Here is a 40,750-nt window from a genome sequence, read left to right on the forward strand (position 1 = left end):
CAGAACGCCGGTTCGATAACGGCCACTACGCCCGCGTTGCGCATGGCTTCGTAGTCATCGGTGGTGCGCGAAGTCATGTGTACATGCGGATCAATAAAGAGCATAGGAAGAGGTATTAGGAGGTGCGAAAAGAAGGGGTAAGCCGGGATAAGCTGTTTAGCTAGCGTAGGCGCTTTCGCCGATGCTTTGCCAGGAAACGACTTCCGGCTCATTGATTTGCCGGGCGACCGGGTGCTGATTAAGCAGCTCGGTTGCCCAAGAAGTGTTGCTCTCCGTCAAAGCCAGTGCGGCCGCTTGGGCTTCCAGCAAGTTGTCGCTGCGCAGCAGCCGCTGCATGTCGGCTCGATGATCGTCGGTTAGATACGGCCCGACTAGTCGCCACACTTCGGGCGTGAGGGTGCGTCCAGCCGCCCAGCGTTCGTGGGCGTAGTCGAAAAGTATGCGGGCGAGGGGCGCGTTACGGCGCTCCTCCAAGCCGTAAATCTGGTGCAAGGGCCGCGCGTTGAACACAGCTTTCAAAACCAGCTGGTTCCAAGCTTCCTCGGACAAGTAATCGTGCGGATACGGGTTGCGCAGCGCAATGGCATCAAACACGGCGGTCATGGTTGTGCGCACTCCTTCCGCTGCTCGCTTGACGTGAATTTGCGGGTGCGGTAACAGCGGCAGGGCGGCGTAGAGCGCTACCAATTCGCCTAGATCGGCCGTGCTAAAGAGTCGGTCTAGCCGAGCCGTCAAGTCGTGGGGGCTGGCAGGCAAAGCTTGCAGCAGCAGCGCCGTGCGGGCCAGCTGGTCGGCCGTCCAATTTTGCGGGTTGAATCCGGTTCGTAAGCGGTTGGCCTCGGCTACTTGCTTGGTTGTTACCCGCAGGGGGAGCTTGCCGACAAAGCGGGGAGCACCAGTGAAAGCGAGGTAAAAAACTTGGTCAGAGGGTTCGGCAGTTAGTTGCTTCCGAATCCAGGCCTGGCCGCCTTCCGACAGCTGCGGCAGTAGCAACTCGAGTAGGAATGGTTGATAAGCTTCTACCGGCATGAAAGACAGGGTATGGAAACAAAAGAATACGAGGGTAAGCTGAGCCGCTGGCTACCGGCACTGCTTGCGCTTTACTACCACACAAAATTCACGTAAAATGAGTTATATGGCAACCTTATTTGTAACTATATAATATTTTTTTGGATCAAAAGCCTTTAACGCAGCTTTAAGCGGGTTGTTACCATCCATCGGGCAGTGAGTATAGTACAGAAAGTTTTTTACTGCTGCCGAGTAGTTCGGTTCGCTGACAATCGTCAGCAAACCGAAGATTTGGCCATTGAGCAGGTTACCTCTTAGCGCCACACCCGGGAAAATCAGCTTCTTGTTATCAATATTGCAACTTGGGCTACTTTAAGCTGCCCGATATCATCCGCCAGCGCTCGCACTGCTCGTTTCCTGAGTTTATGCAGGAGCGCCTGTTTGCCCCCTATGGGTTACGCCATACCCGCACATCCACTGCCGGGATCGTGCCGAACCGCGCCGCTGGGTACGTGCGCAAGGAAACCCAGGGGTTATCCAACGCCAAAAAGTACTTGGCTCTGCGCCCGAGCGGCGCTTTTCCTACTGGTGTGGAGGATTTGGTGCGCTGGGAACTGCTCATCCAACACCAGCAAGTACTCTCGGCAAGCTACTGGGCGAAAATGTGGCAGGATACCGTCCCGACCGCTGTTGCCGGCCAAGGCCCGGTGAAATACTACGGCTCTGGCTGGGACGTCAGCGAGTATAAGCAACGGCGCGTGGTGCACCACGAGGGCACTATCCCCGGCTTTACGAGCAGCTACTTTCGCTTTATGGATAGCCACACGGCCATCATCGTCTTAACCAATGCCGATAACGCCTACCCGAAAACCGTAGCCTTGCGCATCGCCGATATTTTGTTGGAGCAGAAAACCGGCAGCCTCCCGTAGGATCTAGAGCAGGCAGTAGGGGATTCTTTCCGATTGCCAACTTCGCGAGGACGGCGAAAGGACCCACCGACAAGCGCTGAAAAGGGAAGAGGTGAAAAGAAAGCAGCAAAACTTGACAACTGCTAAACAAAGCAAGTTACTTGAACTGACCACCTCCGACTAGTTGCTTAACGTAATCGTTGTGGCTATTGCAAAAGCGATACCCACTCCGGTTGGCCTCAGAAATAGTCATTAGTTGGTTGTTCAGCTGCCAGAAAGGGGCTGATTTAGTCAAGGCTCTGCCTGTCAAACTTTTGCAACAGCCACGGTAGTATGGTAAATATGGTTTCAAGAGGTGAAAATGGAGAAAGACACCCCTTGCCTCGTCTAAAGTCCTATTTACCTATCCTGCTTGAGATAGAACTTGCTGCCCAAGAAACCGCGCCTTGACCACTTGCGCCCGGTCCTTGCGTACCTGCTGACGCAATGCTGCCGCCCGGCCCAATGACCGACCACGGTGTAGCAAGGAACCAGCGCCAGCAATAGCTTTTCGCGTACGCTGTTCAGGGCGACAATAGCCGGTTTAACTTTTGCACCACTGTTTTGCAAAAACTAGCACTGTTCATTCGGGGACAGCATGTCCGGTAATGGACATATTTCACTGAACTATATTCACCCACTTTGGCGCCTAAATATTATAAATCAGTTACTTATAGATATGGTACGGGGTTTGGGTTTCATGGCAAGAACGCCCCTATTTGCTGCTCGAAAATGGACAGAGCCGTTTCCACCACCCTTACCAAGCAGCGCCAACGGCGGTGCTGGCTGCTGGCCGCCACCGCCGTTGGCGCTTGACTTTGGGCGGGGGGTGGGCGTTTCGGGCGGTGCTGCGGCCGCGAAGGCGACGCGCCAATTTGCGGCTGACCCGTGTTGGAACCGGTAATAAGAAGGTGGCCCTGGCCGCTGCCGGCACCGTGAGTGCGGACCAGCAAGAAGTTATCGTCTCTGCGATTCAGAGTACCATCCGACGGGCGTCTATAGGCCTGAACGCGACCGTGCAGCCGGGCCAGACACTGGTCGACCTCGACAAAGAGCAGGCCGCGCCGGAACTAGCCCGCTTTCCGGACGAGCAGTTGCGCAACCAGAACAAGAAAGTGCAGCTTAGAATGAGCCTAAAGCGCAGCCTCAATGATGTACAGAGTCCGGCGCAGGCCCAACAGGTACAAGTGAATAGTCGCGAGTCGGCGAGATGCAACGAGTGCCCCCTGCTACAAGTTGACGGCACCCCCAAGGCCATGCGCCAGGCGGGGCGGAGGCTCCCCGTGGCCTGCCTCGACACCAAGCGCCAGCAACTGCGCGCAGCATCGCGCCAACGCGGTCGACTGCCGTGAGCTGGGCTACACCGTCGCTATGCAGCACAGCAGTCACGAGCTGGCCACTCGGCTGCAGCATGCCGTGTTTGTTTTGGCCAAACGACTTCAAGGCTAAGCCGCTATCCCACCACCGCACGAATTCACCGTTTCCCATGCTTCTCTCTTATCTGAAAATCGCCTGGAAAATCTTGCTGCGGCGCAAGTTCTTCACCCTCATTAGCCTATTTGGTAGTAGCATTACGCTCATGGTGCTGCTGGTAATTGTGGCCATGAGCGACCACATTCAGGGTGCCCACGCGCCCGAGTCGCGCATCAAGCGCATGGCGTTTATCACGTTTTTGAGCCAAGATTTGAAGGATGGAGGGCAAATGAATACCCCGCCCAGCCCTTACTTTCTGGAGAAGTATGTGCGCCCGATGAAGACGCCCGAGAAAATAGCGTTTTACTCGCTATTCGATACCACGCCCAGCTACATCGGGAACAAGAAGCTGGAGCTGGATCTGAAATTCACCGACCACGTCTTCTGGGACGTATTCGACTTCCACTTTCTCGACGGCAAGCCCTACAACGCTACCGACCTGCGCGATGCGAATCGCGTCGTGGTTATTTCGGAAACCACGGCGCGCGAATACTTCGGCACGGCCCAGGGGGTGGTGGGCCGCCACATTGAAGTAGACCAGCGCAGGTTCCGGGTGATGGGCGTGGTGAGCGACGTGCCCATTCTGCGCCTCAATTCCTACGCCGAAGTGTGGGCTCCCATGACCACGACCAAGGCCGACATTGGCGACCCTGCGCTGGAGGGCGAATACTTCGCGGCCCTGCTGGCCCCGGAAGGCACCGACTTGGCAACGCTCGACGCGGAGTATCAGCAGGTGCTCAAGCGCGTGGTCAATCCTAATCCCGACGTAAAGACGCTGACCACCCACGCCGACGGTCTGCTGGCCACGTTTACCCGCCAACTCTTGGGGCAGGGCGAGTCGGAATCATCCAAAATCACCGTTTTCTACTTTATCGTCTGTGGTCTGGCGGTGCTATTCATGGCGTTGCCGGCGCTGAACCTAGTGAACATCAACCTGAGTCGTATCCTGGACCGCAGTTCGGAAATAGGCGTGCGCAAAGCATTTGGCGCGACCAGCAATACGCTGGTGGGGCAATTTTTGATTGAGAATATCTTCCTCACGCTTCTCGGCGGACTGCTCGGGCTGCTGTTGGCGTACGTCGTCTTGCAGTTTATCAACGACTCCCACTTTATTCCTTACGCCCACTTCACCCTGAATCTGCGGGTGTTTGCCTGGGCCCTGCTGGCGGCGGTGTTTTTTGGGGTGCTGTCGGGGGTGTATCCGGCCTTTAAAATGTCCCGGGTGCAGCCCGTTCAAGTCCTGAAAGGCGGGACCAACTAATCGTCTTTTCCTAGCCTCTGCCTCCCATGCTACATCATCTGTTTACCCTGATTTGGAACCGTAAGCGGTCCAACCTGCTGCTGATTGTAGAAATCATGCTTTCCTTTTTCGTGCTCTTTGCGGTGAACAGTCTGCTCCTCTACAACCTGTACTACTACCGCCAGCCCCTCGGCTTCAATTACCAGAACGTGTGGAAAATCCACCTTAGCCCCGGTGCTGATACGACCAACTTCCCCCTAAAGCTACAGCATACGATGCAGCGCTTGAAAGCCACCAAAGGCGTGGTTGCCCTAAGCAAAACGAGTAGTAACACCCCCTTCTCCTTTAGCGGGATGAGCGGCCGCCTGCGCTACCAAGGCAAGCCCAGCCTGTTCACCAAAAACTACGACGCCGATGATGCGTTTCAGGAGGTGCTTAAGCTACATATGATAGAAGGTCGCTGGTTTGACAAGCGCGATATGGCCAGCACCCGCCAGCCCATTATTATCAACCAAGCCTTCCAAAACGCCCTGTTTCCGGGAGAGAAGGCGGTGGGCAAAATTTTGACCGACGCGAAAGGCGAAAATGAATCCCAGGTGATCGGCGTGGTAGACTACTACCGTAGAACCAATGATTTTGCCGAAGATGAGCCCGCCAACTTTCGGCGCAGGGCGCTGGACTACGACGTTTCCCCTGTAAAAAATTCTTATGAGCGACCCACCTTTCTGGTGCGCGTGCAGCCGGGCAGCGGGGCCCGGCTGGAGCAGCAATTGATTAAGGAAATAGCTAGCGTGGCCAAGGGCTGGACGGTGACGGTAAACTCGTTGGCCCAGGACCGCGTGTCGCAGCTGAAAGTCGTGCTCACGCCATTCATCGTATTGGGCTTGGTGTGCGGATTTCTGATTCTGAATGTGGGGCTGGGTCTGTTGGGGGTCTTATGGCTGAACATCAGTAGGCGCCGGTCCGAAATCGGAATACGCCGGGCGATGGGAGCCACGGCCAGCGCTATTAGCAGCCAAATTGTGGGCGAGATTGTGGTCGTTACTACGCTTGGCCTGCTGGTGGGGCTGCTGGTGGCGGTGCAGTTTCCGTTGCTGGGCGCGCTGGGCGTGCCGGCCAGCGTGTATCTGACGGCCATCGGGTTTGCGACCGCCCTTATTTACGGGCTTGCGGTGCTCTGCGCGCTCTACCCGAGCCGACTGGCGGCCGGCATTCACCCAGCGGTGGTCCTACGGGAAGAGTAAGGCACCACTGGCCGGCCCGGCGGCTTTTTCGCGTGCTTCCCTCTTTTTACCACCGCCTTTGTGCGCTGAAGGGCCAGTTGACGGGTCGGTGCAGATCCTGCCCTGGGCATCTCGCTCTCCGACCAAGTCTGGTTGCACCGCACGCCTCCGGCCACCCTCCAGTAGCGTTTCCCCGTCAAAGATGGCGTGGCGGGCGGGCCCAGCGAGTCATAGGCCCGCGTATCCCGGGGATGGTCGGCCGGGTTCGGCAATCCGTACGCTACACCTCCACCAAGTGCCCTTGCGGCGAGGAGGTGTAGCAAACTCTGGTGCGCTGCTCCGAACGCCGGTGCCGCGCCCAGTCGCTGAGGCCACTCAGGTCCGTCCCCCGCTGCCGCGCCCCATTGCAGGTCTCGCTTGACCGGATGCTTGAAGCATACCTTACCCTCTCTTCCCGGATGAGCTGCCGCTAGCGCTTGGCCCGGCATCTGCCCGGCACTGGCCACCAAGTCTATTGGGGCAGGTGTCCGCCTCGGTACTACGAGCGCGTATTATAAGTGATGCTGCGGGCGGTACCATTGGATCGCCTGCGCTTGGATCGAGACGATAAAGGGCTCTTTTCCAGTTCTGGTAGGCTTGCCGCGTCAGCGGTAGCGTGGCCAGCGCGGTCGGTTTCACGGCGGAATACCGGGCAGCGGTAGCGGGATGCGCCAGTAGGAAGTCCCGGAACGCTAGATGGCGCTCGAGAGTTGACCCCGTGCGGAAGACATGGCCGTGATGGCTGCGTACTCCCCGTTGGTTTTTCTTTTGAAAGTAGCGCCGTCCCACGATCCCACCCTCTCCTTTAGCCAAGTAACCCAGCGACTGCAGGCGGTGCACCCCCGCGTCTACGGCCGCCAGCGAAACAACCACGCACAGAATGTCGATGATGGGTTTGGCCAGAATCCCGGGAATGGCCGTGCTTCCCACGTGATGGATGGCCAAGACGGTGTCGCCTAGCGCGTGGTGCAGGGCCAAGGCCTCCTGGGCATAGGCCTGGCTCCAGCGAGGATCATAAGGAACTAGCTCAACGCCCATGCTACTTGTCACAAAGGGTTAGCGACGGCTATCTGGTACACTAGGAGCAGGTTGCCTCAATGCCTTGCCCATCCAGCTAATCAAGCATTTTGGGGACAATACAGCTATGGTGCCGGCCAAGCAAAGGCTCCAATAAAAGGACGTTTTGCCTAAACCTCATTTGCTGGCCAGCCCTCCCGATAATTATTCTATTTCTTTCCTCCTATCACTTTGGTTTGCAGCGCGGCAAAGAAGGCCGTTCGATACGTATCCCCTAGCGGTACTGACGCTTTGCGATCCTTCATTAAAATGTGGTTGCCTTCTACCGCCCGGATTTTAGGCAGCGCGATGATATAGGATTTATGGACCCGTAGGAAGTGGGACATGGGCAGGCGTTCCTGCAATTCTTTCAGGGAAAGCAACGTGATAATCCGCTCGTCTTTCGTGTAGATCGATACGTAGTTCTTCAATCCTTCCACGTACTCAATATCCGCGAGGTTGACTCGGATCAGCTTCCCCTTGTTTTCCGTCTGGACAAAGAGGTAGTCTTCGCCTTCGGGGGAGGAAGGTGCGCGGGCGGCTTGACTACTACCAATCGGTAGCGCCTTCTGGGTGGCTTTCAGAAAGCGCTCGAAGGCAATCGGCTTGAGCAGATAATCGAGTACGGCCAACTCGAAGCCTTCCAAGGCAAACTCCCGGGAGGCCGTAGTCAGAATTACTTTCGTGTGCGCGGGCAACAGGCGCAGCAGGTCTAGCCCCGACAGGTGCGGCATGTGGATATCCATGAACAGCAACTCAACGGGCTGTTGCTGCAGCAGGCCTAGGGCTTCGACAGGGTTGGTGCTGCTGCCGGCCAAAGTCAGGAACGGCGTGCGAACGATATAGGCGCCAAGCAAGCTGACGGCACTCGGTTCGTCATCCACGATGAAACAGGAAATCATAGACTTATAACTCCAGGGTTAAACGGCAAGTATAATAGTCCGCTTCGTCGGTTACCGTCAAGGTATGCTGCGCAGGATACAGCAGGGCTAGGCGCTGCTGCGTGTTGCGGAGGCCGATGCCGCTCCGGGTTTCTTTTAGCCCGTGGCGCTTCTTGTTGCGGGCGTAGAAGGTGAGGTGGTTTTCGGTCACCAGCAACTCTAAGCGCAGCGGGTCCGCCGGGTCCGTTAAGTCGCCGTGTATAAAGCAATTCTCGACAAAGGTGATCAGCACCAGGGGCAGAATCAACAGAAACTGCCCACTGCCCACTACCTCGAACTGCACGTGGAGTTGGTCGTGATAGCGCAGCTGCTGCAACGCAATATAGTTGTGCAGGTGCTCGACTTCGTGCTGCAGCAAAACCTTGCCTTGGTGGTCGTCGTGCAGCGCGTAGCGCATGGTATCGGCCAACAGCATAATCCCTCTGGCCGCCGACTCGGAATGCGGGTAGACCTGCGCATAAATGAAATTCAGGCAGTTAAACAGAAAGTGCGGGTTGATCTGGCTTTTCAGAAAGGACAGGTTGGCTTCCAGGAGACTTTTCTCGGTTGCTTGCAGCTGCTGATCGTGGCGGCGCTTCTGCTTTTCCAGCGTCAGCGCCTGTCGGGCAAACCAATAGCCGGTACTGACCCCTAGAAAGAAGGTCCCCCGATACCCGGCCAGCAGCCAAAACCGCTCATACGGCAACGGCGAAGGCTGGGCCAAGTTGAGCGCGGGCAACACGTGCAGCTGCAGCTCGGTGCGTACGAGCGCGTAGACGGCGAGCAGCCCCAGGCTGACCAGAACGCAGCTTAAGTAGCGACCCGGACGGTACAACCGGGGCAGCACCAGCAGGCTGTGCCCGTAAAACAAGACCGCATTGAGTAGATACGCCCCCACCACGGGCACCAGTTCGAACGCATTGAGGTCCGTAATGACCATCACCGACTGCTCGTAGACGGCGAAGCCAAGCCACGTGAGGACGTGCTGGAGCAGGCGCGGCGGGCGGATCGAGGCGTTTCGCATCCCACGAAGGTACGGGAGTGGGAGAAGTAGTGATGCCCGGCGTAGCGGTCAGTTCGCCTTGGGGGCAGGTACGTCAAATACCGGGGTTCATCCCGCGCAACAGCCCGTTGGTGTAACACATTGTAAAGGCGAATCCGAAGTCGTTACGTTTGCTTTGTCGGCAAGCAACTTGGCTTCGAGGCACAGGTGAATTCCGAGTGGCTGCCCACTGAAAACACGCGGGTACCACTTATTTACCGCCCCAAGCGACTGGTAGCGGCTTTTAGTCCAGCGGCCAGAGAAAAGATTCGCCCAGCTATTTAACCCTCTATTTACTGCCGCTTTCTTACGGCACCTTCTTCCGCCCCTTATGCTGCCTTTCGCTTTTCTGCGGGTGCTCCCGCTTTTCTTATTGACCCTGCTGGCCACTGGGTGCGACCACCAAGCCCCCGAAGACGTTCCCCAGCCTACCCCGCCCCCAACGCTACCCCATGCGGTCAAACACCACCCGGTCACCGTCCGCTATCAGGTGCGCTCCCTGGGCGACTCGTCCCAGCTGCCGGCCCGCTCGCCGGAGTTGGAGGTGTATTATGAGCGGGTCGCTCCTCAACCAACCGGCGCCATTCACTTATTGGGGCCGAGTGCCCAGTTGCACGACCAAAACCTAACCACCCAGCCCCGAGAGGTCGCCCTGCCCCCCATCAGCACCTATGCCGGTGAGGTGCACCCACTCATCACGGTGACGATTGCGGCCGAGCAAGCATCCGCGGCCGGGTATGAGGTGAGCTGTGAGTTGATAGTCGATCAGCAGGTGGCCACTCGCACTACCTTTCGGGCCGAGGCTGGCCAGACCACCCCCTGGTTCGTTACCCGTCAAGTGGCAGTTGCTCATTAACCCAGGCCGGTTCCGGCTGGGGCGGCGCTGCTTCCCCCGGGTTGTGCCCTGCTGGTGGCCGCCTCCAGCAGAAACTCGACCCCAATCGTGCCATCTGGCATCGTATCTTTTACCTTTCCTTGTATGCTGCGCTCCTCCTGCCGCCTAACGACTACCTTGACCCTACTTGTTGCCGTTACCTCAACGGGGTGGGCGCAGACCCGGCCGCTAGTCGATACGCTTCAGCCGGCAATTCGCCCCCAGTTGAATACGTTGCCACTCGTTCGTCAGCCAGGGGGCCCTGCAAATACAAGCTTGGCTTCCCCTTTCGTGCGGGAAAGGCCCTCGCGACTGACGGGTGGCCTTTCGCTGGGCTGGGGAGCCCCCTACGCCGTTGGCGCGGAACTGGCGTATCGCTGGCGGCCGGCGGTGGATAGCAATGTGGGGGTGGGCGTGGGCGCGAGCGGGGCCAAGATCGGGGCAGGGGTGCGGGGCTACCTGCCGAGCCGCACCCGCAACCAAGTATTCGTGGGCACGAACGTGGTGTATTCGTATGCCGATACGGAGGTAGAGTTGGAGGTGAACGGGATCAAAGGGCGCTACCGAATGCACTCGAGCATGCTCTGGCACCTGCGCGCGGGCTTGCACCACCAGTTCCGCCGCCATGCCTTGCAAGTGGCGCTAGGGTACGGTACCGTACTAGTGCCCCGCCCGGTAATCGAGTTGGTGCCCGGCTACGGGCCAGGATCGGCTACGATGCGAAAAATAGTAGAGATTGTGGGCCCAGGTGGGCCAGAGGTTTCCCTGACTTTTCTTGTCGGGCTGGGGCGCAGTAAAGTCGTGCTTTCTAGCCAGCCACCTCTGGACTGACTGTGAGGAGAGGCTGGCAGATGGCCGCGCTGGCTGAACTGGTCTTGTCCATCTGGTTAACGAGTCTAAACCGGGACGAAACGACCGCTTGCCTTATCCTCGAATCAATTAATATTCATATCAAATAAATAGCACGCTCACTTCGGCCCTACTGCTGGGTAGTATATCCTACTTATTTCGACTGCCAAACATGTTGCCTGTCAATTCCCCTCGATAAGGGGCCCTTATCAGGCGTAGAAAGAATGCCGACCACTCCAGTGGTGCGGAAACAGCGCAGTCTTTTACCCTCTTACAGGCGGCGGAACTCGAAAGACAGGCGAGTCAACCCGTCCTGCTCCTGCGCTCCTCATCGCGCATGCCTCGTCCTCACCTAGTCGTGGCATAAATGCGCTGTTGGCTCCGGTGGTGCTTCGGTCAATTGGCTGGAAACCGCCTTTTTGTCTGACCTCTTGCGGCTCCGAAGCTTTTGGGCGCAGTAACCGGAGCAAAAAAGGAGTATCCCCGGTCGCTATCCGGATAAAAAAGGGAGTATCCTCGAAAATTTCCGGCCTAAAAGCTCCTGTTTTCCCCTTGCTAAAGCGAACGAAATACTGGAAGCCAATTACTTATCGCATTTTCACCGAAGGTGTAGCCCCCTCAAAGCCGCCCTCCTACAACCTTTCGCTCCTTGACCTGCTCCTTGTGCTGTCTGCTTCTCGCAGCAGGCCCTTTCCCGGGCCCGCAGGAGAAATCTCGGCTTTCCGCCTCCCTCACGACCGACACCGACGTGCCTTTCGGTTCTTAGTCCCTAACTCTCCCCTCTGCTTCCCTTCCATGCCGCTCTTGCTCCGCCCTAGCTGCCTATTCGCCTTGCTCTTCTTTTGCGTCAGTTGTAAGTCGTTCGACCCGGGCCTATTAAACCCGACCGCGGTCACCCTTAGCCCGAAACTGCCGGCCCTGGAGAACCACGTGCGCGATGAACTGGACGAGGTCACGGTGGTGATCGGGCCCGGTGGAAGTGTGGTAGCCACTAGTTCCCGCGATGTGGCTACCTTGTTTGAACGCGAGACGAGGGAAGCCCTCACGGCGCCCTACGGCGATAAAAAAGGCTTCCTGGAACTCAAGGTCACGCCCCTCACGACCCGTGGTTCGGCTTGGTTTCTGGTGTCCGGGCTGACGCTGTTCATTCCCAACGCCGTGGGCATGCCCCTCGCGGCGTGGAAAACCACGGTTTCCACCCAGCTCGATGTGCTCGATAGCCAGCGGCGACTCGTGGCCACCTATCGGGCCGAGGGCGAAGCCAAGGCCGTGTGGGGTCTGTTTAGCGCCACCAACTATGCCGAACCGGGCCGGGTCGTGTACCTGCAGGCGGTGCGGCAGTGCCTCGAGCAGATCAAAACGAAAATGCAACCGGATCTAGCGCGTTTGCAGAGCCAATTACAGTAGCGTAGGGCCCGCTTACGCGCTTCCATCGGTGCTATCGCCTTGATCGAAGGTCGCTACACCCGGTAGGGCTTCCTTGCTATTCCCTTACTGCCCTTTCCGGGCCAAGAAGGTCCGGTAGCGGAAAGCAACACACGCTGCTTTTGGCCTGTTGAGAACACCCCGGATATATTCTTGCTTCCTTCTTCTTCGGATGAATGGTAGGGCCTAGCGCGTTTTGTCGAACGCCTGAAGGAAGGGAAAGAGTTGTATCTAAGTCGCCTTCGGTAGTAAGCATATCGGTCCGCGCGGGCACGCGGTAGGGTTGGTTGTTCGGCGAGGGGATCTTGACGAGCACATAGCGCGCGAACTGGTCTTTAACCATGTAAGCCTGGGAGGCACGGACCATCGCATCTTGCTGTTGAGTGGGCCGGAGGACGGCCATCGTTCGCGGAACATCCAACTCCTGGGGAGTGGCGGGAAAATGAACCGCGAGTTGCGTATCCACCTGGAACAGATTCCAAGTGAGGTCAGGTCCGAAAGCGCAACAAAAAACGAAGAGCAGGCCGAGAAGCTGAGTAGGGCGTTGCATGCCTCAAGATAAAAACAAGGGCGAATACGCTGCTCTACGCCGCAGCTACGTCTTCCTAACCCCTGTAAACCGAACGGGCCTCGGTAACCGTCGCAACGACCGCTTGGACGGTTGTTTAACGCACAATTGTAAGGTGCCAATTGGCTCGTAATATCTACTCGAGCACCATGACAGGGCCTTGTCACCCCTTATTTTGGCAGCCGTGGTGTTCTAGCGCTGACCGCGTAGCCAAGCAGCAGTTCCACCCGGTAGCTAGATTTCATACACGTCCCTTTTCACAAGGCGCCACGTGCCCCTGTGTACGAGCGTAAACTGGCCGACAACGCCTTCAATGGGAAAGCCAAGACGCACCTGCGCGCTATCCCGGGTTAGGTGCACGAGTTGGATGGTCAGAACCGGCTTTCGCTTTTCGTCCTGCTCCTCATCATAGACCAGCGGAGCGCTCTGGTTGAAGGTTAACACCACTGACCGCAATGCGCGCAACGTCTGCTTATTGTAAGTGGGAGAGGGAGTGAACCGGAAATACATCCGGTCTTTTCTATTCGTATAGAAAGCAGTAAACCCGGTCAGCTCCTCACAATTAATCACTTCATTGACTACTGCCTGAACAGTTTCTCGAGGAAGGGCAGGGGTCGCCTGATACCCGTTCAAGAAGAGAAAAAGGGCTAGAATACGAGTCATTGCGGGGGCCTGTACAATCTATTTGGCCAGCTAAAACTACAACATAAGCCAAAAGACTTCTTATAGAGCCCACGTACCTGCTCGCACTGGTTATGATACGCAGACTATAAATCGGGCGTCGCTTCACGGCCTACCACCCGCTGGCCCACCAGAAGAAAAACAACCCGAATAAGAAGGGAAGGCAGACCAACAGACCGAAACCCCATCGGTACCACGGCCCCACTTGTCTAACTACCAGCAGGTAAGCGCCCAGGGAGAGGAGCGGAGAAAGAAGCGATACCACAACAAAGAGGTCGTTGTACGGGCGGATAAACCCCAAAGAGCTAGCAAGGGGGTCTGGAGAACATATAAAACAAAACTCCACGACACAGCAAAGTGCGCAACCTGATATAGTTAATAAAGCGAATGCTTTACCCATCCGATTAAGAGCCTTTAAAGTACACAGCTTATGGAAATGGTCCGCACTCGGAGTGATTTAGCAAATTACCAGCGAAGGTTTGCATAATGTAACTCAACCGTAACATCTGATATGCCACTGTTCTTAAAATGATAAATGAGTAGAAAACCTACTTAGCGTCTTCTAGCAGCGTTGGAGCGGGTCTAATTTGTTTATAGGTCCCGATGGACTGCTATAAGTTTGTTGCGGTAGAAGTCAATGAATACCACTTCGGGATCGTAAAATACGTTCTCGTGAAACTCGAGCGTATCGCCTTGCGGCGTCACTTTACAGCGCCGGCGTAGGTCATCCATAACCTTACCTGGTACATAGCGGTGGAGCAGCGAGTCCAAGCTCTCCACAGGAGGACAGTTGCCTGTTTTAACGAGCACCCATTCCTGGGCAAACCGGGTGAAAGCACAAGAGTGTAGGGCGTTTACCTGTGATTGCGAAATTAGAGAAGAGAGCGTGAGGCGCGTACTATCGCCGCGACGCAGCGCATCGAGGTAATAGATACCTCCCTCCGAAGCCGGATTACGCTGGCTGTACGCGCGGATCTCAGCGAGGACGCGCGGGTGCTCCAGCACAGCAGACGCATCGAGTCGAGTCGATGGAGTGGGTTTTTCTGGACTACAGCAACTCAATGTAGCAAGTCCTATCAGGAGCGTATAAGCCTTAAACATACAGTAGTCGACGATGCACGAGCAGAGCCATGAAATTAGCTGAGGTATTCTCACTAAAGTTCTAGCTACAAGGATCTGAACCTAAACAATCAAAACCGTTATTATTCCGAGATCAGTCCGATAGCAATTATTGCATCATAGAATGAAACTCAGGAAGCAACAGACCTTTTGAGACTTACCATTTGTTCTTAAAATCCTATTTGCTCACGCTAATAATAACCCTTAGCTTTGAATTTGTGAAATGTACCTCTTCCGCGCATTTCGAAAACAAGTACTATTAGACAATGAGCGCCTCGGTACCTGTTACCGAGGTGCAGCTAGTCGGTGAATGAAGGGGCGTGCTTATAGGTGCTCCACTAGCTTAGAACCCTGGCATTCGCCCACTTAACGCAATACTCTCCCACTATCCCTCTTGTGAAAAAAACGGTTACCCCTTTTCTCTGCACCGCCGCCCTGTTGCTGGCGGCAGCCCCGGTCCACGCCCAGGCCACCTTCCGGATCGGCCCCCAAGCGGGCCTCAACCAGTCGTTTGGCAATTTCAACTACCCCGGGGACGACTATAAGAAAGTGACCAACGCCTCGCGCAGCGGAGCCGAGGCAGGCCTGGTGGCCCAGGTTGGCTTAGGGACCCACTGGGCCCTGCAGCCGGCCGTGCTGTACGCCCAGAAGGGCTTTGCCTTCGAGGAAGATGCCTACGATGCGCCCTACGATTATACCTATCACGGGGAGTATCGCTTCCGCTTCAACTACCTGACGGTGCCCCTCAACTTCGTCCACCACTCGCAGGCCGGGGGTCAGGGCTTGCAGGTGTTCGCCGGCCCCTACGTGGGGTTCCTGCTCGGGGGCCGCTACAGCTCTTCCCAAAGCGGCCGGTACGGGCGGGGCGGCGCTACCCGTGGCGGATCCACGGCGGGGGACGTGAAGGCCGGCGATACCTATGACAACCGCCCCAACCGCCCCTACGTCTCGCAGGGGGTAGACGTGGGCCTGCAAGCGGGCCTGGGCTATGGCTTTGCCCGAGGCCTGCAAGTGCAGCTCGGCTACAGTCAGGGCCTGCGCAACCTCGGCGCCAAGTACGCGCCCGGTCTGACGAGCGACGCCCCACCCACCTACCGCACCCATGCCTTCCAGTTGTCGTTGGCCTGTTTATTCGGCCCCAAGAGCTAAAGGCTACCGTTCCTCGCCTCCAACAGCGCTATCAGCGGGGCGGATACGAGAAAGGCAGGAGACGGAAAACTGGTCGGCTAAGCAATGTGGCGGAGGATCCTGACAACAGAGGGCGCTGCGGGCCGCCAAAAATGCTTTACTTAGGGCGCCCTACCGCTCTGCCCGAAGCAGTTGCTCCCGAGGCCATCGCGACCCTCGCCGGAGGGTCGCCCCAAAGCAGGTGGCCTCGTGAGCCCGCGCGCCCGGTAGCTTCCTCATTTCTGTACGTTGGCCATGGATTTCTTCGACCTGATCACGATTGCCGAACAAGACCTGGATTTGCTCAACCCCGCGACCCCGGAAAAAGTCCTCGCCGTGGGCGCGCTCTTGGCCCTGCCCCCCGGCGCCCGCGTGCTCGACCTGGGCTGTGGGCATGGGCACCTGCTGCGCAGCTGGGCCCACGCCTTTGGCAGCCGCGGCGTGGGCGTCGACATCCGCCCCCAAGCCTGACGACGAAGCCACCGCGTTTTGCTACGGCACGGCCACCCACTACCTGCCCCAAGCCACGGGGGGGAACCTGTGGACGGTGGTGGGCACGTACCGGTTTCACCTCGTGCGCTCAGGCGCGGACTGGCAGGTGGATCAGCTGACGTTCCGCCTCATAATACCAAGACGGCAATTTAGAATTGCCCCATCGGGCCAGCGAGCGGGTGCGCCAGCACGCCCCGTAATCGGCAGGGGGAAGCGAACAGACGGGAAAGGAACGGGGCCGGTCTGGGAAGTCACTGCCCTACTAGGTTTTGTACTGTTTCTTAAACGGTAGTCGAGTAGACACTACGAGCCAATTGGCGCCTTATAGTACGGCGTTTCTAAAATGACAATTAACATAGTACATATTTAATACAAATCTTGGCAACGCTTAGCAGTGAGCCGTTTATCAACTATTCAGGTTGGGATACCTCAAACACTACAGGACAACCGTTCCTAGTTTTCCATACATTCCATCGTAGGCTTGATCAAGTGAAGGTTTGCTCTTCATTCAACTAGGCTTCTTGCTTATCTCTAGCCTAACTCTTCTCTTTCTATCGTCAACTAATGAAGGCATTGCTCAAAGCGCTATCCCTTGCCGTTGCTCTTCATTTCTGCTGCTCTCCTGTCTCTCACGCGCAAGGAGATAGTACTTCGCGAAGTGGAATGCTTTCTAAACTTGAGGTTGCGTGTTGGGGCACGAAACGAACTATTCACGTCCCTCGGGGCCATGCCGCACCCCAGTATAGCTGGTATGAAGAAGGCTATTATCTGACGCTCAGGTATCCCGACAACAGCTATATTTTCCTGCTATACGGGGGCAATGCGGTGCTCATTCTTCCCAAAAAACGAAAGAAGAACCGCTACTACCGCCGCGAAAGTATAGCCGGGTGCTGCCCACTCATCTACGCGGAGGTTACGGCGGAACAACTACCGGTTTTCGAGCAAGCGTTTAATGCCTTTACTAGTAAAAAATAAGCAACCTCAGCCTTCCCTTCAGGACACTGCTTCGTTGCTCCAGGTACTATAAAGCCTCGTGGTTGATACGGCTGATTGCCTAACATAGATGAGCGTTATTCGAGCCATAACGCCTTACAGTCTACCGTTCAAGAAACGTTACGGCTGTTGATCGCTGCTTATTTCTCCTTCTGAAATGAGCCTATGCTTAGCTTTGGGCAACCCTGTTCTCAAATCACTTAGCAGCCGATTAGTAGCAAACCGATGCTTAAACTCTATAAACGCACAGACACCTCCTTTTACTATTGGGAAACCTGGGAGGAAAGCAAAAAGACGGCGGTCATTCATTGGGGAGTAGTCGGAGAGCACGGCCAAGACAAGGAGGTGAAGTCTAAAACGCCTTCTGGCTTTCGAGAGCAGATCCAGCAGGAGATCAACCAGTTACTCGAGGACGGCTACGAACCGGTAGAACGCGACAAGCACTACCTCTTGCTCATTGAATTTGTCGTGGAGGGCATGGGGACTGCGGAAGACCTAGCCAAGAGAGCACGCTTACAAGCGCGCCTGGATGAGACCTTAGGCTGGACGGGCTTAGGCCATTGTGATGGGGGCAGTATAGGCAGTGGCAGCATGGATGTCTGCTGCTTCGTAGTCGACTTCGCCGTAGCCAAACAGGTGATCGAAGATGACCTGCGCGAAACCGAGTTTGCGACTTACTCTCGGATCTATCAGGAAGAGTAACTGGCCTAGGTCGCTTTCAGGGATTTGCTATTTTACTGAGCATAGGTGAGCGCAAAAAGTACAGAACTACCTGCATCTCAATAGCACAGGAAAGGCTCGGATTAGCACTAGGCTAGTCCGAGAACAAATCTTATCCTATAAAATGTCAATTGAGGATTAAGATACAGTTGTGAGTTAAGGCAAGACTTTTAGAAACTTAGGGCCGGGGAGGATGCCCTTACCGAGGAGCATTCTCCTGATTGACGCTGTAGATGCTGGAACGAGACTTTCTCTTTTTCTTTGTTACGCCGCTCGGACTGTATGTGCTGGCGAGCCTGGTGTTGTGCTATCATCTCCATCGACGCACTTCTCGGACGATTGGGCAAGCACTTCTACTAGGGCTCCTGTTACTCGTCGGCTTCGGAATGTTAGTGGGCATTCTTGGGATTTTCTTCCTTGCTTTTCACCCCATGGATCCACACGGAACGTAGCCTTTTTGCCGGTCTCCGTGAGCAGCGTACAGCAGAGCCGTCATGAAAGGACCTCTTGATTTATAAGACCTTGCAGTCCACCGTTCTTAAAATAACAAATGGCTCATAACGTACACTCAAGCATTGTTCAACTAATGTGACGCGCTAATTCATACGTTGTAGAAGGAAGTTAGCAACTTATAAAGTGGCTTGCACTTCATTCATACCACATTTCATTGAATGAGGTTAGTACTTTCATATTTCTACCTGTGCCTGATGGAAATAGAAATTGAATTTTTAGTCGCCGTCCTGCGCCAATCGCCCCAAGGCTCGTTGTGGCGCCTTTCGAAAGACTCGTGGGAGGAACTGCCGCGCGTGCTTGAGCCGGACTTACTTCATAGCCACGAAGCTTATTGTTGGCATGTGTGCATCACGTCTGCTAATCGCGAGCGACTCTTGGCCATGACGGAGGTACATGAGCTACCAGAGAAAGTGGTGCATATGTCCATCACCACAGCTCAAGGACACACTTTCTTTCGAGGCCTAGACCACTTGGATACCATCATCTGTGATATCGGCTTCCAAGATCTAAGACGGGTATGCAGTAATTTCCCTAGCCTAGAGCTAAGCATCGTTAAGATGGAAGGTTCCTTATGACCCTCTCTCTTCACATGCGCTTCACAGACACTTTTTTGAACCCTGCTCCTGTCAAAGTACCACGATAGTCGTAGCGACCAAGCGGCTATCAAATACCACTTTTTCAAGAGTGCGCTTATAACAAGCATTATATAAATCAAATTTTCCAGGAATATGTATGCGATTAAGCGGCGCTGTATCTTGAAAATAATAAAAAAATGGCTTACTACTTTTACTAAGGGTATTCTACTATGTCGTATCTAGTTACGACCGAGTCCTGATCAAGTTGAAATAAGAGGCTTTTAGATGCTATGGGATCTATATTGCTTCCATATTCTTCTTCCAGCAGATAGGTAATGTGGATCTCGCCCGAGGTAATCTCCTTTCCCTGCGGCTCCCCTAAAAGGGCTTCTAACTGGGTAGACGACAAGCCGATCAGCTGATGGTGCTGGAATAAATCAGGTAACAGGCTGCTACGGTTCACATAGACCATATCATCCTTTTCTGCCTATTTGGTTGGCGTGAAAGGGGGATTGGATGAACAGCTACTAACAACAGAAAGCAGCGCTAAGAGAGCTAGAATTCTCACGTGTAGGAAGTGTCCGAAAAGTAAATGCTAAGTCAACCAAGCGGCCTAATTTCGATGGCTAGCTTATTGCACACGATGCAGCACAATAGCAGGCTCGCTCTACTCATCTAACTGTTCGTGGAGCAGATAATGGAACGCGGCCGCTCCGCTATGTACGGGAGCAACTGCGGGAATAGAACCCGCGCGCGTTGCGCTTATTTCGGCCACTTGTAGGCGTTAGCCCAGGCATACAACGCATCTACCTCAGCGCTATGCTCTTTCAGCCAGTCACGCGCATACGCCTGCTCGGAATCTTGCATATGAATAACATAGGAAAAAGCTTTGGTATGGCCTTTCTTCTGCATTTCCGAGAAAAACGGCGCATAGTGCGTCCAGGCTAAACCGGTGGCTCCTTTTGAGGGAAGGAGTTGCTGGCAGAACAGGTCAAACCGGAAATTGTAGACCTCCACGGGATTGCTGGCCAGTTCGGGGGGTAGTTCATTCACCACCCCTAGCAGCGTGAGCATCATTTCCTTGGAGGCGAAATTGTCGGCTCCTTGCTTGCTTCCTTTCTTGGGTTTTTTAGCGGCTTCCACTTGCTCAGTGGAGATGGAAAGGACCGTAGCACCCCCTTCTTTCTGCTCAATACCCTGTTGCATGAGCGTATGCAGCCGGGCCAGGTTTTCAGCGGAGCGTTTGCTGTTGGGCTCGAGCAACAAAAATTGGGACAGCGCCAGAATGGCCGGAATACGATTACCCTGATCCAGCATGCTTAGGCCCCAACTTAGATTGGAGCTGGCATGGCCCGGGTTGGCCTGCACGGCTTGCTGAAAGCTGCGCTGCGCTTCCTGCGTCTTGTGCAGGCTGTGTTGCGTAACACCCAGGTTATAGAGCAACAGAAAGTAGTTAGGATAGTGCTCCAGGCCCTGCTTGTACACCTGCTCGGCCTCTTCACTCCGTTGCAGCGCGTCGAGGCTGTTGGCGTACGTAGCGTACAAATTAGGGCCCGACTTACCAGGCAAGGCCAAGGCTTCCCGGCATTGACTTACGGCTTCCTCGTACTTGCCAAGCTGATGGAGCGTCATGGCCAGTTCGGCTTTGGCAACCACGTTATTTGGCTGCAACGCCAGTGCCTGCTGATATCGAAACACAGCGGCTTCATAACGACCCGTATCGTACAGTTTTACGCCTTCGGCAATCAGCTCTGTGGCCGAGTTTTTATCAGGGGTAGTTTGCGCTAAGGTTCCGAGAGGCAGGCTCAAGAGGGCGGCCAATGCTACCCGGGAGGCAATACTTCGCATAAGGTGAACAATATAAATTAACAGAGCATTATAGCAGACGACAACTAGCTACTTACAGACCGCAAAGAATGGTGATTTAAGAATAGTAAAATTTCCGGATACCTAAAGTTCGCGTACATTCTTTTACAGAATCAACCACACCACATTCACTGGCTGTTGACAGACAATCAGGTACATTATACCCTAAGTCTGCCTGTTCGCATACGGCTACCGCGCATAATTTTTATTGCCAATAAACAAGAAAAAAGATGGCACTCAGATAAGTCCAAAGCAAGGAAAAGATGAGGTGAATAGCCGTTTCGAATCGTTTTCCTCGCCATAGTTCTGTGGAATAACCAAAGAATTGCACCAGCAACCTGACCAGCCAAAACAGCCCTAAACCGAAGGCGATTTTGCGGCCCAGAGGAGTGCCTATTAACTCCGCGGCGCACCCTAAGCACAGCAGCCCCATGAGCAGCACCATCAGAGCAATGAAGAGCGTATGCACATACACCATTTGCCGATTGATTAAGCTGAGCGGTTTTAATTCGCCTGCCCAATCGAAGTAGCGCGGGAAACCGGCGTGGAGCAACGCCAACAACACCAGCAAGCCCCCAATCAGCCTGAGTTGCCCTTCCATTTAGCGGAGAATAAAGACGGATAGAAACGGCGTTATTTTCTTTTCTTCCTCCACGCCCAACCCGGCGGCCCGAAACACGCCTTGCCACGTTGACCAAGAATAAAAGTGCAGGAACCCAATGGTGTAGGCGAAGAAATTAGCTGGGTCACGCAGATGCTCCACGACGATAATTCTGCCCTGTGGCCGCAAGCTGCGGCGTAGTTCTTTAAAGAAACTTACGCGCTGCGCCGGCTGGCGGATTTCGTGCGCGGCCAGCAGGACGAACACCAGATCGGCGCTGGCATCAGGGAGAGGTAACGCGTGGGTTTGCACGCCCTTAGTACCCGGATAAGGAGGATAGGCCGCCCGCGCTCGTTTGATGGAGACCTCTGTATGTTGAGTAGGATCATAGAAATCGAGCACAACCAGCTCCGCCTCCGCAAAGTGCTGCCGGAGCAGCTCGCTGGTTTCATCAAACCCGGCGTGAATATTGACCACGGTTTTCTGATCGTTCGAGTCACCCACATTCAGCCAGCCTAGACTATACAGATTGGACGTGTCGTACACATAATACGACACTAAAAGCGAGACCAGCGTGGGACTTGCCACTAGGAAGAGAAGGGCGTAGGTATAGAGGCGAAAAGCAGCCGGAGAGTAGGCTGCTAGTACTCCTAGTAGGAGTCCTACCCCCGTTGCCACCCCGTAGAAGTGCCAGTTGAAACGGATAATATTCCAGACTCCCTGCCCGGGCTTTCTCATGCTCGCCATGGTTCAGTTCGACCTTTCTTCCAGCGGTACGGAATGTCGGTCATGGTGAAGGCGCTGGCCAGCTGGACGTTGCTGACTCCTAGTTGCTCGACAAAGGGCACCTGCGCTTGGTTTACGCGCACGGGGTGGGGCTGCCACTCTTCCCGCACGCCTTCCACGATGCCGACCTGCCGCTTGTGGGAGTCGTACGAGAACGTAAACGGCAACGGCCCGGCAAACCGCCGGGCCTGCTGCCAGTCGGCAAACGGCGAGCCAGTGGGGAGTTCTGCTTCCCCAACCGGCAATACGTCAACTTGGATAGAGAGCCCGGCTTTCCTGGATTCGTATTGCAACCTATTTCCAAGGATTACGTGCTGGATATCGATAGTGCTATAGCGGTAGCCAGTAAATACATTGCCGAGCCACTGCATCTTCACCTTATCGGTTTCCGACTTGAGAATATACAGCCCCCGGAGCCGTTTGCCCGCCGTGGTCGTGTAGCGCACAAATATCCGGTAGCCAATTAAGAAGAAGTCGTTTCCCAGCCAAACCGGCAACCCTTGCGGCCGTAGGGCGGTCGTCTGCACCATGGCCACCGCCACAAAGCCCCAGCTATCGTTTAGGGTGTCAAGGGTCAGGCACTCCGGAATTAGCAGTTGCAACTCAGTTGCGGGCACGGCAAACGTAACCACCGTCGTGCGCGCCAAGTGCGCCTCGACGCTAAACGGGTGATGCGCCAACCAAGCCATGCTAGTTTGTGGGTTCAGTTTTGGGGAACAGTACGAAGCCGTAGTAATATACAAGTAGCGCGAACAAGCCGGCAAACAGGATATTAAATTGACGCCACAACAGCAGATCGGCGGCCAAACAGAATTCCAGCACGTTCATTACCAAGACCAAGGATATCTGGGTTATCGCGTTGAGCTTTATCCAGCGCCCGCTTAGCACCCAAATGGCCATGCCGATTTCAGCTAGGCCAATGAGACGAGTAAGCGGGGAGGCATAAGCCGGACCGAGTATGCGGGCCACGATAGCCTCGTGCCGGGGTACCAGAGACAGCACTTTGCACAGGAACCCGTTGGCGAGCCAAACGAGGGCCATACCATAGCGCAGCAATAACCGCAAGCTCTTTGTATGCATATTCTTACCTGCGTGCTTCAAGAATTACCGTTAATGGTCTGACTCCTGAGAGGTATAAGCCAGAAGAAAGGGGAAGCTACTGTTGATGAACGTGAAGGAGGAGCAGCTGCAACCAGCATAATCTAGGAATCGCCTGCTTATTCCCTGTCATATAAGTGCCTTTTATGATAAGCAAAACTCCTTTACTGTACCATTACTTGTCCTCTGCACGGTTGCCCCTGCGCATTAGTCGCACGCAGCAGATAGAGGCCTGGCGGCAGATCCTGCACTGATAAGGTCATGGTTGCCGTAGCCGTGGCCTCGCGTAGCAGGCGGCCCGTGGCATCGACTAGTTGGATTGTACTGCCGGCACGCAAGTGACGTAAGTGCACCTGGTTCGTTGCCGGGTTGGGATAGAAGCTAAGGGGGGACATCGCGTGACCAGGACGCGTCGCCGCGACCATCCCGCTGAGCCGGGCCACGAACCCGTCGTTGACATCCGCCACGGCCGGACCGCCATTAACTAAAGTCGTCGCGCCGAAGCGGCAATTCGGGCTAGCGAAACCGCCTGCTACGTAAATCGCACCCAGCGCGTCAGGAGCCGTTATGGCCAAGGCGATATCTTCGCCAGTACCGCCGGCCGCTTGCCCCCACCGCACGGCCCCCTGTCCGGTATAGCTTAGCAGATAAGCATCCAGGCTCCCTTGGTTCGGCAACAAGGTCCCAGCCACCCGCGTGCCGGTGCTGTAACTTCCCGCTTGATAGACGTTGCCTGCTCCATCCAGCGTTACGCCATAGCCGACTTCCGGGCCACTGCCGCCCAGTTGCCGCGCCCACAGGGCAGTGCCTTGGGCATCCACTTTAAGCAGGAAGGCATCACTAGCCGGGCCCGGAGCCGACAGGGTGAGCGACCCAAAGGTAGCCGTGCCCGCAAACTCGCCGCTTACGTACACCTGGCCCGTGGCATCGGCTGCCACGGCGTGGGCAACGTCATACTCGGTCGGGCTTCCCCCCTGGCGTACCCAGCGTAATGTGCCTTGGGCATCGTAGCTGGCCAGCCACGCATCGACGTTGTTGGGCGCCTGTAACGTCGTCCCGCTGAAGGTAACCCTGCCGCCAAAGCTACCGCAGGCATAGACGTAGCCGCCGGCGACGGCCAACCCGTCGCCGGTGAACTCCGTGAAGACCTTGAGCGTGCGGTGCGCTTGCTGGCGCACCCACTGAACAGTGCCTTGGCCATCGAGACGGGCCAAAATGGCCCCACCGATCGAATCGGGCAATGACACGCTGCCCAGGCGTACGCCATTGGTGAAGACCCCGGCCACATAGGCCCCGCCTGCTCCATCGGGCTGCAGGCCGTAGCTGGCCGTGAAGTTACCACTATCAGCCAACTGTCCCCACCGCACGGTGCCCTGCGCGTCGAGCTTGACCACAAAAAAGCCGGTGCCATTGGGTCGGGGCGTCAGCGTCACTCCCCCAAACGTGGCGGGCCCGTCCACAAGGCCGGCCACAAAGACGTTGCCCGCCCCATCTAGGCACACCTGATCGGCGCGGTCGAAGGCGGCCCCCCCAAAGTGGCGTATCCAGACGGGAGTGCCCGCCGGATCGTACTTAATGATGACCGCATCCGCCTCGCCGCGGCTGGTGAGCGAAACCCCGCCCACTAGCGCCGTCTGTTCGAAAGAACCCACGGCGTAGAGGTTGCCGGCGGCATCACTGGCCACGGCTTGGATTACTTCATTCCCCGGGCCGTGGAGACCCTGAGTCCATGTCCAAGTAGGGGCGGTGGTCTGGGCCACACTCCCGAGCGTGCCACTGAAGCCTAGCAGTAAGAGGAGGAGCTGGCGCCACAACGAAAGGATAAGTAAACGCATGAAAGCAGGGATAAAGTAAAATAGATTGGGATAGTGAGCGCAGTAGTCCCGTTGCTAGGCGTATCAGAAGCAGAACGCTAAGCAGCGCAGCAAAGCCGCCGCCGCTTACCAGTGAAAATCGACTGATTAGGCTCCTTCCAGCACGAGCGCTTGCTAGGCAACAGAGCCCAGCGATCTTGTTACTCCCCTTCAGCCGCCGCGCAGACAGGCTATAAATAGGGGATAGGTGGGTGAATAAATTACAGTAGTTGCGATACGCTTGAGCTTAGAGACGAATAAATACGTATAAGTCAACACCACTAAATAAATACAAAATAAGTCGATTGCTACTGCTTACCTCCTGGGTCGCTGATACAGCTTACAAAAAAATTAAAGTTTAAAGCAGTCACAAAGTTGAATTATAAACGGGTTTCTTACACTTGTCCCGCGCAATAGAAACCACTTGGCCACTAGGTATAGGGCTGATTCCTGCCATTCACCGAAAAAAGCTTTTTACTCTGTTGCACCCCTGGCACTAGCTTGCTGTTCTATCAGTGCTCTCTCACCCACATCATTCGTTGCCAACTAATGAAAAAACCCGCGCTGATTTTAGTAGCCCTACTCCTAGGGGTGGGGTGGGTGCTGTTTCGCAGTGAATATGATTTTACGACCCACGTTGTGCCGGGGTGCGCGCAACCGATAACCGTGATTCAGTACACAAAGCCGCTTTTGGGGGGCAGGTGAGTAGCCTTTGTCTTGGGCAAGTACACCAAGTCAAAGATACCGCAACAGGATTGCCTCAACTTTGCCAGGGAGAGCGGCTTTGATGCACTAGCATTCCAAGCGATTGTTGCCTGTGAAAACGGAACGGTGGTAATCTATCATGAGAGCCCACCCCTCTCGTCCCCATCCGTTCCAGGGATGAAGGCCCAACAGGTAGACCACGAAGCCTACCAGAAAAGTTGCTTCATAGAGGCCCTAGACCCTAAAGGGCGCACGGTGATCACACTCTATTAACTGTTCAATGAAGGGGGGATAAAAAAGTAACCCCCTTTTAGATACTGAAAGCTGCTTAGTAATCCTATAAGACAGGGCATCGTAACGTTTGTTAAACGGTTCTGCACAAGCGCTAAGGCACAATTGGCATTTTACGAAGGGTCGTGGCTGTGGCAGAACTCTGCGGCGCGCTTGATGAGAGGACAACTCAACTTTTCCCGTCTCACAACCCATTATCTAACCTATTCGGTCTAGCTTGCAAATGAATTTACACGCGCCAGTCAGGATGAAATCTTTCGACTATCAAGTGAGCACCAAGTGGCGCAATCAAGCTGTTAAGCTCCTGCTCGGCGGGAGTTTATTGGCAACTGGACCGGTTCAAGCGCAGGCGCCAGCTTGGGTGTTGGCCACTAGTGGCGCTTCCGGCAATGCCTCACTCGGCAATGGCGGCATCGTCGCGGCCACGGCCGTCGACGCGGCCGGCAACGTGTTCATCACGGGTAAGTTTGAGAACAGCATTCGGTTTGGCAGTACTATTTTGAACAGTGCGGGCGGCCAGGATATGTTCGTGGCCAAGTACGTGCCCGCCACCGATACCTGGGCCTGGGCCCAGCGCGGCGGCGGCACCCTGGGCGACGAGGGCAACGGGATTGCCGTGAGCGGTGGAAGCGTGTACGTAACGGGCTACATCACCAACAATTTGGTCAACACCAGAAACGTAACGTTGGGAGACCCAACGCCAGTGGCCCAGTACGGCGCGGTGAACGATACCCCCAGCCCCGACCTGCTGTTAGTCAAATACACGGACTTGGGGACCAGTGCCACGCTGGCTTGGAGCCAGGTGGCTGGGGGCGCGGGCGAAGACCAGGGCAAGGCGGTAGCCGTGAGCGGCAACCGCGTGTACGTGGCGGGCTACATTGCCAACAATCGAAGCAACGACAGCCGGGTGGTCTTTGGGGGTAGCGGCAGCAGCGCGGGCACAGCCAGTCAGTACGGGGCTAGTCCCTCCGGCGGGGCGGGGGGCTTCGACCTAGTGGTGGCCAAGTACACCGACCTCGGCAGCAGCGCCACCTTTGGGTGGAGCCAAGTAGGCGGGGGCGCGAACCGAGACGAGGCCAACGCCCTCGCCGTGCGCGGCACTACCGTGTATGTGGCGGGTTACATCGCTAATAACGTTGCCAACGCCAGTGGCGTGCGCTTTGGCGGCACCGGGGCCGTCGCCGGTACGGTAACGGTGCCCGGGGCCAGCCCCAGCACCAGCTCGGACTGGGTGGTAGCCAAGTACACCGATGACGGGGCCAACGCCACCTTGGGCTGGACCCAGGTGGGGGGCGGCACCACCAACGACGTGGCGCAGGCGCTGGCCGTGAGCGGCACCACTGTCTACGCCGCCGGGTATGTCACCAATAACGTCGCCAACGCCAACGCGGTGGGGTTTGGCAGCCCGGGTGCGACGCCCGTGCCCGTGCCGGGTTCCAGTCCCCTTGTTAGCGCCGATCTACTGCTGGTTAAATACACGGATAATGGCATGAGCGCTGCGCTGGATTGGACGCAAGTGGGGGGCGGTACCAACAACGACGCGGGCCAGGCGCTGGCCGTGAGCGGCAACCGCGTGTACGTGGCGGGCTATCTCGTCAACAACGCCGCTAACGCCACCGCCACCTTCTTTGGCGGCACTACCGCCCTGCCCGGCACCGTGTCCGTGCCGGGTGCCAGCACCACCCTCAGCGCGGACATCGTCGTGGCGGGTTACCTCGACAACGGTTCTGCCGCGGTTCTTGATTGGGCTAAGGTGGGCGGAGGGGCCGGGCCGGACTACGGCTATGGCCTGGCCGCCAGCGGCAACCGCCTCTACGTGGTTGGCTTCGCCACGCCGCCCGCTACGTTCGGCAACTACACCTTGGCCCCGGGCCCGGGGGGCTACACTAATTTTTTGGGTGCCCTCGACTTGTCCGCCGTGCTGTCCAGTACGCCGGCTACGGTAGCCCCTGCCGCGCACTTGTTTCCCAACCCTAGTGCGGGCTCCGCCACCTTTACCGGCGCCGCGCCCACGGCCCCCGTGCAAATACTCAACGCGCTGGGCCAGCTGGTGACCACGGTCGTAGCGGATACCAAGGGCACCGCTCAACTGCCAGATGGGCTGACACCGGGCGTGTACCTGGTGCGCAGCAGTACGCGCACCGTGCGCTTTATTGTGCAATAACGGTAAAGCATAGGGCAACGCACTGTGTTCAAGCAGGATCGAAGTAATGCCATTAGCATGGGTTCAAGTCTTGTTTGAGCATAGATAACCAATTCGCCTTGTTAACTGCTTTAAACAGTTAACAAGGTGGTGTGCGGTAGCGCAAACTTTCAGCCCGCGATTAAGCCAACCATGGGTATAAGCTTTCGGCTTATAGGGAGTCAGTAGTTGGTAGAGAGAAAGGCTCCAAAAAGTGCCGTGGCTGTTGCAGAACTCCACACTGGGTTGCGAATGAGGTTTCTACTCGCGATGACAATCTCCCTAGACGAACAACATGCGGCTTTTCCTGCACTGTTTGCCGCTGACGCAGCCTGTTTCGAGTTGCCAAAGTAGCTCTGCAACAGCCACGACCGCTGGGGGAATGTCCATGATTTGGGCGGTGCTATCAAAAGTGTCTAGCGCACAGGCTAGTGAATGGAAACATGGCTACCCACGGCTATGAATTTCCTTTAGGTAAACATTGCCCTCATAGATAGGCACTTCTAGGTTTCTAATACGGGCCGTTAATTCCTGCGCAAATCCTTCTGCCTCCAGGAGAGAATAGAAGTAGAGATAAGGCAACTCTATTTCACTTCCAGAAAATAGCGTCTTCGTATCAAGGTTCAAAACCTGCCCTGTTGACCGACGGCAAATAAGTAGCTTATAAGGCTTCGCCATGGTTGTAAAATACCGTAATTCGAGGCTAGGGACGCGGAGCAAAATTAACACTTTACCAAGGTAGCGTCTATAGCAAACTTTATCCTATGTTATATATGCAGAGGAACAGGTCATAATACACCTTCTCTGATCCGGCTCAGCGGTTGGCCTTTTAGAAAAGTAATGTATGGGTTGGTCATTGTTAAGATGCGACCATCAACCTTTATTGCGAGTTGAGCTGACCCAATACCTCGATAATTAATTATACAGTTAAAGCTGGCTGCCTGAAGCACATCATGGCCAGGGATACAGGCCGCTTATCGACTACGCAATCAGTCACAGCTAGCTCGCCTTTCTTACCTAGTGCATTAGGCAAGAGATAATGCAACAATCCGACGTACGAGAAGTCGATTACCTGCTCAGAAATAAGTAGTTTATCCGCCGTTAACTAGCAGCGCAGGATGCTTTCGCTCGCGAGAAAGCGCCCGCTTGGCCAGTCTCTTATTTTATGCTTCTTGCTATGCAGCAATATAAAATTCAAGAGGGCCCCAGTCTGGCCCTTGCTTCGGCGCCCGCCTTGTTGTGCTCCACCTGCCACCTGCTGCCGCTGCCAGTCTGGCTCCGCTACCTAGGCATGCTGCTTCTTTGCGTGGCTTTGCAATCAGCGGCGCATGGTCAAGCCTGGCAGGGCGCGCTGGCACTGGGCGACCATAATCTGGGGTCAGTGATGGTGCAAGGCAGCGCGCTGGATGCAGCGGGAAATAGTTACCTTATTGGCAGTACACTAGATGATGTTACCCTAGGCCCGGATACGCTTAGGGGGGTGGGCTATCAAGATCATTTCTTGGCCAAGCTAGACGCGAACGGCCAGTGGCTCTGGGCCCAGCACCTGCCGGCTACGCCCCGGGCCATTGCGCTGGACGCGGCCGGCAACATTTACCTAACGGGCAGCTTCCAAGGCACTGCGGCCTTTGGGTCCACTACCCTGACGAGCGCGACCTCCTACTACCCGGATGCTTTTGTGGGCAAACTAACGCCCACAGGCACCTGGCGCTGGGCTCGGGCCATCGGCGGCACAGAAGTTGATCTAGGCACTGCCCTGGCTGTTGATGCGACTGGTAATGTGTATCTGGCGGGCGATTTTCGAAGTGCGACGCTTACCATTGGCACCGCGACCCTGACCAATGCCAGCAGCTCGCATAGTGTCCCGGACATCTTCCTGACTAAGCTCGACCCGGCAGGCAACTGGCAGTGGGCCCAACAAGTCGGGGGGCCGGGGGCCGACTGGGTTACAGGTTTGGCGCTGGATGTCAGTGGCAGCGTGTACATGGCCGGCTGGTTCAATGGCGCAACCTGTACATTCGGCTCTACAATCCTCGCCAACGCGGGGGGCACCGCGTTTACTAGCGATGGCTTTCTGACCAAGCTGACGGCGGCGGGGGCACACAGCTGGACAACGCAAATTGGTGGCCCGGGCAGTGAAGGGAGCTCGGCCGTGGCACTTGATGCCAGCGGCAATATTTACCTCACGGGGTCCTTCACCAGCTCAGCCTTGCTTTTTGGCAGTACCACCCTAGCCGCCTCCCAGCGCAATGGAGCGGACGTCTACGTCGCGAAGCTAACGCCAACGGGTGCCTGGGACTGGGCGCAGCAAACCACCGGCTCGGCGGGGGGCGGGGACAGTGGAGGTACTCAACTGGTGGTAACGGCTACCGGCAACGCCATCGTACTGGGGCAGTTTTCAGCGACGCAGCTGCACGTGGGCCAGCAGGTGCTGCTCAATGCCGGGCGAGCCAGTGCATCACTTACGAATGATGGTTTTGTGGCCAAGCTAACGCCAGCCGGTGCCTGGGAATGGGCGCAGGCGCTAGGGGGGACGGCAGCTGAAACCCCTAGCGGCCTGCACTTAGCGGCCAACGGCGACGTGGTGCTAGCAGGCACCTTCGAAAGCTCGCCCGCTACATTTGGGCCAATAACGCTACACGCCGTGCGGTCATCCGCCTTTGTAGGCCGGCTGCAAGCCAGCGGCGCCTGGCGCTGGGTAAGCAAGCAAGCTGACCGCGGCGTGGCCGCCTTTGCCGCGGTAGCCACGGACGCGGTGGGCAATGCGTACGTAGCCGGGAACTTTCAAGGCACGCTTCTCCCGGGGAGCGCCCCGCTCACAACAACAGGGAACCAAGATATACTCGTTGGCAAGGTCAGCCCCACCGGACAGTGGCTCTGGGCCGCGCAGGCTGGGGGCACAGGGGCTGATCGGGCAACGGCCCTACTGGTCGAGGCTGGGGGGGATGGCTATGTGACGGGGACGTTTAGGGGTACGGCACGTTTCGGTACCACGCTGCTCACGAGTGCCGGGGGGACCGATATCTTTGTGGCCAAGCTCTCGGCCAGCGGTGCTTGGCTTTGGGCTGCGCGCGCCGGGAGCGCGGCCGATGATGGTGGCACAGCCGTCGCCCTGGATGCGAACGGTCACGTGTATGTAACGGGCTGGATAACGGATGCCGCCGCCTTTGGGAATACAGTCCTCACCAACCCAGTAAGCACGACCGCCCAGTATCCATTCGCTGCCAAGCTAAGCGGAGAGGGCAGCTGGCAGTGGGCCCAGGCGCTGGGTGCCCAAGGACAAGGCAACAGCTTGGCGATTAGCCCCGGAGGTGACGCCTACATAACTGGTCGCGCGGCGCGCCAGTTATTTGTGACCAAGATTAGCCCTGCTGGCTCCGTAAGCTGGCAACAGGTAGCTGGCGGCACTCCTTTCGAAGACCAAGGCACCGCGATTGGGGTAGATGCCCGCGGAGACGTGTATGTGGCAGGGGGCTTCAGAAGCACGTCTATTGTGCTGGGCTCCACTACCTTACTCAATAGCAACATGCCTTCCGGCTATGATTATAGGGGTATTAGTGAACTGTTCATCGCTAAACTAACGGCGGCCGGCACGTGGCTCTGGGCGCATAAGGCCAGTGGGGCAGCAAGCGCCACAGCGCTGGCAGTGGATAGCCAGGGTCAGGTACTGCTCACGGGCGCCTTTGGTAATGCGGCCACATTTGGAACGATTTCTTTGAGCGGTAATGCCTCCGGTAGTGTGTTTGTGAGCCGACTAACTGCCACTGGCGCGTGGCAATGGGCCCAAAAGGTAAACGGCAGTTCTACGCCGGGAGGCTTGGCTATGGGGCCTGCCGGACGAGTGTATGTAGCGGGATTGTTTGACGGGGTAGTACCATTTGGCAATGTAACGCTACGGGGCGGAGGGTATTTTCGTAGCAGCTTCCTGGCGTGGATAACAGATAGCAGTTCGCCTTTGGCAACTACTTCAACCGCCGCCACGGCTGCCTTTTCTCTTTATCCGACCATTGTACAAGGCAACCGGGTGCAGTACACTTTTATGGAATCAGGTAGTTCCCACACGGAACTCCACGTGTACACTCTGACTGGCCAACTCGTTACCCAGCAGCTAAATGTTAGCCACAATGGGGCTTTTAGTACAGCTGGTTGGCGGCCAGGTTGGTATGTAGTGCGCCTAACGACGGCAAGCGGCCAGTACATTGCCCGCTTTTATCGCCCCTGACAAACGTCTTTATTTAGTGGGGATGGACCGCGCTGATAGCAAGCACAAAGTAGCCCATGCTAGGCTTGATATAAGATTGGTCAGCCAAGATGCGTAAGCAGCTAATCTTATATCCGATACGTTGATGTGGCTGTTGCAAAAGTCTGATAGGCAGAACAAGTCTGAACCAAGGCAGCCCCTTTCTGGCAACTGAACAACTAAATAGCAGTTCTTACTGAGGCCTACCTGGATGGACAGTGCCTGTTGCAACAGCCACACGTATTATGTTTAGCAACTTTACCGAGACAGGAGAAAGAGTAGTTGCACTGCGCCAAAATTCTATTTCAGTGGAAGCCAGTGGACTATCACCCGCTAGTACTTAACCTAAGAAGAGAAAATACCCGTTATTAGCGCCGCCTTTACGTAGCCGGTCGCTACAGGGAGCGCGTACGCCAACGCCCCTCCTTGCCTGCGCCTCCAAGCACCTACTACTAGATTAGCATGAAACGACTACTTGTTTTGCTGCTCGCGGCCGCTTCCGTACTGCTTCTTATCGCTTTAGTCTATGCTCTGAACTTCGCCAAGCCCGACAGCACATTTTCGCAGTACCGTGTTCTTATTGGCTTCTCCTTCATGGCGGTAACCCGGTTTGCGTTGAGGGCCTACCGCCGTTCGCGCATAGGGCATTCATAAGCATTCCTGTCCGAGAAATCATTGTTATGTCAAGTAGCGAGCTGCTGGGGATGCGCACGGCGGAGCTTACCAAGAGCTTGGACCTTTTATGGTTGTCCTGCTGACAAGCATCCAAGTGGTACAAGGTTTTTATTCCACACTAGGCTAAGGCATAAAAAAGGGTCTGTTGCCCCTGCAACAGACCCTTTTTCCCCTCTCCGCATTGTCCCACACCCAGCAGGGCACCTCGTGGCTAGTCAGCGGTTCGCACCAGGTACCATTCCCTGGGAACACGGTTGTCGCGACCCGTTGCGTGCTTCCTACTAGGCGCCAGCGCCTGTATAGCTGTAGTGGACAGGTTATTTGCGCAGGAGCTTGACGTGGGCCTGGCCCTTCGCCCCGCGTAGGTGCAGGTAGTAGAGGCCTTCCGCCGGTAGCTGCTGCGAGAAGTCGAAGGTTACCGACTGTCCCCCGGCCGAAACCGTGCGCTGGCCCTGGCTCAGGGTCGTGCCCAGCGAGGAGACCAGCGAGTAGCTAACCTCGCCCTGGAAGGCGGCCGGCAGCTCGAGCGTGACGCGCCCATCGGTGGAGGGATTGGGGTAGAGCTTGACCTGGGCGCTGTAGACCGGCAGCTTGGTCGCCGCACCCGCGGCCAGCGGGCTAGCCGCGGGGCGCGCCGCGGTAACCGGGGAAGCGGAGTTGCCGCTGAGTACCTCGATAGCCGACACTTTCGGCTGATCCACCCCGCCGGCCCCGGGCGCGAAGGCCAGCGCGAGCACCCCGTCGGTGACGGTCACTGAAAAAGACTCGGTGGTGGCTGTCAACGGGCCTACCTTCTTGACAATGTCGTAGGCTTGGAGCACGGTGCTGCCTTCGGCCACCACGTCGAAGACGCGTTGGCCGGGGGCGCTCCAATAGAGCTCGGCGAAGTGGAGCTTGACGGTGTAGGTGCCGTTGGCCACGGGCAGGCCGTAGGAGAAAGTGCCATAGCGCTCGGTTTGGTAGAGGGCGTCGTCTTCGGTGCCGGCAATCGCTTGGTCGGTAGCGAAGTCGGTGCCGCCGTACGCGAACTGATCCGTGCTGAAGCGGCCCACGCTCGTGCTGAGCTGCCCGCCGCCCACATTGAGACGCAGCACAGCGGTCGGACTCGCTTGGAGCACTTCAATGGCCGACACTTTCGGCTGATCCACCCCGCTGGCCCCGGAGGCGAAAGCCAAGGTGAGTTGGCCATCGGTGACGGTGACAGGGAAGGACTCGGTGGTGGCCGTCAACGGCCCGACTTTCCGGACGATATCATAGGCAGTAAGCACCGTTGTGCCCTCGGCCGCCACGTCGAACACGCGCTGGCCGGTGCTGTTCCAGTAGAATTCGGCAAAGTGCAGCTTGACCGTATACTGCCCGTTGGCCACGGGCAGGTTGTAGGTGAACGCACCGTAGCGCTCGGTTTGATAGAGGGCATCATCCTCGGTGCCACCAATAGGCTGGTCGGTGGCAAAGTCGCTGCCGCCCGTCGCGTACTGATCAGCCGCAAACGGGCCCACGCTCGTGCTTAACTGGCCACTACCCGCATTGAGGCGCAGCACGGCCGTCGTGGTAGGGGTGGAGTTGACGGTATATATTTCAATGGCCGACACTTTCGCGTTGTCGATCAGGCCGTAGAAGTCCAAGGCAAGCTCCTCGTCGGCGGCCGTGACGAGCAGCCGTTCGGTGGTCGCCGTGAAGGCCCCCACCTTCTGGTAGATGTCGTAGTCGTTCAACGCCACCAGCCCTTCCGCGGCCACATCGAACACGCGCTGGCCGGCGCGAGTGGCGTAGACCTCAGCAAAGTGAAGCACCACCTCGTACTGTTTGCCCCGGCTCACGGGAAAGCTGTAGCGAAAGTAGCGGCCGTAGCGCTCGGTCTGGTACAAGGCGTCGTCCTCGGTGCCGGCAATGGGCTGGTCGGTGGCGAAGGTAGCTCCGTCCGCGTTGAAGGGATCGGCGGCGAAGGTGCCAATAGCGTTAGTTACTTGGCTGCCGCCCGCATTCACGCGGTAGAGCACCCGCCCATCCGCCGGTTCGGGATTGACCGTAAGCGTGGTCTGCGAGGGGGCACTGCGTAGCCCGCCATTATCGGTCACCTCTAAGCTGAACACGTACGTGCCGGCCACCAGGTGGCTCACCAGCGGCGTGCGCCCACTCCGGCCGGTAATGACGGCTGGGCTAGGCCCGCTGACTTGCGACCAGATGTAGCCGACAATCGTGCCGTCGGGGTCGGTGCCAGCCCCGCTCAGGCGGGTGCTCGTCGTGGGCAAGGTAAGCGGGGTGGTGGGGGTGGCGCGGGCCGTGGGCACCTGATTGACGGTATTGACCCCATACTTGAGGGTTGCGAAGTCCGAGGCCACCCCGCCGCTGGCGCCCGTTACGTAGACATTGTCGGCCGCGTCTACGGCCACGGCGTACGCCGCATCAGAGGAGGAGGATTGCGTGTAATATAAGGCCCAGAGCTGCTGGCCGTTGGCGCCGGCATACTTGAGCGTGCCGTAGTCCCCATTGCTGGCGCCCGTCACGTACACGTCACCCGCCGCGTTTACGGCCATAGCCGTCACATCATCCTCGCTCTCGCCTGTTCCTCCGTCGTAGCGCGCCTCCCAGAGTTGCTGGCCACTGGCGGCCGCATACTTGAGGGTGGCGTAGTCCCAATCGCCTTTCGTGGGGTTGCGCGAGCGCCCCGTCACGAACACGTCGCCGGTTGCGTCCACGGCCACGTCAAACGCCTGTTCTAAACTGCGTGTTAGCACGCCGTTGTAGCGCACGTCCCACAGCTGCTGCCCGTTGGCGGCATACTTCACCGTGGCGTAGTCGGGATAGTCGTCTGTGAAATACGTGGTGGTGCTGGAGGTGCCGGTCACCACCACGTTGCCGGCTGCGTCGACGGCCAACGCCACAGCCAGGTCATTGGCATTACCCGAGCCGTTGTAGCGGTTCACCCACAGTTGCTCGCCACTGGCCGTGTATTTGAGGGTCGCATAGTCTTTGGAAACCGAATCGCTATCCCGCGAGACAGTACCCGTCACCAAGATATTGCCGGCCGCGTCCAGCGCGATGTCCACCGCTTCATCATTGCCCCCGGCGGCATTGTAGCGCGCCTCCCACAGGCGCTGCCCGCCGGGCGCGTACTTGACGGTCACATAATCGAGCTTGGTTCCCGTGCCGGCCGAGGTACCGGTCACGTACACGTTGCCGGCCGCGTCCAACCCCAGGCCGACCGCCTGGTCGGACCCATTGCCCGCCCCGTTGTAGCGCGCCGTCCACAACCGCTGGCCACTGGCCGAGTACTTGACGGTCGCATAGTCATCGCCCGAGCCCTGGTTAAACGAGCGGCCGGTCACGTAGACATTGCCTGCCGCATCCACGGCCAGGTCCATGGGCACATCATCGCCGCCATTATTGTAGCGGGCCACCCAGAGTTGTTGGCCGCTCGGGGAGTATTTGATAGTGGCATAGTCGTTGGCTTGCAGCGCGTTTTCTTCCCGGGCTCTGCCCGTCACATAGACATTGCCCGCCGCATCCACCACGAGGGCAGTCGCGACGTCTACCTTATTTTGGGGGCTGCCCGGGCCGGCGTAGCGCGCCACCCACTCGAGGCCGGGAGCGGTGGTCGCTCCCGCCTGCCGGCGCGCTTGCCCACGCTGAGGGCTGGCCTTGCCATCGGCGTGGGGCGGCAGGGAAACCGGTTGTGACGGCAGTCGCCTCGTCGGGAGCGCCTTGGGCGCGGGGAGGGAAGGGGTGACTTGCGCCCGGGTGTCGGACACGCCTAGAAGCCAACTGGCGGCCAAGGGCAGCAATCGGGTAATGGTTTGTTTCATAGGAGGAGATAGAGAAAAAGAATACACCGCCGGTAGGATGGTGAAGGAGGACAGCGCGTAACCAAACCATGTTTTCCCCTGGTCCAGGGCCAGAAAGAGTCAGATTGCTAGTGTAAGGTCCGGTGAAGCGCGCAACAAAAACAAGGAGTAATTATATGGTAACGCGAACGCAAGGCAGGCTATTGGCTAAGGTCGTTTAAATGAAGGTCTTACGCCTAGCGAGTAAGGGCTCAACGGTATTCGCCTGCGCCGGCTGTGTAAGAGGGCCTTGCCGGAACCAGGATCGACCAACTAGGCGCTGCGTATACGCTCGCCCCGCCTGTGGGGCGAAGTCTAACGAGTAACGGTTTCTCGCTCGGTGGGCAACTAGTGAGTAGCGCGGCACTGCAGGATCTCTTCCCGGACGAAGCCTGTCGCACAGGCACTACCTCAGCCCCTCATAGGGGTAGCGACCTGCAGAAAGCCTATACTCATTGGCCCCCAACCAGCTACTACCAGGAGCCCAACGCAACGCCGTCTACGCCCGATAAGGGGCCCTTATTAAGAATATACAGCCTTGCTTTTCGCTCCTCCTAGTAGACTGTTTACAAAAGGCTACTTGAGCAATCGCTTTGCTTAGCGCTATCCTTTCAGGACCATAGACTGTTCTGCAAGCGCCGCAACGCTACATCGCCAATACGTTTAAGCACCTGCTCCAACTTCTTCTCTAGCTGAGCCTGAAGGACTTAGAGGTCAAGCTGCTCTACTATTACATTATCATATAATTAATCCTTGTTTTTATTGCTTCTTTTTGTGGACCTTACAGGACCAAATCCCCTTGTTTCTCGCCCCGCCATCGAGGCGATCAGCGGGTCGGCGCCTGGTTCTGTCTTACCCTACCGCCCCACCTGCGGTTTATTTTCTCTTTTTTTTATACCCCTATGAAACAACTGTTTACCCAGATGCTGCCCGTGGCAGCAGGGGCGCTCCTGTGTGGGCCTGCCAGTCAGGCGCAAGTAGCCCCCTCCGTCCCGCCGCAACCGGTCACGCAAGCCTGGCTGGCCCGCTCGAGTGCGAAATATGTCACCCAAAGCGACATGGAGGTGGATGCCGCCGGCAACACGTATGTCACCGGTTCCGTCTCGGTGGACGACTTCACGTACGATTATCTGACCAGCAAGTACTCGCCGAGTGGGCAGCTGCTCTGGCAGAAAAGCTACAACGGCGTTTCGCCCATGCAATACCGCAGCACAGATCGGCCCGTGGCCATGGCGGTCGATGCGGCGGGCAACGTGTATGTGACGGGGACGGCCTGGATTTACACGGGCGGGTTTTTGACGGGTACGCGCTACGACTATGTTACGATCAAGTATTCGCCCACCGGAGAACAGCTCTGGGTCGCCCGCTACGACCGAAGTAATACAGATGAAGAAGCTGCCGATGTCGCCGTCGACGCCGCTGGTAATGTGTACGTACTAGGCACTACTGAAAATGAGGTGCAGACCCTCAAGTATTCCGCCACGGGGCAGTTACTCTGGTCGGCTTTCGGTGGGGGAGGAAGAGCCAATCACCTAGTGGTCGGTACCACGGGTGATTTTTATGTGACCAGCAATCGAGTTGAGGGGACCAGCACGAGGGTTGACAGAGCAATGGTCCAAAAATATTCTGGGGCGAGGGGCCTACAACTGTGGTCGGCTATTCCGGTCGTTCCCGACGGGGGTATTCAATTCGCCGACCTAGTGGTGGACGCGGCCGGCAATGTGGTCGTGACGGGGGTACTCAATACCGGCGCTTTCGGTACCGATGCCGGCAAGAACTATTATACGGCCAAGTACGCCAGCGCCTCCGGCCACCCGCTCTGGAGTGCCAGCTACAACGGCCCCGGCAATGGCCTGGATGCGGCGGCGGCCCTGGCTCTGGACGCGACCGGCAACGTGGTCGTTACGGGGCGTTCCTATAGCGGCAATGCGTTTGTCAGTAGTGACTACGCCACGCTCAAGTACGATGCCAACGGGCAGCAGCAGTGGGTAGCGCGCTATAACAGCCCCCAGAACCTGGGCGACGCAGCCACCGCCTTGACGCTCGACCAGGCAGGCAATGTGTATGTGACGGGTAATATTCACGTCCAAGGACCTAATGGTCTGGGCAGCGCCAACAACTATGACTATGGCACGGTGAAGTATTCGGCCAGTGGGCAGCAAGTGTGGGAAACGGCATATGGCATTGCGGGCAACTGGGATGATTTAGCGCGTACTATTCGCGTCGATGCCGCCGGCAAGGTCTATGTGTCGGGCCAATCCACTACCGGTTGCTGTGATGGCACCCAACTGACCTTGCAGTACGACCAACAAACTCCGCCCGCCCCGACGACGGCGCTCTACCGCATCCATGCCGGCGGCGAGCAGGTTACCACTTCCTTGGGCTCCTTCGCCGCCGATCAGTACAGCACGAGTGGCAGCACCTATGCCACCGACCAACCCATTGCCGGTACCACGGAGGACGCCCTCTACCAAACCGAGCGCTACGGCCAGCAATTTGGCTATGCTTTCCCCGTGAGCCGGGGCCAGCAGTATCAGGTCGTGCTCCACTTCGCCGAAGTCTACGCCACGCAAGCCGGCCAGCGCGTGTTTGATGTGGCGGCCGAAGGCCGCACCGTGCTCGACAACTACGACCTCTACCGCAAAGTAGGCGCCTACACGGCCACCACCGAGCGCTTTACCGTCACCGTGGCCGACGACGAACTCAATCTCGACTTCAGCTCGCTGGCCAGCGCCGGCGGAGTGGACAACGCCAAAATCTCGGCTATTGAGGTGTATGGCCCGAACACCCCCCCCACGACGCCCACGGCGGTGTTGCGCCTGAAGGCCGGCGGCGGGCAACTCAGCACGAGCATGGGCACGTTTGCCGCCGATCAGTACGCGACGGGCGGGGCGGTCTTCGCGACCGACCAAGCCATCGCGGCCACCCAAGACGACGCCTTGTATCAAACCGAGCGCTACGGCAGCTTCACCTATAATCTGCCCGTGCCCAACGGCACCTATTCCGTCAAGCTCCATTTTGCCGAGCTCTACTGGGACGCCGCGGGGCAACGGGTCTTCAACGTGGCCGCCGAAGGCACGACGGTGCTCCAGGCCTATGATATAGTGAAAAAGGCGGGACCGCTGACGGCTACCACCGAAACCTTCCCTGTCACCGTCACCGACGGGCAGCTCACCCTGGCCTTTGCGCCCGGCGCCGCCGGAGTAGACCAGCCCAAGGTGTCGGCCATTGAGGTGCTGGAAGCGGCCCCGACGGCCGTGCTACGCCTCAAAGCCGGGGGCGACGCGCTGACCACCTCGTTCGGCTTCTTTGCCGGCGACCAGTATTTTGCCGGCGGCAGCGACTTCGCTACCGATCAGCCGATTGCCGGTACGCAGGAGGATGCCTTGTACCAGAGTGAGCGCTACGGCAGCTTCCTTTACAGCCTGCCCGTGGCCAACGGCACGTATACCGTCAAGCTGCACTTCGCTGAGCTCTACTGGGACGCCGCGGGGCAACGGGTCTTCAACGTGGCCGCCGAAGGCACGACGGTGCTCCAGGCCTATGACATTGTGAAGAAGGTCGGGCCGCTGACGGCCACCACCGAGTCCTTTTCGGTGACCGTCACCGACGGGGTGCTCTCGCTGGCCTTTGCCCCCGGCGCCGGCGGGGTGGATCAGCCCAAGGTGTCGGCCATCGAAGTGCTCAGCGCCGGACCCGCGCTAC

At 57.2% G+C, this 40,750-nt stretch carries 29 protein-coding genes and 1 pseudogene (1 of these 30 running past the window's edge); 15 read left to right on the forward strand and 15 right to left on the reverse strand.

The window, feature by feature from the left end; translation table 11 throughout:
- Positions 1-104 carry the beginning of a TatD family hydrolase gene (locus tag P1X16_RS31025; protein ID WP_277236660.1) on the reverse strand. It extends 802 nt beyond the left edge of the window, so only the first 104 of its 906 coding nucleotides appear in the window; its start codon is at positions 102-104; its stop codon lies beyond the left edge, outside the window.
- A 52-nt stretch (positions 105-156) separates the two neighbouring features.
- Complete coding sequence (locus tag P1X16_RS31030; protein WP_277236661.1) at positions 157-1,029, reverse strand: EboA domain-containing protein; 873 nt, start codon at positions 1,027-1,029, stop codon at positions 157-159.
- A 329-nt stretch (positions 1,030-1,358) separates the two neighbouring features.
- Between P1X16_RS31030 and P1X16_RS31035 the strand changes: the two are divergent.
- The 4 genes and pseudogenes from P1X16_RS31035 to P1X16_RS31050 all read left to right on the forward strand — a co-directional run.
- Positions 1,359-1,937, forward strand: a pseudogene (locus tag P1X16_RS31035) (serine hydrolase domain-containing protein); the annotation flags it as partial.
- Between the two features lie 737 nt (positions 1,938-2,674).
- A complete protein-coding gene (locus P1X16_RS31040) occupies positions 2,675-3,307 on the forward strand; it encodes a hypothetical protein (RefSeq protein ID WP_277236662.1) in 633 nt (210 codons plus the stop codon).
- A gap of 134 nt (positions 3,308-3,441) precedes the next feature.
- Positions 3,442-4,689, forward strand: coding sequence for an ABC transporter permease (locus P1X16_RS31045; protein WP_277236663.1), 1,248 nt, complete (start codon positions 3,442-3,444; stop codon positions 4,687-4,689).
- A 26-nt stretch (positions 4,690-4,715) separates the two neighbouring features.
- Positions 4,716-5,912, forward strand: a complete 1,197-nt coding sequence (locus P1X16_RS31050; protein ID WP_277236664.1) for an FtsX-like permease family protein — start codon at positions 4,716-4,718, stop codon at positions 5,910-5,912.
- A gap of 420 nt (positions 5,913-6,332) precedes the next feature.
- Here P1X16_RS31050 and P1X16_RS31055 read toward each other — a convergent pair whose 3' ends face one another.
- From P1X16_RS31055 to P1X16_RS31065, 3 genes are all read right to left on the reverse strand, one after another.
- A complete protein-coding gene (locus P1X16_RS31055; protein ID WP_277236665.1) occupies positions 6,333-6,968 on the reverse strand; it encodes a GrpB family protein in 636 nt (211 codons plus the stop codon).
- A 188-nt stretch (positions 6,969-7,156) separates the two neighbouring features.
- The gene (locus tag P1X16_RS31060) at positions 7,157-7,888 is read right to left on the reverse strand and encodes a LytTR family DNA-binding domain-containing protein (RefSeq protein WP_277236666.1); all 732 of its coding nucleotides are present in this window, start codon (positions 7,886-7,888) and stop codon (positions 7,157-7,159) included.
- A gap of 4 nt (positions 7,889-7,892) precedes the next feature.
- On the reverse strand, positions 7,893-8,930 hold the full coding sequence (locus tag P1X16_RS31065) for a sensor histidine kinase (protein WP_277236667.1): 1,038 nt from the start codon (positions 8,928-8,930) through the stop codon (positions 7,893-7,895).
- 349 nt (positions 8,931-9,279) lie between these two features.
- Between P1X16_RS31065 and P1X16_RS31070 the strand changes: the two genes are divergently transcribed.
- From P1X16_RS31070 to P1X16_RS31080, 3 genes are all read left to right on the forward strand, one after another.
- A complete protein-coding gene (locus P1X16_RS31070; protein WP_277236668.1) occupies positions 9,280-9,804 on the forward strand; it encodes a hypothetical protein in 525 nt (174 codons plus the stop codon).
- A 123-nt stretch (positions 9,805-9,927) separates the two neighbouring features.
- Positions 9,928-10,653 carry a hypothetical protein gene (locus P1X16_RS31075; RefSeq protein WP_277236669.1) on the forward strand — a complete coding sequence of 242 codons (726 nt, stop codon included), beginning with the start codon at positions 9,928-9,930 and terminating at the stop codon, positions 10,651-10,653.
- An 813-nt stretch (positions 10,654-11,466) separates the two neighbouring features.
- The gene (locus P1X16_RS31080; RefSeq protein WP_277236670.1) at positions 11,467-12,078 is read left to right on the forward strand and encodes a hypothetical protein; all 612 of its coding nucleotides are present in this window, start codon (positions 11,467-11,469) and stop codon (positions 12,076-12,078) included.
- Positions 12,079-12,154: 76 nt separating this feature from the next.
- Here the strand turns inward: P1X16_RS31080 and P1X16_RS31085 are convergent, their stop codons facing one another.
- The 3 genes from P1X16_RS31085 to P1X16_RS31095 all read right to left on the reverse strand — a co-directional run bounded on the left by P1X16_RS31085 (position 12,155) and on the right by P1X16_RS31095 (position 14,446).
- Positions 12,155-12,646, reverse strand: a complete 492-nt coding sequence (locus P1X16_RS31085; protein ID WP_277236672.1) for a hypothetical protein — start codon at positions 12,644-12,646, stop codon at positions 12,155-12,157.
- 252 nt (positions 12,647-12,898) lie between these two features.
- Positions 12,899-13,327 (reverse strand): hypothetical protein, encoded by a 429-nt coding sequence (locus tag P1X16_RS31090; RefSeq protein WP_277236674.1) that lies wholly within the window; start codon positions 13,325-13,327, stop codon positions 12,899-12,901.
- A 609-nt stretch (positions 13,328-13,936) separates the two neighbouring features.
- Positions 13,937-14,446: a hypothetical protein gene (locus P1X16_RS31095; RefSeq protein WP_277236676.1), complete on the reverse strand. Its 510-nt coding sequence runs from the start codon at positions 14,444-14,446 to the stop codon at positions 13,937-13,939.
- Between the two features lie 414 nt (positions 14,447-14,860).
- On the opposite strand from P1X16_RS31095, the gene P1X16_RS31100 reads away from it, so the two are divergent.
- The 4 genes from P1X16_RS31100 (at position 14,861) to P1X16_RS31115 (ending at position 17,818) form a co-directional block, all read left to right on the forward strand.
- Positions 14,861-15,613: a porin family protein gene (locus P1X16_RS31100; RefSeq protein WP_277236678.1), complete on the forward strand. Its 753-nt coding sequence runs from the start codon at positions 14,861-14,863 to the stop codon at positions 15,611-15,613.
- Positions 15,614-15,886: 273 nt separating this feature from the next.
- Positions 15,887-16,102: a methyltransferase domain-containing protein gene (locus P1X16_RS31105; RefSeq protein WP_277236680.1), complete on the forward strand. Its 216-nt coding sequence runs from the start codon at positions 15,887-15,889 to the stop codon at positions 16,100-16,102.
- Between the two features lie 585 nt (positions 16,103-16,687).
- A complete protein-coding gene (locus P1X16_RS31110; protein WP_277236681.1) occupies positions 16,688-17,098 on the forward strand; it encodes a hypothetical protein in 411 nt (136 codons plus the stop codon).
- Between the two features lie 243 nt (positions 17,099-17,341).
- The gene (locus tag P1X16_RS31115) at positions 17,342-17,818 is read left to right on the forward strand and encodes a hypothetical protein (RefSeq protein WP_277236682.1); all 477 of its coding nucleotides are present in this window, start codon (positions 17,342-17,344) and stop codon (positions 17,816-17,818) included.
- 1,868 nt (positions 17,819-19,686) lie between these two features.
- Here the strand turns inward: P1X16_RS31115 and P1X16_RS31120 are convergent.
- The 6 genes from P1X16_RS31120 to P1X16_RS31145 all read right to left on the reverse strand — a co-directional run bounded on the left by P1X16_RS31120 (position 19,687) and on the right by P1X16_RS31145 (position 25,110).
- Positions 19,687-20,772 (reverse strand): glycosyltransferase family 41 protein, encoded by a 1,086-nt coding sequence (locus tag P1X16_RS31120; RefSeq protein WP_277236683.1) that lies wholly within the window; start codon positions 20,770-20,772, stop codon positions 19,687-19,689.
- A gap of 223 nt (positions 20,773-20,995) precedes the next feature.
- The gene (locus P1X16_RS31125) at positions 20,996-21,391 is read right to left on the reverse strand and encodes a hypothetical protein (protein WP_277236684.1); all 396 of its coding nucleotides are present in this window, start codon (positions 21,389-21,391) and stop codon (positions 20,996-20,998) included.
- The gene (locus tag P1X16_RS31130; protein WP_277236685.1) at positions 21,392-22,129 is read right to left on the reverse strand and encodes a methyltransferase domain-containing protein; all 738 of its coding nucleotides are present in this window, start codon (positions 22,127-22,129) and stop codon (positions 21,392-21,394) included.
- On the reverse strand, positions 22,126-22,866 hold the full coding sequence (locus tag P1X16_RS31135) for a DUF2071 domain-containing protein (RefSeq protein ID WP_277236686.1): 741 nt from the start codon (positions 22,864-22,866) through the stop codon (positions 22,126-22,128). The genes P1X16_RS31130 and P1X16_RS31135 overlap by 4 nt, the downstream gene beginning before the upstream one ends.
- A 1-nt stretch (position 22,867) precedes the next feature.
- Complete coding sequence (locus P1X16_RS31140; protein WP_277236688.1) at positions 22,868-23,218, reverse strand: DoxX-like family protein; 351 nt, start codon at positions 23,216-23,218, stop codon at positions 22,868-22,870.
- A 221-nt stretch (positions 23,219-23,439) separates the two neighbouring features.
- Positions 23,440-25,110 carry a T9SS type A sorting domain-containing protein gene (locus P1X16_RS31145; RefSeq protein WP_277236690.1) on the reverse strand — a complete coding sequence of 557 codons (1,671 nt, stop codon included), beginning with the start codon at positions 25,108-25,110 and terminating at the stop codon, positions 23,440-23,442.
- 1,261 nt (positions 25,111-26,371) lie between these two features.
- On the opposite strand from P1X16_RS31145, the gene P1X16_RS31150 reads away from it, so the two are divergent.
- From P1X16_RS31150 to P1X16_RS31160, 3 genes are all read left to right on the forward strand, one after another.
- A complete protein-coding gene (locus P1X16_RS31150) occupies positions 26,372-28,288 on the forward strand; it encodes a T9SS type A sorting domain-containing protein (RefSeq protein WP_277236691.1) in 1,917 nt (638 codons plus the stop codon).
- A gap of 1,195 nt (positions 28,289-29,483) precedes the next feature.
- Positions 29,484-32,528: an SBBP repeat-containing protein gene (locus P1X16_RS31155; protein WP_277236693.1), complete on the forward strand. Its 3,045-nt coding sequence runs from the start codon at positions 29,484-29,486 to the stop codon at positions 32,526-32,528.
- Between the two features lie 480 nt (positions 32,529-33,008).
- Positions 33,009-33,200, forward strand: coding sequence for a hypothetical protein (locus P1X16_RS31160; RefSeq protein ID WP_277236695.1), 192 nt, complete (start codon positions 33,009-33,011; stop codon positions 33,198-33,200).
- A gap of 338 nt (positions 33,201-33,538) precedes the next feature.
- Here the strand turns inward: P1X16_RS31160 and P1X16_RS31165 are convergent, their stop codons facing one another.
- Positions 33,539-37,027, reverse strand: a complete 3,489-nt coding sequence (locus tag P1X16_RS31165) for a malectin domain-containing carbohydrate-binding protein (protein ID WP_277236697.1) — start codon at positions 37,025-37,027, stop codon at positions 33,539-33,541.
- A gap of 920 nt (positions 37,028-37,947) precedes the next feature.
- Between P1X16_RS31165 and P1X16_RS31170 the strand changes: the two genes are divergently transcribed.
- A partial coding sequence (locus tag P1X16_RS31170) for a malectin domain-containing carbohydrate-binding protein (protein WP_277236699.1) occupies positions 37,948-40,750 on the forward strand: 2,803 nt, incomplete at its 3' end.

Origin of the sequence: Hymenobacter sp. YC55 (assembly GCF_029433095.1) — a bacterium.
Lineage (GTDB): Bacteria > Bacteroidota > Bacteroidia > Cytophagales > Hymenobacteraceae > Hymenobacter.

Bases quoted from the DNA above. Each gene is read 5' to 3' on its own strand.
- P1X16_RS31030 (WP_277236661.1), bottom strand. From the start codon at position 1,029: ATGCCGGTAGAAGCTTATCAACCATTCCTACTCGAGTTGCTACTGCCG.
- P1X16_RS31045 (WP_277236663.1), top strand. From the start codon at position 3,442: ATGCTTCTCTCTTATCTGAAAATCGCCTGGAAAATCTTGCTGCGGCGC.
- P1X16_RS31050 (WP_277236664.1), top strand. From the start codon at position 4,716: ATGCTACATCATCTGTTTACCCTGATTTGGAACCGTAAGCGGTCCAAC.
- P1X16_RS31055 (WP_277236665.1), bottom strand. From the start codon at position 6,968: ATGGGCGTTGAGCTAGTTCCTTATGATCCTCGCTGGAGCCAGGCCTAT.
- P1X16_RS31060 (WP_277236666.1), bottom strand. From the start codon at position 7,888: ATGATTTCCTGTTTCATCGTGGATGACGAACCGAGTGCCGTCAGCTTG.
- P1X16_RS31065 (WP_277236667.1), bottom strand. From the start codon at position 8,930: ATGCGAAACGCCTCGATCCGCCCGCCGCGCCTGCTCCAGCACGTCCTC.
- P1X16_RS31070 (WP_277236668.1), top strand. From the start codon at position 9,280: ATGCTGCCTTTCGCTTTTCTGCGGGTGCTCCCGCTTTTCTTATTGACC.
- P1X16_RS31075 (WP_277236669.1), top strand. From the start codon at position 9,928: ATGCTGCGCTCCTCCTGCCGCCTAACGACTACCTTGACCCTACTTGTT.
- P1X16_RS31080 (WP_277236670.1), top strand. From the start codon at position 11,467: ATGCCGCTCTTGCTCCGCCCTAGCTGCCTATTCGCCTTGCTCTTCTTT.
- P1X16_RS31085 (WP_277236672.1), bottom strand. From the start codon at position 12,646: ATGCAACGCCCTACTCAGCTTCTCGGCCTGCTCTTCGTTTTTTGTTGC.
- P1X16_RS31090 (WP_277236674.1), bottom strand. From the start codon at position 13,327: ATGACTCGTATTCTAGCCCTTTTTCTCTTCTTGAACGGGTATCAGGCG.
- P1X16_RS31095 (WP_277236676.1), bottom strand. From the start codon at position 14,446: ATGTTTAAGGCTTATACGCTCCTGATAGGACTTGCTACATTGAGTTGC.
- P1X16_RS31105 (WP_277236680.1), top strand. From the start codon at position 15,887: ATGGATTTCTTCGACCTGATCACGATTGCCGAACAAGACCTGGATTTG.
- P1X16_RS31110 (WP_277236681.1), top strand. From the start codon at position 16,688: ATGAAGGCATTGCTCAAAGCGCTATCCCTTGCCGTTGCTCTTCATTTC.
- P1X16_RS31115 (WP_277236682.1), top strand. From the start codon at position 17,342: ATGCTTAAACTCTATAAACGCACAGACACCTCCTTTTACTATTGGGAA.
- P1X16_RS31120 (WP_277236683.1), bottom strand. From the start codon at position 20,772: ATGCGAAGTATTGCCTCCCGGGTAGCATTGGCCGCCCTCTTGAGCCTG.
- P1X16_RS31125 (WP_277236684.1), bottom strand. From the start codon at position 21,391: ATGGAAGGGCAACTCAGGCTGATTGGGGGCTTGCTGGTGTTGTTGGCG.
- P1X16_RS31130 (WP_277236685.1), bottom strand. From the start codon at position 22,129: ATGAGAAAGCCCGGGCAGGGAGTCTGGAATATTATCCGTTTCAACTGG.
- P1X16_RS31135 (WP_277236686.1), bottom strand. From the start codon at position 22,866: ATGGCTTGGTTGGCGCATCACCCGTTTAGCGTCGAGGCGCACTTGGCG.
- P1X16_RS31140 (WP_277236688.1), bottom strand. From the start codon at position 23,218: ATGGCCCTCGTTTGGCTCGCCAACGGGTTCCTGTGCAAAGTGCTGTCT.
- P1X16_RS31145 (WP_277236690.1), bottom strand. From the start codon at position 25,110: ATGCGTTTACTTATCCTTTCGTTGTGGCGCCAGCTCCTCCTCTTACTG.
- P1X16_RS31150 (WP_277236691.1), top strand. From the start codon at position 26,372: ATGAAATCTTTCGACTATCAAGTGAGCACCAAGTGGCGCAATCAAGCT.
- P1X16_RS31155 (WP_277236693.1), top strand. From the start codon at position 29,484: ATGCAGCAATATAAAATTCAAGAGGGCCCCAGTCTGGCCCTTGCTTCG.
- P1X16_RS31160 (WP_277236695.1), top strand. From the start codon at position 33,009: ATGAAACGACTACTTGTTTTGCTGCTCGCGGCCGCTTCCGTACTGCTT.
- P1X16_RS31165 (WP_277236697.1), bottom strand. From the start codon at position 37,027: ATGAAACAAACCATTACCCGATTGCTGCCCTTGGCCGCCAGTTGGCTT.